A 57413-nucleotide genomic window follows, 5' to 3' on the forward strand; every position below is an offset into this window, starting at 1 on the left:
TTGATTGTTGTATGTTCAAGCGCGAAGCGGATCAAGTCGGCTTGCCCTTCAATGCCGAGCTTGCGCTTGATATTCAGTCGATGTGTCTCCACGGTCCGCACGCTCAGGCTCATTTCGCGGGCAATATGCTTGTTTGACTTTCCGGTTGCAATGCAGTGCAAGACTTCGCGTTCACGTGGTGTCAATAGCATCGCAGGCGGCACCGGCTTGGACAGTTGTTTAGCTAATCCTGAACTGTAATAAATACCACCCGACATCACTGTATCGATCGCAGTGATGATATCCGTCGCCGGCGCATCCTTCAGGACATAGCCGCGTGCGCCAGCTTGGATCGCCTGCATAACGTATTCTGCCTTGTCATGCATGCTTAGCATTAACACCATGATCTCCGGGTGCAACGTGTTGAAGCGCCCAGTCAATTCGATACCGTTTGTTCCGTTAAGATTGATATCCATGAGTGCCAAATCAATGGTTTGAGTGGCCGCATGTTGAAGTGCTTCATCCGCATTGCCTGCTTCAGCCACCACTGCAAAATGCGGAATAGTTTCGAGGCGCGCACGCAGGCCGTCGCGCACGAGCGGATGATCGTCAACAAGCAGGATATGGATAGGGCGTCGAGGGAGGGATGATTGATTCATACTCGGGGCAGAGTTGCGATGACTTGAGTGCCTTCTGGCGAGGAACGTAGTTGAAGTTGGCCGCCGACGGCTTCGACGCGCTCGTGCATGTTGCGCAAGCCAATGCCGCGTTTCGGATGTTGAGCAACGTGTGCCACGTCAAAGCCGATACCGTCATCGGTAATGGCAAGGATGATTCCCGTGTTATCGCTTATCAGGCGCACTGCGACCTTAGTGGCGTTGGCATGGCGTTCAATATTGGTCAGTGTTTCTTGGGCTATACGGAATAATACCGTGTTGCCAACGTCTGTCAGGCCGTCGGTCTCGCCTTCTGATGCAAATGTAATATCGATGCCGGTATGTTCGCTGAATTCCTGGGTCAAATGGTCCAGCGCAGCCGCCAGACCGAGATCGTCCAGTAACGCGGGGCGCAAGGCATGGGAAATGCGCCTGACTTCGCCGAGCACGTCGTTGAGCTGGCCGGCGGCGCGATCGAGCGATTTGCGTGCTGCCTCCGGTGTCGCGCCTTGGGTGGCCAGTTTGGCGATTCCGGATTCAACCTGCAGCTTGATCGAAACCAGCCATTGACTGATTCCATCATGTAAATCGCGGGAAAGACGCGCGCGCTCTTCTTCCTGGGAGCGCACCACGCTTTGCGCGAGCACCTTGAGCTTGGCGTCAGCTACCCGATTTTCGCTGATGTTGAGTGCGAGACCGGACAGCGCGATGATCAATGCAATGGTGATGGCAATTGCAGCGATCCACAGCATCGTGTATTGAATATTGCTGGAAATTTGCGTGTCGATTTTTGCAAGTGTGGCATCGACGTCGTCAAGATAAATGCCGGTTCCAAGCATCCAGCCCCAGCGGTCGAGCATAACGACATACCCAAGTTTGGGAGCAATCTTGCCGGAAGAAGGCTTTTCCCACAGGTAGCGTACAAAGCCGCCACCTTCTTTTGCCTGGTTAATCAGGCGCTGGATAGTCGGGTTGCCGTGTGCATCCTTCAGATCCCACAGATTGCGGCCGACCAGATCCGGCTGGCGTGGGTGCATCAGGTTCTTGCCTTGCAAGTCGTACACGAAGAAATAGCCGTCATCGCCATAATCGAGTTTAGCGAGGATGGCTTTTGCTTCATTGCGCGTCGCCTCGTCCTGGCGCCCGGATTCATATAGATGTGCAATCGAACGAGTCCCTAGAGCCACGTAATGAGCAAGCTCCGCCTCCTTGCTGGCAAGATAGGCCGCCTCCACTGATGAGCGTTGCTGGTCTGCCAGCATCACTGCTTGGTAGCGCACTGCAAGTGCAATGGCGATCACGGCAAGGATCAGTGGCGTGATTGCAAGCACCAGGATTTTTTGGCGGAGCTTCATGAAACGTTACTGTACAGATATTTTCTTATGAAGCAATTAAGTAGGAGATAGGCGAGAGCGTCGTTTATTCAATTGGGTTTGTAAAGAATGCCGGTTGGATGCAAAAATCTCCATTCGTATGGGCGAAAAAAAACCCCGTCGTAACGGGGTTTTTCACTGCTCTTGCTAATCGGTGTGATTAGTTTAGCCGTTCTGAATGTTGGAAGCTTGCTTGCCTTTGGGGCCTTGCGTTACTTCGAACGACACCTTTTGACCTTCTTTGAGAGTCTTGAAGCCGTTCATCTGAATTGCGGAAAAGTGGGCGAACAAATCTTCACCGCCGTCATCCGGAGTGATAAATCCGAAGCCTTTGGAATCGTTGAACCACTTGACGGTACCTGTTGCCATAAAAGCGTCTTTCAAATAATAACTAATCACACGAGCCGTATAAGCAAGAAGCTCCGCGTAACGCTGCCCCCTCCTAAATGCTCACTTCTATTGACATTCCCATAACTGCTGTAATGTCAATAAATACCATTGTTCCCGCAAAAAATATAAAAGTCAAGGCACAATCCTAGTGCTTTTTGAGCTATTACAAGCTAATTACCCGGAAGGATTCTTGAATTCAGGTGTTTTGACTTCATCTGCGCACTGTGCAGAAACGGCGTAATATACAAACAGGACGTCCTTTACTTCTGCGCATTGCGCGAAAGTTGATGCAATAGAATAGAAGCATGGAAACTCAGCATGACAACGGTACGGTACTTGCTAGGCAAGAGCAGAAGCTCAAACCCCCGCCTATGTATCAGGTGCTTCTCCTGAACGACGATTACACTCCCATGGAGTTTGTGGTCGCGATCCTTCAGGAATACTTTAACAAGGACCGAGAGACAGCGACGCAGATCATGCTCAAGGTACATCGCGATGGAAAAGGTATGTGCGGCGTCTATCCTAAAGACATAGCGTCGACTAAAGTAGAATTGGTTTTAACCCACGCTCGAAAGGCAGGACATCCCCTGCAATGCGTGATGGAGGAAGCATGATTGCGCAGGAACTTGAAGTTAGTTTGCATATGGCTTTTGTCGAAGCCCGTCAGGCTCGGCACGAGTTCATCACAGTAGAGCACTTGCTGCTCGCGCTGCTCGACAATCCCTCGGCAGCGGAGGTGCTGCGCGCGTGCGCAGTGAATATCGAAGATCTGCGCAAGACGTTGACCAATTTCATAACGGACAACACGCCGACGGTGCCTGGCACCAGCGAAGTCGACACGCAGCCGACGCTGGGTTTTCAGCGCGTGATACAGCGTGCCATCATGCACGTGCAATCAGCGTCGAACGGCAAGAAGGAAGTCACCGGCGCGAATGTGCTGGTCGCGATCTTCGGCGAAAAGGATTCGCATGCCGTGTACTACCTGCATCAGCAGGGCGTCACGAGGCTGGATGTCGTGAATTTCATTTCACATGGTGTGCGTAAAGATCAGCAGGCCGATGTGCAGAAATCACCGGAAGGCGCGGAAGAAGCGCAGGCGGAAGGTCAGCAGAAGGAAAGCCCGCTCGACCAGTTCACGCAAAATCTGAACAAGCTCGCTGCCGAAGGCAAGATCGATCCGTTGATTGGCCGCGAGTCCGAAGTCGAACGTGTCATCCAGACCTTATGTCGCCGTCGCAAGAACAACCCATTGCTGGTCGGCGAAGCCGGCGTTGGCAAGACCGCCATCGCCGAAGGTCTCGCCTGGCGCGTGACCCAGGGCGATGTGCCGGAGGTGCTGCAGAACGCCGTCGTTTATTCGCTGGATATGGGCGCACTGCTGGCCGGTACGAAATACCGTGGCGACTTTGAGCAGCGTCTCAAGGCGGTGCTCAAGCAATTGCGTGACAATCCGCACGGCATCCTGTTCATCGACGAGATCCATACGATCATCGGCGCAGGCTCTGCTTCCGGCGGCACGCTGGATGCATCCAACCTGCTGAAGCCGGCATTGTCTTCGGGGCAGCTGAAGTGCATCGGTGCGACCACGTACACGGAATTCCGCGGCGTGTTCGAGAAGGACCATGCGCTGTCGCGTCGCTTCCAGAAGATCGACGTAAACGAGCCAACCGTGGAGCAAACGGTGCAGATTCTGCGCGGTCTGAAGTCGCGTTTCGAAGAACACCATGGCGTCAAGTATTCGGCGTCCGCGTTGACGTCTGCGGCGGAACTGGCTGCGCGCTTCATCAATGATCGCCACTTGCCGGACAAGGCGATCGACGTGATCGACGAGGCGGGTGCAGCACAACGTATCCTGCCGAAGTCGAGGCAGAAAAAGACAATCGGCAAATCCGAGATCGAAGACATCATTTCGAAGATCGCGCGTATTCCTCCGCAAACGGTCAATCAGGACGATCGGACCAAGCTGCAGACGATCGACCGCGATCTGAAGAATGTAGTGTTTGGTCAGGATCCTGCGATCGATGCCCTCGGCTCCGCCATCAAGATGGCGCGCGCGGGACTGGGCAAGACCGACAAGCCTATCGGCGCCTTCCTGTTCTCCGGCCCGACGGGCGTTGGTAAGACTGAGGTTGCCAAACAGTTGGCGTTCATCCTTGGTATCGAGCTGATCCGCTTCGACATGTCGGAGTATATGGAGCGCCATGCGGTGTCGCGCCTGATCGGTGCGCCGCCTGGCTATGTCGGCTTTGACCAGGGGGGGCTGCTGACCGAGGCGATCACCAAGAAACCGCATGCGGTGCTCTTGCTGGACGAGATCGAAAAAGCGCATCCGGATATTTTCAATATCTTGTTGCAGGTGATGGATCATGGTACGTTGACCGACAACAATGGTCGCAAGGCCGACTTCCGCAATGTGATCATCATCATGACCACCAATGCCGGGGCGGAAGCACTGCAAAAGCGTTCGATCGGCTTTACCGACAAGAAGGAATCCGGCGACGAGATGGCCGACATCAAGCGCATGTTCACGCCGGAATTCCGCAACCGCTTGGATGCAATCATTAGCTTCAAGGCGCTGGACGAGGAGATCATCCTGCGTGTGGTCGACAAGTTCCTGATGCAGCTCGAAGAGCAATTGCACGAGAAGAAGGTTGAGGCGATCTTTACCGACAGCCTGCGTCGCTTCCTCGCCAAGAAAGGCTTCGATCCGCTGATGGGTGCGCGCCCGATGGCACGCCTGATCCAGGACATGATCCGCAAGGCGCTGGCCGACGAACTGCTGTTCGGTCGTCTGGTGTCCGGTGGTCGCGTCACGGTCGACTTGGACGACAAGGAGCAGATCAAGCTCGATTTCGCGGAAGGGGACGCGTCTCCGCCGCCGGCTCCGGAGGAGACTCTGGAAGTCGAGTAATCGACGCCAAGCAAAAAGCCCGGATTCGTTCCGGGCTTTTTTATTGAGATAAGCGATATTACTGTGGGATGACAGCTACCTATGGGGCGGAAAATACCATGGTGCGGCTTGGTGCTTCCCAAGCAAGCGGCGGGTTCCTAAAGCCTTAACGCACCTTGCGCAGGTCCGCCGCGCATTCCTTGACTAGCCCAGGCCCGCGGTAAATCAGCCCCGTATATAACTGTACCAGCGAGGCACCGGCGTCAATTTTTGCCTGTGCGTCTTTACCCGAAAGAATGCCGCCAACGCCAATGATCGGCAGTGCGCCTTTCAGCTCGGCGCTCAAGGCGCGAATCACGGTATTGGACATTTCGAATACCGGCGCGCCAGACAGTCCGCCGGTTTCTTCGGCATGCGGCATTCCTTTCACGGCGTCGCGCGTGATCGTCGTATTGGTCGCGATCACCGCATCCATCTTGTGGTGCACTAGTGCGGAGGCAATGGATTTAACTTGTTCGCTGTCGACGTCAGGCGCAATTTTTAGTGCAATCGGCACATAGCGCATATGTTGATCCGCGAGTCGGCGTTGCGCATCCTTCAGTTTGGATAGTAGCGCATCCAGTTCGGAGCCGCCTTGTAGCTGGCGCAGGTTCTTGGTATTTGGCGAGGAGATATTAACCGTCACATAACTTGCGTACGGATATACCTTTTCCAGGCAATGCAGGTAGTCGTCCGCCGCATGTTCAATCGGCGTATCTGCATTTTTACCAATGTTCAGGCCCAGCACGCCTTCCTTGTTTTGATAAAACTTCGATGCCTGAACATTGGCGACGAAGGCATCGACCCCGCCATTGTTGAAGCCCATGCGATTAATGATCGCGTTCGCCGCCGGCAGGCGGAAAATACGCGGCTGCGGATTTCCCGGTTGCGCGCGCGGCGTGACCGTGCCGACCTCAATAAAGCCGAAGCCGAGCGCCGCCAAACCGTCAATATAAGCACCATCCTTATCCAAGCCTGCCGCAAGGCCAACCGGATTGGGGAAGGTAATGCCCATGACCGTTCTTGGATCGGGCTGGGGGCGGGCAATGAGGCTGGTCAGGCCGCAGGCTGCGGCGTGCTTCAGTGCTGGCAGCGCGACGTTGTGTGCCGTTTCCGGATCAAGTGAGAACAGGAGGGGGCGAGTGAGTGCGTACAGGAGTTTGTCGGACATGGGAGCAAAAAGAGAGGCGGCGCCTGCGACAGGCAAAACCGCTATTTTACTATTGCGCCTTGTCAATACATGGCGGTGGAATGCTTCACTCCGGCTGCCACGCCTCCCACTTGCCCTGTTGCAGTGCTTCAAGCGGTTTGAAATTGATTTTGTACGCCATTTTCCGGCTGTTCCTGATCCAGTAGCCAAGGTAGACGTGCGGCATGCCAAGCCGCCTGGCTTGCTCGATTTGCCAAAGGATGTTGTAGGTGCCCAAGGAAGCACCCTGAATGTCCGGATCGTAGAAGGTGTAGACGGACGACAAGCCGTCATTCAGGACATCGATGATGCTCACCATGCGCAAGGTGCCGTCGTCTTCCCGGAATTCGACCAAGCGTGTGTTGACCTTGCTTTGCAATAAAAACTGCGCGTACTGGTCGCGGCTGTCGTGATCCATGCCGCCGCCTGCATGACGCACTGACTGGTAGCGCAGGTACAAATCGTAATGCTCTGGCACGTAGGCTAGATTTGTGATCCAAGAGGTCAATTCCCCGTGCCGGGTCCAGGCACGGCGCTGGCTGCGGTTGGGATGAAACCCGTTCACTTTCACGCGCACCGGAATGCACGCCTGACAGCCGTCGCAATATGGCCGATAAGTAAAAATACCGCTGCGTCTAAAGCCATTCTTGACCAGTTCCGAGTAGACATCGGCATTAATCAAGTGCGATGGCGTCGCCACTTGCGAACGCGCTTGGCGTCCCTCGAGATAGCTGCACGGATATGGGGCGGTTGCGTAAAACTGCAGGGTGGCGAAAGGCAGATCTTTAAGATGCGTCATGCGGCATACCTGGCTACGATTCCGACTCTGTTAATTTACACCGTATGGCGCGATCGGCAGAAGAGTTTTTTCACGTGCGCCTAGAATATATCGAGGGGCTGCCAGGCTTGTATTTGCGGCTGCGCGATGGCTTCGCGCAGCAAGCGGATGAATTCCGCTCTGGGAATGGGCGCTGCGCCAAGCGATGCCAGGTGTGATGTCTCTTGCTGGCAATCGATCATTGCCACGCCATGCGCTTGCAGAAAATGGACGAGGTAGGCAAGAGCAACTTTCGATGCATCCGGAACCCGTGCAAACATCGACTCGCCATAAAACATGCGGCCAATGGACACGCCATAAGCGGCACCGACCAACTGATTGTCGAACCACAGTTCCGATGAATGAGCGTATCCGCGGCGGTGCAGTTCACTGTAGCCCTGAATAATATCGTCGGAAATCCAGGTGCCGGCGCCTTCTTTTCGGGGCGCGGCGCAGGCCAGCATCACTTGTTGAAATGCCGTATTAAAGCGGATTTCCCAGCGCCGGTCCGAGTGCATGCTCTTGTGTACCTTTTTTAAGGTCTTGCGCAGGCTATGTGAAATCACAAAATGCTTGGTAAACAGCACCATGCGCGGATCGGTGCTCCACCATAAGATCGGCTGTCCTTCCGAATACCAAGGAAAAATCCCGTGCCGATAGGCTTCCAGCAATCGCTTTGGGGATAGGTCGCCGCCGGCGGCGAGCAACCCCGGTGCGCCGTCTTCGTCGGTAAGCGCGGTCGAAACATCCGGGAAGGGAGTGCTTGCTTCAAGCCACGGAATCATTCTTTTCACCAAAGTAGGTCATTGGAATGCACAAAACAAGTGCGAAAAAGCATTGAACATATTTGCTGTTAAAAATTTTCTCTTTAGAAATCAATATCTTGCTGTCTTGCACTAAATTGGAATAATTATTGCTTTATTGGTGCTCATTGATTCCAGCATGCACATTAACAGGGAGATCTTTTGCATGGATGCATTTAAAAACGGCGCCGATACTTTATTTATCTTGCTCGGCGCCATCATGATTTTGGCAATGCATGCCGGTTTTGCATTTTTAGAACTCGGTACGGTTCGCAAGAAAAACCAGGTTAACGCCTTGGTCAAAATCTTAGTCGATTTTGCCATCTCGACCATCGCCTATTTTTTTGTTGGCTACACAATTGCTTACGGTGTCGACTTTTTCGCAGACGCCAACACCCTGTCGGCCAAGAGTGGCTTTGAGTTGGTGAAGTTCTTTTTCTTGCTTACTTTTGCAGCCGCAATTCCCGCGATTATTTCCGGCGGTATTGCTGAACGTGCCAAGTTCTATCCGCAACTGTTTGCTACCGCGATGTTGGTTGGATTGGCATATCCGTTTTTTGAAGGAATTGCATGGAATCACAGGCTCGGTGTACAGGCTTGGTTAAAGGCTATGTTCTCCGAGGAGTTTCATGACTTTGCCGGTTCAGTGGTGGTGCACGCCGTCGGCGGCTGGGCGGCCTTGCCTGCGGTGCTGCTGCTCGGCGCACGGCGCGGCCGTTACTCCAAGGATGGCGCGATTGCGGCGCATCCGCCGTCAAACATCCCGTTTCTCGCGCTCGGCGCGTGGATTCTGACAGTCGGCTGGTTTGGCTTCAATGTAATGAGCGCGCAAACGCTCGACAAGATGAATGGACTGGTCGCGATTAACTCGCTCATGGCGATGGTCGGCGGCACGCTGGTCGCCGTCTTGATGGGTAAGAACGACCCGGGCTTCGCCTATAACGGCCCGCTGGCCGGCTTGGTGGCAGTGTGCGCCGGTTCCGATTTGATGCACCCGCTTGCCGCGCTAATAACCGGGGGCGTTGCAGGTGTCATTTTCGTCTGGATGTTCACGCTGACCCAAAATAAGTGGAAGATCGACGATGTGCTCGGTGTGTGGCCATTGCACGGCTTGTGCGGTGCCTGGGGCGGCATCGCGGCCGGCATTTTCGGCCAGAAGGCGCTGGGCGGGATTGGTGGCGTATCGTTGATGTCGCAATTGATCGGCACTGCGCTTGGCGTGGCGATTGCGCTCGGTGCGAGTGCGATTGTGTACGGGCTGTTGAAAAAGATCGTCGGCATTCGCCTCGACCCCGAACAGGAGTTTGATGGTGCCGATCTATCGATTCACAAGATCAGCGCCACCGCAGAGCGGGAGACAAGCTGGTAAGGGCGGGAAGAAAAAAGAGGATGCGCTGTTAGTCGCATCCTCTTTTTTTAACAGGCTTCGACAGTCCCGATTGCTGCTCAGCTTTCAGTGGCCTGTCGCATTGGTTTCAGCAGATCGCGCGTGTGCAGGGCATAAGCGCCTCCCTCGCTCTTGATGCGTGCGAGGTCTGCAAAGAAAAATTTCAAGGTGCAGGCAACCGTGGGAAAAGCGATATCGTTCCACGGGATTTCGGCCTCTGAAAACAGTTTCACTTCCAGGCTTTCGGTGCCCGCCGAAAAATCAAGGTCAAGCAAGGTCGCGCGGTAGAACATATGCACCTGATGCACGTGCGGCACATTTAGCAGCGAAAACAGTTCGTGCAGCTGGATGCGCGCACCTGCTTCTTCCTGTGTTTCGCGCAACGCCGCTTCCGCCGTAGTCTCCTCGTTTTCCATGAAGCCGGCAGGCAGGGTCCAGTAGCCGTAGCGCGGCTCGATTGCTCGCTTGCACAGCAGTATCCGTGTTTCGCCATCATGGTCCCACACCGGAATTGAGCCGATCACCATCTTCGGGTTCTGATAATGGATAGTCCCGCATTGTCCGCATACATAACGCGGGCGATTGTCGTCGGGTGGGATCAGCAGTGAAACCGGGTGCGCGCATTCAGAGCAAAATTTCATAAGGGCTGGCAGCGAAGATGTTGGGCGCACGACAGAGCAATTCGGCAAAGGTGATCGGCGCATTGTTCGAATGGAGTAGAAGTGTACACCGCAAGAGTGGTCAACATTTACATTTGCGTTGACCGTCGATACCGGATATACTTATATTCTTCAGACGCGGGGTGGAGCAGTCTGGCAGCTCGTCGGGCTCATAACCCGAAGGTCGCAGGTTCAAATCCTGCCCCCGCAACCAAGTCTCACAGTCTTGAATTCCCGTCCCTCATACTTCCAAAAAAAAATCGGACGCCGGAATGCAGCATCAATGGGTTCTCAGGCCCAACCGGGCAGCATCGCACGATGCATGTCGTTGATAAAAACTTCTGCACATTGTTAGAAAAAACAAGACGCATACCGATGAATACTATTGAGGCGAAGAAAGTCCTCGAAACAGCATTGCTGTGCGCGCATGAGCCATTGTCGATCAACGACATGAAAAAGCTTTACATGGAAAACGGCGACGGCAATGCCGATGTCGGTGCCGATACGATCAAGGCGATGCTGGAAGAGTTGCGCAACGACTGGTCAGACAAGGGTATTGAAATTGTCAGTCTTTCTACCGGCTGGCGTTTTCAGAGTCGGCCCGAGATGAAAAAATACCTTGAGCGGCTCAATCCGGAGAAGCCTCCCAAATATACACGTGCAACGCTGGAAACGCTGGCTATCATCGCCTACCGTCAGCCGGTTACCCGCGGTGATATTGAGGAAATCCGTGGCGTTACAGTGAACTCTCAAACCATCAAGATGCTCGAAGATCGAGGTTGGATCGAAGCGATCGGTCATCGAGATGTGCCGGGCCGACCAGCCTTGTTTGCCACGACCAGGCAGTTCCTCGATGATCTGGGATTAACCTCTCTCGATCAATTGCCGCCGCTGCAGCAGATTACGAAAGATGATATGCAGGCCGGCATTCTGCCGGAAATGCAGGCGCTTGAAGGCGGAATGCAGGCAAGCCTGGATCGGGTGAGTGGCTCGATGACGCAGGATGGTTCAAGCGTCTTGGCATCAGAGCGCTCTGCCCAGCAAGCTGATGACCGGCCGGAGCCGGCATCAACCGAAAAATTTCAAACCGAATCGCCGGCTTTGCAGCCCGGTACAGAAACGTCCAACCGAGAGGCTGAAGCCGAATCTCCCTTAGACGCCCCACACAGTGAGCACAATCAAGAAGCGAACGATGAATCTGCCAAACCAGAATGAAGCGCCAGTGGTCGTAGCGACCGATTCCTCCGCAGTGTCGGAATCCAAAGAAAGCCGGGAGCTGTCTCGCAGCGAGGTGCCGGCATCTGCCGATGGCGGTCATGTGGAAGAGAGCGGGAAAAAGCCGGCCAAGCGAGGCGTGCGCGGACCGCGCAGCTTGCGTCGTACCCGGGCTCCGCGCGCGGTTGAGTCGGACAAGTCTGCTGGCGCGACTGCATCGGTCGCAGGAGATGGGGGCGCCGACTTGCGGCAGCCTTCCGCAGTGGAAGGTGAGACTGGTGGTGGTAAGCCGCAGCGCACTGCCCGTGAAAGTCGCAAGCGGGATGAGCATACAAAGGGCAGGCCTGGACAAAAGGGGCGTGGTCGGCAATCCGGTGGTGAAGCCAAAGCTGGCCAATTGAAAGTCAGGGGAGATAATCCCGACGACATATTCTCGTTTGTGACGTCCGATGCGTTCGATAGCGCTGCGGAAGACGCTGCGGGTAGCGGGCGTCGCGACGCCCGCCAGGCGCAGGCCAAGAATGTGCGCCGCGATCTAACGGCAGAGGATGATGCCCCGAAGTTGCACAAGGTGCTTGCCGAAGCGGGGCTTGGATCGCGCCGTGATATGGAAGAATTGATTATTGCCGGTCGTGTTTCGGTCAATGGCGAGCCTGCCCACATTGGGCAGCGCATTCTGCCGACAGACCAGGTGCGCATTAACGGCAAGCTGATTCAGCGTAAAGTTAGCAAGCGTCCGCCGCGGGTGCTGGTGTATCACAAGCCTGCCGGCGAGATTGTCAGTCACAATGATCCGGACGGGCGTCCCTCGGTGTTCGAACGCCTGCCGACCATCAAGGCCGGTAAATGGCTGGCGGTTGGCCGCCTAGATTTTAATACCGAAGGCTTGTTGCTGTTTACGACCTCTGGCGATCTGGCTAATCGCCTGATGCATCCGCGTTACGGAATCGAGCGCGAGTACGCAGTGCGTACGCTGGGTGAGCTGGAAGAGGGGATGCGGCAGAAACTGCTGGCCGGCGTTGAGCTGGAAGATGGCGTCGCACAGTTTTCGAAGATCGTCGATGGCGGCGGCGAGGGGGTCAATCGCTGGTACCGCGTAATCATCGGCGAAGGGCGCAATCGTGAAGTGCGTCGCATGTTCGAATCCGTCGGCTTGACGGTTTCGCGATTAATCCGGACGCGGTATGGCGCATTGACTTTGCCTAGCGGACTAAAGCGTGGGCGCTGGGAGGAGTTGGATGAGCATGCGGTGCGCAATCTGATGACGCTGAGCGGGCTTGAGAAGGCGGTAGCGCCGCAGCCGCAAGGTAAATCGCGTGGTGAGCGCGGGCCGAAGAATGCTTTCGACAAGAGCCAGCCACAAAATCGTGGTCAGACGCGCAATGGACAGCAAGGGCGTGCTCAGGGGGCGTCGCGCAGTCGTCAACCTGATCCGCTGCAAACCGCGCTCGGATTTCCGGATAGCTCTTACGGGCGCCGTGGCGGTGGGCAGGCGCGTACTGGGCTTGGAATGCAAGGCATGGCGCGGCGCCGTTCGCGCGGCTGATTTGGAAGTCTTTTATTGTTAGTCGGAAATGCTGGCATCCCAGGTAATGGGGCGCCTTGTCATTGCGGTGCGCCAAATAATTGCTTATAATTAGACAGTTAACAAAAGTCGGCCCGCAAGAACAACGTTTGCCGGGTGCCACGTTAAGTGGGCTGAAGCGATAAAAAGATGGGCAGATGCCCATTTTTTTTTTCTTGAACGCTTTGTGCGGACTGGCTGGCGTAGTTTTGGAGAACAGTTTTGCGGTTGTTGGACTTAATTGAAAAAACCGTGGTGGGCATGGGCTATGAACTGGTCGATTTCGAGCAGGCGGCGCATGGTCTGCTTCGCGTGTATATCGACTTCCCGTCGGAGCAGGCTGACAAGGGCAGTATTACGGTGGATGACTGCGAAAAGGTCAGCCACCAGTTGTCGCATGTGCTGACGGTTGAAAACGCTAATTACGAGCGGCTGGAGATCTCGTCTCCCGGGCTCGATCGTCCGCTGAAAAAAGCGGCCGATTACGCGCGTTTCGCCGGGCAGGAGGCTGTGGTAAAGCTGCGCATGCCGATGCCTGGAGCGGCCAATCGCAAGTCCTTTCAGGGCATCCTGCAGGAACCGGAAGGCGACACGCTGAAGTTGGAATTTGAAGGAAAAGAAGGGCCGGCGATGCTGGAGTTTACGCTCGCCGACGTGGACAAGGCACGCTTGGTGCCGAAAGTGGATTTTAGGAGTCGCAAAGCATGAGTCGCGAAGTTTTGTTGTTGGTCGATGCGCTGGCACGAGAAAAAAACGTCGATAAAGAAATCGTCTTCGGAGCGCTCGAACATGCGCTCGCGCAAGCGACCAAGAAACGCTACGAGGGGGACGTCGATGTGCGCGTCTCCATCGACCGCGAATCCGGTGAGTTCGAATCCTTCCGCCGCTGGCACGTAGTGCCGGATGAGGCAGGTCTGCAATTGCCCGACCAGGAAGTGCTGCACTTCGAAGCGAAGGAACAGATTCCTGACATCGAAGTCGATGATTACATTGAAGAACCGATCGAATCGGTTGATTTCGGCCGCCGCTTTGCACAGGACACCAAACAGGTTGTGCTGCAGCGTATCCGCGACGCCGAGCGTGAACAGATCCTGCAGGATTTCCTGGCACGCGGCGATGCCCTCGTCACCGGCACTATCAAGCGCATGGAACGCGGCGACGCGATCGTCGAATCCGGCAAGATCGAAGCGCGCTTGCCGCGCGACCAGATGATTCCGAAAGAGAATCTGCGCGTCGGGGACCGCGTGCGTGCCTATATCCTCCGTATCGACCGCAATGCACGCGGACCGCAAGTGATTTTGTCGCGGACTGCGCCGGAATTCATCATGAAGCTGTTCGAGCTGGAAGTTCCGGAAATTGAGCAAGGCCTGCTTGAAATTAAATCGGCGGCGCGTGATCCGGGCGTGCGCGCCAAGATTGCCGTGTTTACCAACGACAAGCGCATCGATCCGATCGGGACCTGCGTTGGCATGCGCGGTTCGCGCGTGCAGGCGGTGACCGGCGAACTGGGTGGCGAGCGTGTCGACATCGTGCTGTGGTCGGAAGATCCGGCACAATTCGTGATCGGTGCGTTGGCGCCGGCGAACGTGTCCTCGATCGTGGTCGACGAGGAAAAGCATGCGATGGATGTGGTCGTCGACGAAGAAAACCTGGCGATCGCGATTGGCCGCGGCGGTCAGAATGTACGTCTGGCATCCGAGCTGACTGGCTGGCAGATCAACATCATGACAGCGGAAGAGTCGGCCGATAAGGCCGCAGCGGAAACCGCAGCGATTCGCACGCTGTTCATGGAAAAGCTCGACGTCGATGAGGAAGTGGCCGATATCCTGGTGCAGGAAGGCTTCTCCAGCCTGGAAGAAATTGCCTATGTGCCGATTACTGAAATGCTGGATATCGAAGCATTCGACGAAGATACTGTCAATGAGCTGCGCAGCCGCGCACGCGACGCGCTCGTGACGGAAGCCATTGCCTCCGAAGAAGGACTGGAAGGCATGGAAGATGCTTTGGTTAATCTGGAAGGAATTGATCGGATTACCGCGGGCAAACTGGGTTTGGCCGGTGTCAAAACGGTGGACGCATTTGCCGGTTTAGCCTATGACGAATTCGGCGCCATCCTGGCCTTGCCGATAGAGCGTGCGCGTGAACTGATTGAAAATGAATTTGAAGATGTGAGCGACGATGAAATGCGTCTGATCGATGCCAAGTACGATGATCGTGCGCGGGCATTGCAAGAGAAAGCGCGGGAGCTGGTCACAGCGAAATGACCTGCAACGCTCCAATATCATCTGTCGAGCCCACATAGAAAAGAGGACTGAATGGCGAGTAACAACGTAGCTCAATTTGCCACCGAACTAAAGATGCCAGCGGACTTGCTGCTGACGCAACTGCGTGCCGCCGGCGTCGATAAGCGTTCGGCGTCCGATGTGCTGTCCAAGGAAGACAAGGACAAGCTGTTGAACCATTTGCGCCGCTCGCACGGAGCGTCGCCGGATGGTGAAAAGAAGAAAATCACGCTCACGCGCAAGGAAACGACCGAGATCAAACAGGCCGATGCCAGCGGCAAGTCGCGCACGATCCAGGTCGAAGTGCGCAAGAAGCGCACCTTCATCAAGCGTGACGAGCCGGTCATTGAAACGGTTCAAGCGACGCCGGAAGCACCTGCTGCGCCTGTGATTGACGAAGCGGAAGTGGCGCGTCGTGCGGAAGAGGCTCGTCGTCAGGCCGAACTGATCGCGCGCCAGGAAGCCGAGTTGCGTGCAAAGCAGGAGCACCTGGCGAAACTGGAAGCCGAGAAGGAAGCACAAGCCAAGGCGCAGAAAGAGGCCGAGGAAGCGCGCAGGGCGGCCGAGGCTGCCGCTGCGGCAAAGCAGCAGGAAAAGGTTGATCTCACCGCTGCCGAAGAGAAGAAGCGTGCAGACGATGAGGCTGCCAGGAAGAAGGCTGCCGAGCAGGAAGCGAAGGAAGCGACGGAACGTGCCGCCGCCGCCGAGCGGGCGCGCAAGGCTGTTGAGGATGAAGTTGCGCAAATCAAGGCGATGATGAATGCGCCGCGTAAGGTCATGAAAGCACCGGAACCCGCGCCGGCGCCTGCTCCTCAGGCGAAAGCTGCCGAAGGTACGCTGCACAAGCCTACTGACAAGAAGCCTGGCGAGAAAAAAGACGAGAAGAAACCGGCCATCGGCGACAAGAAATCGATCAAGTCGGCCAACGTGTCGTCCACCTGGCAAGATGAGCAGGCGAAAAAGCGCGGTGGTATCAAGACCCGTGGCGCCGGCACGACTGGGCCGTCGACAGGTCGCGACGGCTGGCGCGGCGGCCCGAAGGGACGCCGTTCATCGCATGGCGACGACCAGCGCGAATCGAACTTCCAGGTGCCGACCGAAGCCGTGATCAAGGAGGTGCATGTGCCGGAGACCATTACGGTTGCCGAACTCGCACACAAGATGGCGGTGAAGGCATCGGAAGTGATCAAGCATTTGATGAAGCTGGGCCAAATGGTGACCATCAACCAGGTGCTCGATCAGGAAACCGCGATGATCCTGGTGGAAGAAATGGGCCACAAGGCGTTTGCGGCCAAGCTGGACGACCCGGAAGCGATGCTGGAAGAAGTCGGCGAACACGTCGATGCCGAGGCATTGCCGCGCGCGCCTGTGGTGACCGTCATGGGTCACGTCGATCATGGCAAAACCTCGTTGCTGGACTACATCCGTCGCGCCAAGGTGGCTGCGGGCGAAGCAGGCGGGATTACGCAGCATATCGGCGCTTATCACGTCGAAACGCCGCGTGGCATTATCACCTTCCTCGATACGCCGGGCCATGAGGCGTTTACCGCCATGCGTGCACGCGGCGCGAAGGCAACCGACATCGTGATTCTGGTGGTGGCGGCCGACGACGGTGTGATGCCGCAAACCAAGGAAGCGATCGCGCACGCGAAAGCGGCCGGCGTGCCCATCGTCGTGGCAATCAACAAGATCGACAAGCAGGGCGCCAATACCGACCGCGTCACGCAGGAATTGATCGCGGAAGGCGTCGTGCCGGAAGCCTATGGCGGCGAGGCGCCGTTCGTGCCGGTATCCGCAAAGACTGGTCAGGGCATCGACGATCTGCTGGAAAACGTATTGCTGCAAGCAGAAGTGCTGGAGTTGAAGGCGCCCGTCGACGCGCTTGCCAAGGGGCTCGTGATTGAAGCCAAGCTCGACAAGGGCCGCGGCCCGGTTGCGACCGTATTGGTGCAGTCCGGCACCCTGAAGCGCGGCGATATCGTGCTGGCCGGTTCGTCTTACGGCCGCGTACGGGCGATGCTCGACGAGAACGCCAAGAACATTTCTGAAGCAGGCCCGTCGATCCCAGTCGAAATTCAGGGCTTGACCGAAGTGCCGGCAGCCGGTGAAGAAGTAATCGTGATGGCTGACGAGCGCAAGGCACGCGAAATCGCTTTGTTCCGTCAAGGCAAGTTCCGCGATGTGAAGCTGGCCAAGCAGCAAGCAGCAAAGCTGGAGAACATGTTCGAGCAGATGGCCGAAGGCGAGGTCAAGTCCTTGCCATTGATCATCAAAGCCGACGTGCAAGGTTCGCAGGAAGCGCTGGTGCACTCGATGCAGAAGCTGTCGACCGACGAAGTCCGGGTGCAGATCGTGCACGCTGCCGTCGGCGGCATTTCCGAGTCCGACGTCAACCTCGCAGTCGCTTCCAAGGCGGTCATCATCGGCTTCAATACGCGGGCCGACGCATCTGCGCGCAAGCTGGCCGAAGCCAGCGGCATCGATATTCGCTACTACAACATCATTTACGATGCCGTGGACGAAATCAAAGCCGCCATGTCGGGCATGCTGGCACCAGAGAAGCGCGAAGCGGCACTGGGTTTGGTCGAAATCCGCCAAGTGTTCCATGTCAGCAAGGTTGGCTCGATTGCCGGCTGCTATGTGCTCGACGGCTTGGTCAAGCGCGGCGCTTCGGTCCGCCTGTTGCGCAACAATGTGGTGATCTGGACCGGCGAACTCGATTCGCTCAAGCGCTTCAAGGATGACGTGAAGGAAGTGAAGGCAGGCTTCGAGTGCGGCTTGTCACTGAAGAACTTCAACGACATCAAGGAAGGCGACCAGCTGGAAGTGTTCGAAGTGCAGGAAGTCGCACGTACCCTGTAATTCGATTGTCGCGGGCAGTTTTGTAGCCCGGACGGAGCCAAGTGCATTGCGCATCCCTTCAACGGAATGCGCAATGCCGATCAGGGTTCTGTCCGGGCTATCTCGTTTTAAGGTTGCAGAACCATGGCTAAACACAGCAAATCCATTCCCGGGCGCGGCGTGCGTGTCGCCGACCAGATCCAGCGCGATCTGGCTGAAATCATTGCATATGAACTGAAAGACCCGCGTGTCGGAATGATCACGATCACTGAAGTGCAAGTGACGCCTGATTATGCGCATGCCAAGGTGTTTTTCACCACGCTGGTCGACAACGACGAAGCGGTACAGAACACGCTGTCGGGATTGCGCAAGGCGGCCGGTTTCATTCGCGGTCAGTTGGGGCGGCGTCTGACCATCCATACCATTCCCGAGCTGCACTTCGTGTATGACACGTCGACGACGCGCGGCATGGAATTGTCCAAGCTGATCGAAGCGGCAAATGCCACGCGTGCCAAGGACGCCGAAGACTGACCGTTCGCCGCCTCGCGCGGCTCTCATGATTTTCCTCATATGGCACAAGCATTGCCCAAGAAAATACGCGTGCCTGTTCACGGCGTTCTACTGCTCGACAAAGCTGCCGGTCACTCCAGCAACGATGTACTGATCAAGGCCAAGCGTCTGCTGAACGCACAAAAGGCGGGACATACGGGCACCCTCGACCCGTTCGCGACGGGGTTGTTGCCACTCTGTTTTGGCGAGGCGACGAAGTTTGCCCAGGATTTGCTCGATGCCGACAAGACGTACGAGACCGTCGTGCACCTAGGCATAACGACCACGACCGCAGACACCGAAGGCGAGGTTGTTGAAACACGTAACGTCGAGGTGACGCTGGAACGAATTGAGGCGGTTCTCGCACAGTTTCGTGGCGACATCGATCAAGTGCCACCAATGCACTCGGCATTGAAGCGTGACGGCAAACCCCTCTATGAATACGCTCGTGCTGGCGTCACGCTCGAGCGCGAGGCGCGCCGAGTAAGGATTTACACGCTGGATCTGCTCGATTACCGTGCGCCGTTTCTGACGCTGCGTGTTCATTGCAGTAAAGGAACCTATATTCGGGTGCTGGGACAGGACATCGGGGAAGCACTCGGCTGCGGCGCGCATTTGCAGGCCTTGCGCCGCACGCAAGTGGGGGCGCTGAGCCTCGATGCCGCAGTCACGCTGGAACAGCTGGCCGAAACGGCCGATGGCGAGCGTGAAGCATTGCTGGCGCCGGTCGATGCATTGCTGTCGACGTTTCCGGCGGTGTCGTTATCCGAAGAATTGGCCAGGCGTTTTCTGCACGGCCAGCGTCTTGCCTTGGGCAAGGAAGGGCATGTCCAGCAGACGGCAGGCAGGGTTCGCGTGTATCGCGAATCTGACCGCAGCCTGCTTGGCACAGCGCAATTAATGGAATTCGGCGTGCTCGCACCCGAGCGCCTGATTGCCACCGGCACCCATTAACCTGCCGGTTTTTGTGATCTTGCCGAGTCGTAGAGGAACATGACTTTCGCGCTATAGGATTCGAGGTCGGCGATCCGCGTTTCGTGCGACGGATGGGTGCTCATGAATTGCGGCGGCTGTTTGCTGTTCGTTCCCTGCATCTTGTGCCAGACCGAGATCGCAGCGCGCGGATCGTACCCGGCGCGCGCGGCCAGTTCCACGCCCATGCGGTCGGCCTCGGTTTCATGCTCGCGGCTGTTCGGCAGCAAGTACAGGTATTTCGACATGTCCCCCGCCAGATTCATCTGGCCCTGGTTGGCGCCAGCCGCGATCCCGACCAGGGTGAGCCCGAGTTGCGTGCCCAGCTGCTGGGATGCGCGTTCGCGGCCATGCTCGCGCAACGCATGCGAGATTTCATGCCCCATGATGGCGGCGATTTCATCATCGCTCAGTTGCAATTTTTCAATGATGCCGCTGTAGAACGCGATTTTGCCGCCAGCGGCGCAAAACGCATTCAGCTCATCGGACGTAATGACATTGACTTCCCATGGCCAGCCCGGTGCGTCCGGGCGAAACACTGCCGTATGCGGTATCAGCCGGTGGGCGATCGCGCGCACGCGCGCGACCATGGCAGCGTTCTGGTTCAGCGAATTTTTCTTGGCCGCGCCGCGCATCATGTCGCTGTACGACGCGCTCATTTGCTGATTGAACTTGTTCGATGAAAAAGTCATGTATTGAGGCCGGTTGACGCCGACCACGCCGGGCGAGGTGGTGCTGACTTGGGCGCATGCGGTCAGGATCAACAAGGCGAACAGGGAGAAAAATCGTGTTGTCATATTCCACTCGTAAGATCGCAGGGTTTTTCGTTGCATGAGTATAAGTTAATAAACTGGAATCTTGTGTGCCTTGTATTTCAGCAAGCAAGCTTTTGAATTTCAAGGGTTTTTCCAATTCTTTGCGGCGCCGCATGCTATAATTTTCGGTTTTCCGTATTCAGCACCTCACGACCATGTCAAACACTAAACGCGCCCTGCGCAACATCGCCATCATCGCCCACGTCGACCATGGCAAAACCACGCTGGTCGACCAGCTGCTGCGCCAGTCGGGTACCTTCCGCGAGAATCAGCAAGTCGATAACCGCGTGATGGACTCGAACGATCTGGAAAAGGAGCGCGGCATCACGATTCTGGCGAAGAACTGCGCAGTCGAATACAACGGCACCCACATCAACATCGTTGATACCCCGGGCCACGCCGACTTCGGCGGCGAAGTGGAGCGTGTGCTGTCGATGGTCGATTCCGTGCTGCTGCTAGTCGATGCGGTCGAAGGCCCGATGCCGCAGACCCGTTTCGTGACGCGCAAGGCGCTTGCGCTGGGTTTGAAACCGATCGTGGTGGTCAACAAGATCGACCGTCCGGGCGCACGTCCTGACTGGGTGATCAATGCGACGTTCGAATTGTTCGACAAGCTGGGCGCGACCGAAGAACAGCTCGATTTCCCGGTGGTATATGCATCGGCGCTGAACGGCTACGCCAGCCTCGACTCGACCGTGCGCGAAGGTGACATGAAGCCGCTGTTCGATGCAGTGCTGGAACACGTGCCGGTGCGCGACGACGACCCGGACGGCCCGCTGCAGCTGCAGATTTCCTCGCTCGATTATTCGTCGTATGTCGGCAAGATCGGTATCGGCCGCATCAGCCGCGGTCGCGTGAAGGCGCTGCAAGACGTGATCATCATGAACGGCCCGGATTCGACGCCGACCAAGGCACGTATCAATCAGGTGCTGAAGTTCAAGGGCCTGGAGCGCGTACTGGTAGATGAAGCGATGGCTGGCGATATCGTGTTGATCAACGGCATCGAAGAGCTCGGCATCGGCACCACGGTGTGTGCCCCTGACAAACCGGATGCATTGCCGATGCTGAAGGTCGACGAACCGACGCTGACGATGAACTTCCTGGTCAACAACTCGCCGCTGGCCGGCCGCGAAGGCAAGTTCGTGACCAGCCGCCAGCTGCGCGACCGTCTCGACCGCGAATTGAAATCGAACGTGGCATTGCGCGTCAACGATACCGGCGACGACACGACGTTCGAAGTATCGGGTCGCGGCGAATTGCACCTGACCATTTTGCTGGAAAACATGCGCCGTGAAGGTTATGAACTGGCCGTTTCTCGACCACGCGTGGTGTTCAAGGAAATCGATGGCGTCAAGTGCGAGCCGTATGAATTGCTGACCGTGGACGTGGAAGATGCGCACCAGGGTGGCGTGATGGAAGAACTGGGCCGTCGTCGTGGCGACCTGCAGAATATGGAACCGGACGGCAAGGGCCGCGTGCGTCTCGAATACCGCATCCCGGCACGCGGCTTGATCGGCTTCCAGTCCGAATTCATGACGCTGACGCGCGGCACCGGCCTGATGAGCCATATTTTCGACGACTACTCGCCGGTTGACATGAACAAGCCGGAACTGGCAGGCCGTCGCAATGGCGTGCTGATTTCCCAGGATGACGGCGCAGCAGTTGCCTACGCACTGTGGAAGCTGCAGGATCGCGGCCGCATGTTTGTCAGCCACAACGATCCGGTGTACGAGGGCATGATCATCGGTATCCATTCGCGTGACAACGACCTGGTCGTGAACCCGATCAAGGGCAAGCAACTGACCAACGTGCGCGCGTCCGGCACCGACGAAGCGGTGCGCCTGGTGCCGCCGATCCAGCTGACGCTGGAATATGCCGTGGAATTCATCGAGGACGACGAGTTGGTCGAAATCACGCCGAAGAGCATTCGCCTGCGCAAGCGCCATCTGAAGGAGCATGAGCGCAAGAAGGCTTCGCGCGAGGCGGCGTAAACTGATGCTGCACCACGGCCAAGACGGCGTGGTGAAATGAATCGCAAGCCCGGCCGCCCTTTGGGGGCGCCGGGTTTTTTTATATCTGTATTGCCTATGCCATTTCTGAATCCGCATCGACGCGCGATCGTGCTGATGATTATCGCTCCCACTCTGTGGAGCATCGCTGGCGTGCTGACGCGCCATCTGGAAGCGGCTCGCAGTTTCGAAGTCACGTTCTGGCGCAGCTTTTTTTCCGCGCTGTTTGTGGCAGGCGCGCTGATTTCGCAGCAGGGCGTGCGCTCTGCCGTGAAAACCGTGCGCGCAGTTGGTTCGCTGGGCGTGGTGAGCGGCTTGATGTGGTGTGCGATGTTCACCTGCTTCATGATTGCGCTGACCAAGACCACGGTCGCGAATACGCTGATCGTCATGAGCGTGTCACCGCTGCTGACCGCCTTTCTGGCCTGGTTGTTGCTCAAAGCTGACATTCCGCATCGCACCTGGCTGGCGATTGTCGCCGCGTTCGCCGGGATCCTGTGGATGTTCGTGCGCAGCATTAATGACGTCGGCGGGCAGCACTTGGTCGGAATGCTGATCGCCAGCGCGGTGCCGGTCGCGGCGGCGGTCAACCTGATTGCCATCAAGCGGGCAGGGCATGGCGTCGACCTGATTCCCGCCGTTTTCCTGGGCAGCGTATTTGCGGCCATCCTGATGCTGCCGCTGGCGTGGCCTCTCCAAACCTCACTGCATGACCTGGCGATCCTGGCAACGCTCGGCTTTTTCCAGCTCGGCCTTCCATGCATGCTGATGGTGCGCGCCGCGCGCCACCTGTCGGCGCCGGAAGTGTCGCTCTTGGCGCTGCTGGAAGTGCTGCTGGGGCCCTTGTGGGCATGGCTGGGCGCCGGAGAAGTGCCGACGCAGGAAACGCTGATCGGCGGCGCCGTCGTGATGGCGGCGCTGGTGTCGAATGAACTGGCCGCCATGCGCGACGTCACCCTGCGCCGCGGCACCCCTGTTCAATAGGCGGGAACGGTCGGATGACCGTTCCTGCATGAACAACTAGGCGGGCGCGTGCTCGGCGGCGGGGATTGCCTTTTGCGTTTTCAGGACGTCGGCAATCGCGGCGAACAGTTGATCGACTTGCAGCTGGTCGATGATCAGCGGCGGTGACAGCGCGATGATGTCGCCGGTGGTGCGGATCAGGACGCCTTTTTCCCAGAAACATTTCAGGAATACGTCGAAGGCCCGCGTGCCCGGCTTGCCCGGCACGCCTTCGAGCTCGATGCCGCACACCAGCCCGAGGTTGCGGATGTCTTTTACGTACGGTACGCCCTTGAGCTGATGTGCAGCTTCTTCGAAATACGGCGCCATGGCGGCTGCACGGTCGAATAAACCTTCTTCGGTGTAGACATCGATGGCCGCGATGGCGGCGGCAGCTGCCAGCGGATGGCCGGTGTAGGTATAGCCATGGAAGAATTCAATCGCATTTTCCGGCGCGGCATCGAGGAATGCGTCTTGAATGTCTTGCCGTACGAGTACCGCACCCATTGGCACTGCGGCATTGGTCAGGCCCTTGGCGCAGGTAATCATGTCCGGCACCACGCCAAAGTGATCGGCGGCAAACGCCGCGCCGAGGCGCCCGAAGCCGGTGATGACTTCATCAAAGATCAACAGGATGCCGTACTTGTCGCAGATGGCGCGCAGTTTTTGCAGGTAGCCCTTGGGCGGCAGGATCACGCCGGTCGAGCCCTGGATCGGTTCGACGATGACGGCGGCCACGGTGGCCGGGTCGTGCAGGGCGAGCAGGCGTTGTTCCAGCTCGTCCGCCAGTTCCGCGCCGTGTTCCGGCAAGCCGCGCGAAAATGCATTCTTTGCGATATCGAGCGGATGGCGCAGGTGGTCGGCGCCAGCCAGCGTCGGGCCGAAATGCTTGCGGTTGCCGGCGATGCCACCGACCGCGATGCCGCCGAAACCGACGCCGTGGTAGCCGCGCTCGCGGCCGATCAGGCGGGTGCGCAAACCGTCGCCGCACATGCGGTGGTAAGCCAGTGCGATCTTCAGGGCGGTGTCGACCGATTCCGAGCCGTCGTTGCAGAAAAAGACGCGGTTCAAACCTTCCGGCGCGATGGATGCCAGCTTGCTGGCAGCCTCGAATACGAGCGGATGGCCCATCTGGAAGGTCGGCGCGTAGTCCATCACGGCGGCTTGCTGCTGGATGGCGGCGGTGATTTTCGGATGGCAGTGGCCGGCGTTGACGCACCACAGGCCGGAAGTGCCGTCGAGGATCTGGCGGCCGTCATCGGTCGTGTAGTACATGCCGGATGCGGCGGCGAGCAGGCGCGGCCTGGACTTGTATTGCCGGTTGGCGGTGAAGGGCATCCAGAAATGGCTGGTGTCGATATTGTCAGGTATCTCTTTCATGCGGCTCTCTTTGGGAGTGGGTGCTGTGGCGATGTTTCGCCCTTGGCGGCCAGATGATTTCTGGGCTTTTACTCTGTACAACAGCGCATCAATGCAACGGACTCTGTCCGGTACAATACCGGCTAATTATGAGCGCCTCATTGAAATCCGCCAAGTTGCCCCCGCGCCGCCTGTCTGTTGCTCCGATGCTGGATTGGACAGACCGTCATTGCCGCATGTTTCACCGCCAGATCACGCGCCATACCTGGTTGTACACCGAGATGGTGACGACTGGCGCGCTGCTGTACGGCGATGTGGCCCGCCATCTCAATTTCAATGACGAGGAACATCCTGTCGCATTGCAGCTGGGTGGCAGCGAACCGGCCGACCTGGCGAAAAGCGCGAAGCTGGGCGAGCAATGGGGCTACGACGAAATCAACCTGAATTGCGGCTGCCCGTCCGAGCGCGTGCAGAAGGGGGCCTTCGGCGCCTGCCTGATGGCAGAGCCGCAACTGGTCGCCGATTGTGTCAAGGCCATGCGCGACGCAGTGGCGATCGACGTGACGGTCAAGCACCGCATCGGCATCGACCAGGTCGACTCCTACGAGTTCGTGCGCGACTTCGTCGGCACCATTGCCGATGCCGGTTGCCAGACCTTTATCGTACATGCGCGCAATGCGATCCTGAAGGGATTGAGCCCTAAGGAAAACCGCGAAATCCCGCCGCTCAAGCCCGACTATGCCTACCGCCTCAAGCGCGACTTCCCGCAGCTGGAAATCATCATCAACGGCGGCATCAAGACGCTGGTCGAGATCGATGCGCATCTGCGCCAGGTCGACGGCGTGATGATCGGGCGCGAGGCCTATCACAATCCCTACCTGATGGCGGCCTTCGATGCCCGCTATTACGGTGATGCGGCGCCGGTGAAATCACGCGCCGAGGTGTTGCAGGCGATGCTGCCCTATATTCACGACCAACTCGCGCGGTATGGAAAGGTTGCCGGCAAGAGTGAGCCGGGCGGCGGACTGAAGCTCAACAGCATTACCCGCCACCTGCTCGGGCTGATGGCCGGCATGCCGGGGGCGCGCACCTTCCGTCAAACCCTGTCCGATGCAAAGAAGCTGGCTGCGGGAGACCCCGCGCTGCTGATGGAAGCATTCGCCCGCACGCAACCGCTCGCGGCCTGAGGCTGGTCAGCTGCCCGGCGCCGTCCGGCGTGGCATGGAAGCTGCTAAAAATCCTGTCTTTTCCCTGGGGCGCTTTGACGCATTCGGCGCGCTTCGGATCGATTTGCCTCATGCGGCGGCCATCGTGCCGCTGTCATTCAGTCCAGGAAGGATCAGACATGGCGCAGGAAAAACCAAATATCACTCCCCAGCATCAGGATCATCAGCCCGGCTCGGAAGCGGCCATGTCCCCGCCGCCGCAAGCGGAAGGAAAGAATTACAAGGGCAGTGGAAAACTGAAGGGCAAGGTCGCGCTGATCACGGGCGGCGACAGCGGCATTGGCCGCGCGGTGGCGATCGCGTTTGCCAAGGAAGGGGCGAATGTCGTCATCTCTTATCTTGAGGAACACCAGGATGCGCAGGAAACGCGCCGCCTGATCGAGGCGGAAGGGCGGGAATGCGTGACGCTCGCCGGCGACGTGGGTGATTCATCGTTCTGCAAAAAAATGGTGGACACGACCGTATCCTCGTTCGGCAAGCTAGATATTCTCGTCAACAACGCTGCCCAGCAATACCCGCAGCAAAGCATTACCGACATTTCGGACGAACAGCTGGAAAAAACGTTTCGCACCAATATCTTTTCGATGTTTTACGCGGTGCGCGCAGCCTTGCCGCACCTGAAGCCCGGTGCGCGCATCATCAACACGACGTCAGTGACCGCATATCGCGGCAGTTCACACTTGCTGGACTATTCGGCGACCAAGGGCGCGATCGTCGCCTTCACCCGCTCGCTGTCGCAGCAGTTGGCCGAGAAGGGGATTTACGTGAATGCGGTGGCGCCCGGACCGGTATGGACGCCGCTAATTCCATCTACCTTTTCGCCGGAGCAAGTGTCCAAGTTTGGCGAAAAGGTGCCGCTGGGCCGCCCGGGGCAGCCGGACGAAATTGCGCCGGCCTATGTCTACCTTGCCTGCGACGATGCTTCCTACATGACCGGGCAGGTGCTGCATCCGAACGGCGGCGAAGTGATCAACGGGTAAGGCCCGACGGTAAGGCTCGATGATGGCCGCACCGCTGGTGTGGCCGTCAATATTCCTTGAGACGGTTGTACAGCGTCTTGAGGCTGATACCCAGTGTCTCGGCGGTGAGCCGCTTGTTGCCGCTGTAATGCTTCAGGGTGGCGAGGATGATTTCGCGCTGCGCGTCGGCCAGCGGCGTGCCGACGAAGAAATTCAGGCAGCCTTCATGGACGGTTGGCTTCTTGCTTGCGAAATCCGAAATGCACTCTTCCACATCGAGCGTGTCGGTGGCGAGGATGAATGCGCGCTGCACCACGTTCTTGAGTTCGCGCACATTGCCGGGCCACGAGTAGGAGCGGATGACGTCGAGCGAGCTGCGCGAAAACACTTTCTGCGTATTTTCCTTTTCGTTGAGTTCCTGCAAGAAAGATTGCGCGAGCAATTCGATGTCGCTGCCCCGCTCGCGCAATGGGGGCACGCGTACCGGAAACACCGCGAGCCGGTACATCAAGTCTTCGCGCAGATTGCCTTGCTTGACTGCGACTTCAAGGTCGCGGTTGGTGGCGGCGACCAGACGCACGTCGACCTTTACTTCTTCATCGCCGCCGACGCGCACGAAGCTGCCGGACTCGAGCACGCGCAGCAGCTTGACTTGCATGTCGACCGGCATCTCCGTGATTTCGTCGAGGAACAGTGTGCCGCGCGAGGCATGTTCAAAATAGCCGAGGTGCTGGCGCATGGCGCCGGTAAAGCTGCCTTTCTCGTGTCCGAACAACGCCGCTTCGATCAGGTGCGCCGGAATCGCGCCACAATTTACGGCGACAAAGGTTTCCGATTTGCGCATGCTGGCTTGGTGGATTGCATTGGCAATCAATTCCTTTCCTGTCCCGCTTTCACCTACCAGCAGGACGGTTGCATCGGTGGCGGCGACGCGCTCGATCTGCTGATAGAGCCGCTCCATGGCGGGAGACGCGCCATACATGACGCCAAAATGCTTGACTGATTTATCGAGAGACATGTTGGTTTCCATCTGCCCAGATCACGTGGAAAACGACGGATCGAGGACAAGAGCTGTTTCCACGAGTTTCATATCCTGATGGAAGAGGGATTGGCGTGAATCCAGTTCTGCTATACAAATCCCATTATGTGCGGGTGGAATGCCTTGTCGGGCGGGTCGGGAGGGCCGCTGCCGAAAATCACTACCACGCCGAAAAATGCACCGGAACACCCTGTGATCATGGGGCTGTACTCCATCTCACAATACACGATATTGCGGCGCGGGTGTGTCGATACTAGAGCCGATTGGTCAATTCTCTATCTGTATCAAATGTCGGACAATTCCGATGCGCCGCCGGGTCCTCTGACACGGCAACTTCTTAATGGCCGCAACTTTCTTCGTACAGGAAACACATTCGCTGCATTGCCTGTGAAAGCGACGAACTTATCGCAATTGAAATGGTCAAGAACGTCACATTGTCCATTTTATGTGAAAGGAACAACAATGAAGACGCTCCTCAATGCATCGAAGGTTTTGCTGGTCGTTGCTGCACTGGGCATGGCTGCTACCGGCTGTGAACGCCGTGGCGCCGATCAAAGTTCGGGCTCCAGTGGCAGCTCGGGCACGTCCGGATCGTCCCAGTCCGGTTCTGGTGCCGCCGGTGGCTCGTCGGGCTCTTCCGGCTCCATGGGCGGCGGTTCGGGCTCTTCCGGCAGCTCCGGCTCTTCCGGTTCAAGCAAGTAAGGAATTATCTGGCAATGCGATCGTGTGCAGATACTAAATTGTTCCGGTAGCTGCGCTTTCAGTCTGTACGCTGTACCTCGCGGTGAGGGGGCGCGCATCACGCGCGTCCGCCCGCTGTAATCGGTATAGCGGTCATATTCTTCGGGTATTTATCACGACCGATGCAGGCTAGCTATGCTGGCTGCGTCGTGTGATGCAATTCCCGGCCACTACGGTCGGCGCTGTTCTTGACGCATGCCACATTCGTTCTCGGGCAGTCAGTGTATTGACGTCCGGGCCCCTCATGCATGAAATGAAAATCGGCGGGAATGTCCCCGTGAAATGCCGGTCTAATAATTCTTGATGCATGCGCACGGCCCATGAACCGTGATTGTGGGCATGGTTGCCGCCGCTACCAGCTGGATGCGGCAATGACGGGCTTAGCTGTTTGCGAAATGGCAGAAGCCGCCGAGAATTGAACTGATAGTGTCTTACTCCGGGAACTGAACTGTTTACAGAAATCGATATGCCACACGTACTGATCGTCGATGACGACGTCAACACCCGAGAGGCGCTGGTGGAAATCACTGCTGCCGAAGGGTTCTCAACTGCTGTAGCAGGAAATATCCGCGAGGCACAAGCGCAAATCATGCGCCAGCGCCCCGACGTGGTGCTGATCGATCTGAAGCTGCCCGATGGCAGCGGCATGGACTTGTTCAACGACATCGAATCGCGCGCCACTACCGAAATTGTGCTGATTACCGGCCATGCCAGCGTCGAGACCGCGGTCGAGGCCTTGCGCCTGGGCGCTGCCGATTATTTGACCAAGCCGATCAACTTCCGCCGCCTGAAGTCGCTGCTGTCGCGCATCCCGCGTACCGTCGACCTGAAGGAGGAAATCGGCGTGCTGCGCAGCGAGCTGCGCCGCCTCGGCCACTTCGGCCAAATGCTGGGTGCCGCGCCGGCGATGCAAAAGCTGTATAACCACATTGGGCGCGTGGCGCCGACCGAGGCGACCGTGCTCTTGTTGGGCGAGTCCGGCACCGGCAAGGAACTCGCCGCGCAAACCATCCATGATCTCAGCCTGCGCCAGAAACACCCGTTCCTGCCGGTGAACTGCGGCGCGATTTCGCCGCAGCTGATCGAGAGTGAAATCTTCGGTCATGAGAAGGGGAGCTTCACCGGTGCCGACCGTCAGCACAAGGGCTACTTCGAGCGGGCCAACGGCGGCACGCTGTTCCTGGATGAAATCACGGAGATGCCGATCGAGCTGCAAGTCAAGCTGCTGCGCGTGCTGGAAACAGGTACGTTCATGCGCATCGGCAGCAACCAGGAAATCGAAACCGATGTGCGCGTGGTCGCGGCCACTAACCGCGACCCGGAATCGGCAGTGTCCGAAGGCAAGCTGCGGCTCGACTTGTATCATCGCCTGAATGTTTTCCCGTTGCGTATCCCGCCCCTGCGGGAGCGCGGCGCCGACATCGAATTGCTGGCGCAGCATTTTCTCGACGAGCTCAATACCACGCACGGCACCAGCAAGACGCTCTCCGCCGATGGGCTGGCTTGCCTGTCCAATTACCATTGGCCGGGTAATGTGCGCGAACTGCGCAATTACATGCAGCGCGCATTCATCCTGTCCGACCACACGATCGATGCCAGCGCGCTGGCGCCGGTCATTACCACCCAGTCGCCGGTCGGCATGACATTGGCCATCCCGGTCGGCACCTCGCTGGCCGAAGTGGACCGCAAGCTGATTTACGCAACGCTTGACCTGTGCGGCGGCGTCAAAAAGCGCGCCGCCGACATCCTCGGTATCAGCCTCAAGACGCTGTACAACAGGCTGGAGGAATACGGGCCGTACGACGGCATGCACAAGGCAGAAGAACCGTCCGCAGTGCAGAGCGGGAGTGGCTCCTACCATTAAGTGCTGTAAGCACTATTAAGCCTCCACTCCACGCCTGACTTCTGCGTGAAGCCGGCTCCCGCCCGGGAGCCGGTGCGCAACGCCTTACTGGGTCCGGGCCACCATCGTATCGATCACGACGATCAATTCTTCCGGGGCGACCGGCTTCGTCACATGCATCTGGAAGCCGGCAGTCAGCGCGCGTATCCGGTCTTCCCGCTGTGCAAATGCGGTCAGCGCGAGCGCCGGCATGCGTTGCAGCGGCGCGGTTTTGCCATCCGGTTTCCATGCCCGCAGCTTGCGCAGGACGGCATAGCCGTCTTCGCCCGGCATGGCGATGTCGCAGACCAGCACGTCGGGCAGCCGTTGGTCGGCCAGCGTCGGCAGCCAGGCCAGCACCTGCTGGGCCGAATCGGCTGCGAAGACATCGGCGCCGGCCGTGGTCAGCACCACCGTCAGCGATTCGCGCGCCTCGGCCTGATCGTCGATCAGCAGGATGCGCAAGCCCTCGAGCGACGGTAGCGGCAGGTTGGCAGAAGCGTTTTCCTCGAGCGTGGCAACAGCATATTTGTCGCCGCCCACGCGCAGCGGGAGGGACACGGAAAACATGGTTCCCTGGCCTTCGCCGGCGCTTTCTGCCCTGACCTGCCCGCCGTGCAGCTCGACCAGGTGGCGCACCAGGAACAGGCCGAGCCCGAGGCCGCTATGGTCGCGCGTGCTGGACGTGTCTTCCTGGCTGAAGCGGTCGAACAGGTGCGGCAGGAATTCGGAGGAAATTCCCATGCCGTTATCGCGCACGGTGACGCGGATTTCGGCGCCGATCTTGTCGGCCGCCAGCCATACGCTGCCGTTTTGCGGGGTGAACTTGACGGCATTCGACAGCAGGTTCCAGAAGATCTGCTGCACGCGGTCGGAGTCGCCCTCGATCTGTTCATCGGCAATGCGATAGGTGCAGGTGATGGCGATATTCTTGGCCGCCGCCGTCGGACGCACGCTTTCTACGGCGGCTTCCAGCAGGGGAACCAGGGCCAGCGGCTGTTTGACCAGGCGAAGCTTGCCGCTCATCATGCGCGTCACGTCGAGCAAGTCCTCGATCAGGCGCACCTGTTGTCCCACGCCGGTCTTGATGCCTTGCAGGGCGCGTTGCGCCAGCGGCGCCGATGTGACGTCCTTCAGGTAGTTTTCCAGCACATGGGCCCAGCTCTGGATGCCGTTCAGCGGGGCGCGCAATTCATGCGACACGATGGCGAGGAATTCGTCGCGCGCACGCGCTGCGGTTTCTGCCTGAATGCGTGCCGCGCGCTCGCGTACCAGCAAGTCGTCACGCTCTTTCTCGGCACGGGCGCGCTCGGTGACGTCGTAGGCGATGGCGACTACCGATTCGATGCGGCCGTGCGGGTCGGTTTCGGGGACCATGCGGCCGGAAAAGAAGCGGGTCTGGCCGTCGATGATGTTGTCGAAATCGAGACGCTGCTCGCGCCCAGTGCGAAACGCCGCTTTGGCGGCTTCATCCCAGGCCGCCACCATGGCGGGCGGCAGGCCGAGCTCGGCCTTGGTCTTGCCGATATAGTCGGACGGCTCGATGCCAGCCAGCTTGACGACTGCCGGATTGACGTACAGGTGGCGCATGTTGCGGTCGATGCGGGAAATGATGTCGGGAGAGTTTTCCACGAGGGTTTTGAATTCGATTTCGCGTCTGAGCAATTGTTCTTCGGCCCGGCGCAGGCGCGTCACGTCGTTGACAGCTGCGACCACGCCGCGCACTGCCCCGTGCTCGTCGCGCTCCGGTACGTACATCAGCTGCAGGCAGCGTTCTTCGCCGCCGGGCGCGTTGATGCGCATTTCATGTTCCTGCGGCTGGCCGGCCAGCGCCGCGTCGAGGTACTGCCTGATGCGCGCGAAGGCTTCCTGCCCGACGATATCGGGCACGCGCCGGCCGATCACGTCCGGCGCGCGATAGCCGAAGCGGTCGGCATAGGTGCGGTTGACGAAGCGCAGGCGGTAGTCGCGGTCGCACTGGGCAATGAAGACGGGCAGGGCGTCAGTGATCAGGCGTAACTGTTTTTCCTGCTCCCGCAATTCCTGTTCGGCATTCTTGCGCTCGGTGATGTCGATCACGGTGGAGGAAAACCCGCGCACCTTGCCGTCGTCGGCGATATCGGGCGTATAGCTGACGATCACGTGGCGCCGCCCGAGGTCGTTGTCGACGGTTGCCTCATACCGGATGCGTTCGCCGGCCAGGGCGCGGGCAATTTGCGGCTGCAGTGCCGGGTAGGCCGCGCCCAGCGCGTCGCGCAGCGATTTGCCGACGATTTCTGAGCGTGGCTGCTTGAACCACGGCTCGTAGGCGGCGTTGACGAAGCGGTATCGTTCGCCGGAATCGATATAGGCAATCAGGATCGGCACCGCGTCGGTGATCAGGCGCAAGTATTGATCCTGCTGATCGAGCGCCGCGGCAATGTGCCGGCGTTCGGTCAAGTTGCGCAGTACCACCAGGCGGCCATTCGGGTCGTCCATATCGGGATAGGGCGCCACCGTGATTTCGGCATCGAAACCGGTTCCATCGTCACGCATCAAGCGATGCTCCAGAGACACATTGGCCGGCCCTTCCTCGACCGTGCTGCGCAGGTGCTGGACGACGGCGCCGCCGCCGTCCGGATGCAGGAAGTCGAACAGGGAATGGCCATGCACCTGTTCCGGATTGCTGCAGCCCAGCAGGTCCAGCGCGGCCCGGTTGGAACCGACGATCCGTGCGTCGCGCAGCAGGAACACGCCGTCGACGCACAACTCGATCAGATGGCGGTAGCGCTGCCCGCCCGGATGGTGGTCCAGGCGGGGTGGGATGGTAGACATGGCATGCCGCGTGACGTCATGGTGTGTTGTGAAAATGCCGGTGTTGCGAATAGATGAAATCTGATTGCCAGGAACCGCCATGGTGAAAACTGCTCCTTCCTCCGTTTCTGAATCAGGCGCTTCGGGTGCCGACCTTTTGCTGGCTCAGCTCAGCCTGGACCTGCATGACAAAGTTGCTGAAGCTTTCGCCGATGGCGGGATGCTTGAGCGCAAAGTCCACCGTCGCTTCCAGATACCCGAGTTTGGAGCCGCAATCGTAGCGGCGGCCCCTGAATTCGTAGGCCAGTACCGGGTGCTTGTTGAGCATGGCGGCGACCGCATCGGTGAGCTGGATTTCCCCGCCGCTGCCCGGTGTTACGCGTTCCAGATAATCGAAGATTTCCGGCGTGAAGATGTAGCGTCCGACCACGCCGAGGGTGGACGGCGCATGCTCGGGCTGCGGCTTTTCCACCATGTCGGCAATGCGATGGATGCGTACCCCCATCGATTGCGGGCGCACGATGCCGTACTGGCTGGTCTGTTCCAGCGGAACGTTCTGCACGCCGATCACCGAGTTCGCATGCTGGTCGTACAGGTCAATCATCTGGCGCAACACCGGCACCTCGGCGTCGATCAGGTCGTCGGCCAGCACCACGGCGAACGGCTCGTCGCCCACCAGCGGCTTGGCGCAAAGTACGGCGTGGCCGAGGCCGAGCATCTCGCTTTGGCGCACGTAGGAGTAATGCAGATTATCCGGCAGCAGGCTCTGGACTTCCTCGAGCAGTTTCAGCTTGCCGTGCGAAGCGAGTTCGGATTCCAGTTCATATGCCTTGTCGAAATGGTCCTCGATGCTGCGCTTGTTGCGTCCCGTGACGAAGATCATTTCCGTAATGCCTGCTGCGGCGGCTTCTTCCACCGCATATTGAATAAGAGGCTTGTCGACGATCGGCAGCATTTCTTTGGGCGACGCCTTGGTGACGGGGAGAAAACGTGTTCCTAATCCGGCAACGGGGAATACTGCTTTGCGAATCTTGGTCATATGTCGTCTCTCTTCGATCAGGTTTGCGTAGTAACGATTACATGGCTGTTGCGTTTTTTACCAATTCGTCGCGGCGCATGCAGGATGGGCCAGCGTTGAAGGCGGGAGCGGTGCGGCGTGCCCGCAAGAGGGGCGGCTGCCGCTCCGGGCTTGTTAAGCAGGAAGCATACCGAGCGCATGCCCGAGACGTCGAACCGGCCATCCATCTGCTTCCTGCCTGCATTGCATCCTGGACAAGCGCGTGGAAAATATTGCCGCCCGGTGTTACTGCGCGTTGTAGCTTTTACGGTCCGCTGTAAAAATTACGGAATTGGAATTCCGGTGTATTGCAGCGTCCTCCCTGCAGCCGTAGAAAATAGAGAAATGTCGGCGATGGCTCGTTTCGGCATAAGTCTTGCCTATGCCTCCCTTACTGCATTGACCTTGTGCAAATCCATCGCATCCTGTCGTTCCTGCGATGCGCGATGGCCTCAGAATTAACGCTTATTGATGCACAAGGCCTGTCATCCGAAAGTTTCTTGATAGAGATGTTTGCGGCGGCTTCGCCATCAGACACGAGGAGAATGCATGGCATCTGCAATCATCGTTTTTTCTCACCTGCGCTGGGATTTCGTTTTTTGCCGGCCGCAACAACTCATGTCGCGCCTGGCATCCCAGCAGCCAGTGGTATTTATCGAAGAGCCGCAGTACCGTGACGGCGCGGCATCCCTCAACACCTATTCGCCGCTGCCCGGCGTGCTGGTATGCCAGCCGCAGACGCCGGTTGACCAGGCAGGCTTTCACGACGACCAGTTGCCGTACCTGCGGGCCCTGCTGCGCCAGCTGGTGCGCGACTTCGACGAGCACGTCGCGTGGTTCTACACGCCGATGGCACTGCCGCTTCTGCAGGAACTGCAGCCCGGGCTGGTGGTGTACGACTGCATGGAAGAGTCCAGCCGGAATACGCCCAAGCAGTGGCAGCAGCGCGAGAATGGCTTGCTGAAGGCGGCCGACCTCGTGCTGGCCGGCGGGCGCAGCCTGTACCGCTCGCGCAATCGGCGGCATTCGAATGTGCGCTACCTGCCCGACAGCGTCGATGCGGCGCATTTCGAAGCGGCGCTCGACCGGACCAATTCGCATCCCGCGCACCGCGAAATTCCCGGCCCGCGCCTGGGCTACTACGGGGTGCTCGACGAACGCATCGATATCGCGTTGCTCGGCCAGCTGGCCGATGCCCATCCGCGCTGGCAAATCGTGCTGGTCGGCCCGGTGCGGGGTATCGATCCGCAAGCCCTGCCGCAGCGTGCCAACGTGCATTACCTCGGCCTGCAGCCGTATCAGGCGCTACCGTTGTTCCTCGCAGGGTGGGATGTCTGCCTGCTGCCGTTCGCGCTCAATGAAGCCACGCGATCGAGCTGCCCGCTCAAGCTGCTCGAATACATGGCAGCTGAGTTGCCGGTCGTCAGCACTCCGCTGCCCGAGGTGGCGCGGGCGTATGGCGACGTCGTGGCGATCGCCGATGATGCGCACGCCTTCGTGGCCGCCTGCGAGGAAGTGCTGCTGGCGCCGCCGCAGGCGCATGCGGCGCGGATCGAAAAAATGCGCGCGCTGCTGGCATCGATGTCATGGGATGCCCGGGCAGACAAGGTGCGCGCGCTGCTCGACAGCACGCCGCGGCGCTGTCCGGAACATGAGGCAGCAGCGAGCCTCGCCCCGGATGAAGTGCCCAACATCAATCGCCTGCAGCGCGGCGAGGCTGCCAGATACGTGGCCACCGCCATCATCGGCGCCGGGCCGGCTGGCCTGTCGGCCGCCTATCATCTGGGGCACGAAGCGGTACTGTTCGAGAAGCAGTCGATGGTCGGCGGCAGCTGCCGCTCCATCAAGGACAGCGGCTTCACCTTCGATCACGGCGGGCATATCCTGTTTTCCGATGAGCCGTACGTGCTTGAGCTGTACCGCACGCTGCTTGGCTCTAACCTGCACTGGCAGGACCGTGAGGCCTGGGTATACAGCAAGAACGGCTACACCCGCTATCCGTTCCGGGGTGGCTTGTACGACTTGGCGCCGGAAGTGGTCAAGGAAAATGTCATGAAAGCGATTGCGGGGCGCTTCGGCTATCCATTGCGCGGCGGGTGCCAGGCATTGATGTCGGGCTTTGTGCCGCATATCAAGGGAACCGTCGAACTCAATGCCGACGTAGTGCAGCTTTCTCCGCGCCAGCGCACCATTGCGCTGGCAGATGGCAGGCACTATCAATATCAACACTTGATCAGCACCTTGCCGCTGCCGGAACTGGTGCGCATCATTGGCGACGAGGCGCCGGACGAAGTCCGGGAGGCGGCTGCCGGCCTGCGCCATGAGTCGTTGCGTTGCGTCAATTTGGGTGTGGCGCGCGAACGGATTACTGAAAAACATTGGATCTATTATCCGGAAGATACGATCTTTGATAGCATCTTTGCGCAGGGCAATGCCAGCCCGGATTGCAATCCACCCGGCGGCTTCGCCCTGACCTGCGAAATCAGCTATGCGCCGTGGAAGCCACTGCCGTCGGCCGGGCAGGCGCTGATCGACCTTTGCGTGCGCGACTGCATCCGCGTCGGCCTGTTGCGGGAGGATGACCGCATCATTGCCGCCAGCGAAGTCGACATACCCTATGCCGGCATGGTGTACGACCAGGCGCAAGAGAGCAACGTGCAAACCATCAAGTCTTGGCTCGACCTGCACGACATCGTCGTCGCCGGCTGCCATGCCGAGTGGGATGACTGCAACGCCGAACATGCGTTTATCGCAGGCAAGAAGGCAGCAGACGCGGTCAAATGGGTTGAGCCGCTGAAAAGCGCACTTGTCGAGTGAGCGTAGAGGTGGCTGCCAGTGCTTACTGGTATGGGATTTGCTGCAGATGTCGCGTATGGCGGCGAGCGGGGCAGAGATGAAAGCATTGGGTATTGCGGCACTTGTGGTGGCGCTTGCGACAAGCAATCTGTATGCGGCCGCGCCGGAGGCCGGGACGGTCACTGCGCCGTCGGCATCGACGGCGCAGCAAAACAAGCATATGTACCGCAGCAGCAAGATCATCGGTACAGCCGTGCGCGACATGCACGACCGCAAGATCGGCGAGATCAAGGATCTCTTGCTCGATAGCCGGCGCGGTGCGGTCGCGTTTGCAATCGTGAACTTCGGCGGCGTGCTCGGTGTCGGATCGAAATACCACGCGATCCCATGGCAGATATTGCGTCCCAGCGATGACGCCCGCTACTACGTGCTGCAGGCGGACCGCGAGACGATCAGCCTGGCGCCGAGCTTTGATCGCGGCAACTGGCCCGACCTGTCCGACGAACGCTGGAGCGCGGATGTGGAGCGCTACTGGAGCCGCCGCCTGGGCCCTGGCAGCGCCGATGCCAATCGCCTGCCTGAGGGCCCGGCCGCGGCGCCGGGCAGCCGCTGAAACCGTTTTACATGCAGGGAGCCGGTACGATGCGTTCAGCCTGAATCGGTACGGAAAACATAACAGGCAGGCCGCGCATCCGCACACTCGAAAGGAAACACGTATGGCTAACTATCCTTCCAATCCTTCCACCTCGACTTCCACCGGCGCCGGCGCGCGCATTGTCGGCGGTGATGCCAACACTTCCGGGCCAGGCCCGGACATCATGGCGGCCGATACGCTGCAGGGCGACGACGTGGTCAACGCCCAGGGTGACAACCTTGGCGAAATCAAGGACATCATGCTGGACGTGCCGAGCGGGCGCATTGCCTATGCCGTGCTGTCGTTCGGCGGCGTCATGGGCATCGGCGACAAGCTGTTCGCCATCCCCTGGAGCGCGCTGACCCTGGACGCCAACCGGCACTGCTTCGTGCTCAATATCGACAAGGAGCAGTTAAAGAATGCGCCTGGTTTCGACAAGGACCACTGGCCGGCCATGGCCGACCGCACCTGGGGCGAGCAGATTCACTCCTACTACAACCAGCGTCCGTACTGGGAAATGACGAGCTGACCAAGCCAATGGCTCGGCATTTGGAGATGGCGCCCCCTGGGGCGCCATTTTTTTAACCGGATGGAAGCGGCAGATGGATGCATTCGTTTCGGCCATCGAGTGGGGCCGGGTATTCAAACTCAGCATTCCGTTCCTCGAAATCGTGGTCAGGGGGAGCGCCATGTACTGGTTTCTGTTCGCCGTGTTCAGGTTCCTGATCCGGCGCGATGTCGGTTCGGTCGGCGTGGCCGACATCCTGGTGCTGATCATCGTCGCCGACGCCGCGCAGAATGCGATGGCCGGCGAATACACCTCCGTCGGCGACGGCATGGTGCTGGTGCTGACGCTGATCGGCTGGAACATGCTGCTCGACTGGATGAGCTTCTATTTCCCTGCGGTGCGCCGCTTTGCCGAGCCGGCGCCTCTGCGCCTCGTCATCAACGGACAAATGCTCAAGCGCAATATGCGCAAGGAATTCATTACCGAAGAGGAACTCTGGAGCAAGCTGCGGGAGGCCGGGGTGGATTCTCTGGATCAGGTCAAGGAAGCCTTCATCGAATCAGACGGTCAGGTCAGCGTGATCAAGAAGTAGCACTAACAGCACTAACGCGACTTTCTCGAACGGAAATTAATCGAAATCAATAAGAGTGCGAGCGGAAATGGAGAACATGGCGACGAGCCGAAGTCCCGGCCTTGCCTGCAAAAACTTTCCATGAAACCACACCGCGCCAAGCCTTTTCTTGTTTTTCTGCTGTTTGGAGTTCTGGCTGGCGCCGTCGCGCTTGCCTGGACCTTCAGTGCCGCCACGCTGCAGCCGGCTGCGCTGCAGACCGTGGAATTGCCGCCGGCAACGCCGCCGCAAGGCATGTCGCTGTCGGCCCTGCCGACCGGTTCGATGACCTCGCGCGCGGCATTCGCTTATCGCGGCGGGCGCTTTGGCGACGAGCGCGAATTCGCGATGACCGCTGTCCTGGTGCGCCACCCGCGCGGCGACCTGCTGTTCGATACCGGGTTCGGCCGCCACCTGGAGCAGCACCTGGCGCTGCAGCCCGCGCTAATGCGGGCCACCGCGAACTTCAGCAAGGGCACGCCTGCGGCCGACCAGTTGGCCGCGCATGGCTTTGACACCGGCCGGTTGGCCGGCGTGGTACTCACGCATGCCCACTGGGATCACGTCAGCGGGCTCGACAGCCTGCCGGGCGTGCCGGTCTGGGTCAACGCCGCCGAGCGCGACTTCATCGCCGGCGGCGGCGACATGACGTCGGTGGCGCGCAGCCTGGACCGGCTGGAATTCAAGCTGTACCGGTTCACCGACCGGCCCTATCTCGGCTTTGCGCAAAGCCTCGATGTCTGGGGCGACGGCTCGGTCGTGCTGGTGCCGGCCGCAGGTCACACGCCGGGATCGATGATCGCATTCATCACGCTACCGTCGGGCGCGCGCTATGCGCTGCTGGGCGACCTGGTATGGCAGGCCGAGGGCATCGACTTGCCCGCCGAGCGGCCGTGGATATCGCGTGCGCTGGCCGACGTCGATGCGTCGGCAGTGCGTGAAAATATCGCCCGCGTCGCTGCCATCCATCGGCGCTTCCCGCAGATCCGCATGTTGCCGGCGCACGATGCGCGCGCGATGGGCTCCTTGCCGGTGTTCCCGACGGCCGCGCAATAACATGACCCCCGCCATGTTGCGCCGCCTGGCCGCGCTGGTGGTTACAGCGCTGGTTGCGCTGCTGTGCGCCTCGGGCGCCCAGGCGGCCCGTCCCGCCCGTGCGGCCGCGGCGCTGCGCATTCTTTTCATCGGCAACAGCTATACCTACACCAACGACCTGCCGAAACTGGTGCGCGAGCTGGCGCTGGCCAGCGGCGCGGCGCGGCCGGTGGAAACCGAAGCGGTCACCGCCGGCGGCGTCAGCCTGAAATGGCATTGGGAGCAGGGCGCCGCGCGCGCGGCCCTGATGCAGAAAAAATGGGATTACGTGGTGCTGCAGGATTTCAGCACCCTGCCGCTCACCGATGCGGCGGCCGTGCGGCAATATATGCGCTTGTTCGACGAGCAGATTCGCCAGGCCGGCGCGCGTACCGTGCTGTACCTGACCTGGGCACGCGCCACTTCGCCCGAGACGCAGGCCGAGCTCAACCGCGTCTATTACGGTATCGGCGGCGAGCTTGCCGCGCGCGTGGCGCCGGTGGGGCCGGCGTGGGCCATCGCCCGCGAGCTGGACCCGCGCCTGCAGCTTTACGAAAACGATAACAGCCATCCGACCCTGGCTGGATCGTACCTGGCTGCCTACGTGCTCCAGCTCACCCTGTTCGGCAAGGCGCCGCGCATGTCGGACGTGCCATCCGGACTGAGCCCGATCGAGCATCGCACGCTGCTGCTGGCGGCGCTGCGGGCCACGGCGCGCAGCGACTGGCTGGCACGCATGTCGCGCCGGCGCGGTGTCGACGTGCCCGACTAGGCCCCAGCACAAAAAAAAGCAGGGCAACTTGCGCTGCCCTGCAACCCGAACAAACACACCACCAGGAGACAACTGATCCGTTTTGCTCTTGCGCGGGCCGCCCCCACGGCAACCCGCAATGCATCCATGGGAGGCGCTAGTTCAGCAGCCTGCCCCGCGCCCGTCCCGGCATCGCGCCGCCGCGCCGGGACGCCGCCTGCGGCCTGCGGCGATGCGGCCTGCCCCACAACCTGTCCATCAAGTCCTCTTCCAGCCCCAACGCGCCCTGTTCCGCCAGATCGAGGAGCTCTTCCAGTTCGACCGCTTCGGCCGCGCCCGCGGGCATGGCCAGCTCGATTTGCATGTCCGGCTCCGGGCGCAGCGCGTCCCATTGCTGGGTCATGCTGTCGACCAGCCGGGTGGCAGCCGCCAGTTCGCTTTCGCTGATGTCGGCCTCGGCGAATTCGCGCGGTGCCAGCCCATGCCTATCGCTATCGCGCGTTTCGCTGGCGTACTGCAGCGTGTTGAGCACGAGCGCCTTGCCCTGCGGGACCAGCGCCGCCAAGTGCCTGCGCATCTGGATCACGACATAGGCGATGCCGATCTTGCGCGTACTGCGCAGCGCCTCGCGCAATACCGCATAAGCCTTTTCGCCGCCCGGCGGCGGGGTGAGGTAATAGGGCGTTCCGAAATAGTGGAAGGGGATTTCCTGCGCCTCGACGAATGCGAAAATATCGACCGCATGCGTCGGCTTGATCTCGCTCGCGCTTGCTCCCTTGTCGGTCAAAATCACTTGGTGCCTTTCCTTGTCTTCGTTAATCCTGACGGTCCGCGCGGCTATCGCTAGTGCACGCGCCGTCCCGCCTTGGTCTTGGCGGCTGGTTCGTCGTCTTCGTCTTCCACCGCCTCGGCCGGCGCAATGCCAAGCTCCTCGCGCAGTTCCAGCTTGCGCTGACGGATTTCGTCGCCGATGCCTTCCAGATCAAGGCCGGCCTTTTTGGCTTTCGGGAAGATTTCCTTTTCTTCTTCCTGGATATGGTGTCTCACGTATTCCCCCAGTACCGTAAACTTCGCGTCGTACAAGTCGTCTTCCGGCTGCATCGCCGCCAGCTCGGTGATGAGTTGCTTGGCCGATGCGTGCTCGACCTCGGCTTCGTCCAGCAAGTCCAGGTCGTCGATCGCTTCGCGCAGCGCGGGGTAGAACAGCTCTTCTTCCACCTGCGCATGAATGGTCAGCTCGGCGCAAGTGTTTTCAACCAGCAGTTGCCTGGATTCATCGTCCGGATCGTTTTCTTCTTTCATTTGTTCGAAGTCGTCGAACATGCGCAGCACTCGCTTGTGGTCGTCCGCAAGCACGTCGAGCGCATCTTGTGGTTCCGTCTTGGCATGGCCGCGGTACGAGGTGGTCTTCGAAGAAGATTTGGAAGACGAACTACGTGGCATGGCTTTCTCCTCACAGGTTGTCCGGCTGCACGAATCGGCCGGCAGTCCGTTTCCTATCGCAAGCTCTGTGCCAAGATCGGATGCGGGAGGAAATCAGGCGCGCGGCCAGCGGCAACGCGGTGGGCATGTCAGGTCGAAAGCGTTTTTGCAATCAGGTGTAAAACTTACAGCAGTTCAAGCGCCGCACCGACCACGCGCGCCGGCGACACGCCTTCCAGGCAGCGATGGTGGCCCTGCGGGCACACGCTCTTGTAGCAGAAGCGGCATGGCACGTCCTCGAACAGCACCCGGCTCGGTACTTGCCAGGGGGTGTGTTGCGGATTGGTGAGCGCGTACAGGTCGACCACCGGCGTGCCGACTGCAGCGGCGATATGGGCCGGGCCGGTGTTGTTGGATATGACGAGGGGCGCCGCCGCAATGAGCGCACCCAACTGCCCGAGGCTCAGCTGGCCGGCCAGCGAATAGGCGCGCGCAATGCCAGCCCCGATCTCTTGCGCCAGCGCCGCTTCCTGCGCACTACCGGTCAGCACCAGCGGGCATGCCAGGCGAGCGGACAAGTCGCGCGCCACCGCTTTCCAGTGCTGCGCCGGATAGCGGCGCGACGCTGCAGTCGCGCCCGGATGCAGCACCACCCAGGGCATGCCGGGCGCGATGTCGAGCGAGCGCAGGCAGGACGCGGCCCATTCCGCGTCCGCCGCTGCCACCCGAAACGACAGGCGTTCGTCGGCGGTGCGCGCGCCGATCGTGGCCACGAGATCGAGCTGGCGCTGCACTTCGTGCCGCACGCGCTCCTGCGGCTCCGGATCGCGCACCCAGTGGGTCAGCAGCTGGTAGGGATTTTCATGGCAGTGCGCCAGCCGCAGCGGGATGCGCGCCAGGTGGCATAGCAGCGCCGACGGCAGCGGATTCTGGCTGTAGACGGTGAAGATGACGGCGGCGTCGAAACGGTGCCGCCGCAGCAGGCGGATCATCGCCATGTCGGCGCGCGCGTCGCGCTGGTTGCTGCTCTTGAGCCAAGGCGCATCGTATTCGATGGCGGCATCGACTTCCGGAATGAAGCGGGCCGCCTCTGCGCCGCTGCGCGAAGTCAGCAGCGTCAGGCGGCGGCCGGGCAGCGACTCTTTGAGCGCACGCAGCGCCGGCGTCGTCATCAGCACGTCGCCCAGGTAGTCGAGTCGGATGCACAGGATGTTCCTGGCGTGCTGCCAGGCCTGTTCGCTCATGGGCTCAGCACGCCGCTGCCGGGTACGGCGCGCAGGATGTCGGGCGGGATGGCATCGACGGACAGCTGAGGCTCTTCCAGCTCGGCGATCAGGCTCGCGGCGGCGTACAGGTCGGGCGCGGAAAAATGCGGGGTGCGCTGTGCCGACATGTGCCACTCGGTTTCGTTGCCGTTGTCGATCAGGACCGTGCGGCAGCCGGCACGGCGGCCGGCCTCGACATCGTTGAGGATGTCGCCGATCATCCAGGACTGCGCGAGGTCGACGCCGTGTTCGTGGGCGGCGCGATACAGCATGCCGGGCATCGGCTTGCGGCAGGTGCAGGGGATCGCGTAGCGGCTGACGCTGCCCTCGACGGCGTGCGGGCAGTAGTAGAAGCCGTCGAGCGTGACGCCGTACTGCGCCAGGAGCTCCTGCAGGCGGTGTTCGATCTGGTCGAGCGCCGGTTCGGTGAACAAGCCGTGGGCGATGCCGGACTGGTTGGTGACAACGTACAGTGCGTAGCCGAGCTGCTTGAACAGCTGCAGGCCGGGGCCGGCGTGCCAGGTAAGCTGCAGCAGGCCGGGATCGACGTTGTAGGGAACGTTTTCTACAAGGGTGCCGTCTTTGTCGAGGAAGATTGCGCGCATAGGTGGTGGTCTCGATTCGTCACTTGTCCGGCATTCGCTCGCGCTGACGCGGTGCTGACTCGTCTGCGGGCAGACTTGCCGGGGGCGGCCCGGCGGCCGCGTTGGGCGCTCTCCCGCAAGCGGAAGAGGGCGGAGGAGGGCGTGGCGGCAGCCAATGCCCGCCGCCGCATTTTCTTCCCCATCACGGCCACGACGTCTCCTGCATCGGCAGCACCATCACTTCCGGGATCACCGTCTGTTCCGGCAGCATCAGCACCGACTTCACGGCACGCGCGACATTGGCCGGGTCCTGCAGCGTTGACACATCGATGTCGGGGAAACGGTCCAGCAAGAACGGCGTGCGCATGCCGCCGGCGATGACGGCGGTGACCTTGATGTTGTGCGGCCGCAGTTCCGCATGCAGCGCGTGCGACAGGCCCAGCAGCCCCCACTTGCTGGCGTGGTAGGCCGACGCGTTGGGCCAGGCGCGCTTGGCGGCGGTGGAGGCGATGTTGACGATCTGGCCGGAGCGCTGCTTCTTCATGTGCTGCGCGGCGTACTTCGACAGCAGGAACGGGCCGTACAGGTTGGTGCGGATGACGCGGTCCCAGTCGGCGTAGTCGAGTTCCTCGATCGGGCAGGTGATATCCGTGCCGGCATTATTGATCAGTACGTCGAGCTTGCCGAAGCGCTCGATGGTTTCGTCGATCGCGCGTTCGGCCGCGACCGGATCGCCGACGTTGAAGCCGATCGCATGGGTTTTTCCGGACGTCTGTGCCAGCAGCGAGGCGACGGTCTGCGCCTTGTCCAGGTTGAGATCGCCGACCACCACGTCGGCGCCGCAGGACGACAGCATATGGCACAGCGCCGCGCCCAGGCCGCTGGCGCCGCCGGTGACCAGTACGGCTTTTCCTGCCAGATCGGCTGCTTCGGCGGGACTGACGGTGTAGCTGGATACTTTAACGTTGCTCAAGAGGGCCTCCAAAAGGGTGATACCGACAAAGGTGGTGCAACTGGTTTTCTGACGCGGCTTAGGTGCGCAAGCCGACTTCGGCTGCCACGCTGCGGGTGCCCGTCGCGTAGGCCGGCGACGGTTGCGCCACGCGTTCGTACACGTCGGCGATGCGGGTGGCGACGGTGCGCCAGGTGAACTGCTGGTAGGCGCGCCGCATGCCGGCCCAGCCCAGACGCTGCGCGATATGCGGATGGCGCTGCAGCCAGAGCAGGCGCTCGGCCAAGGCCTGCGGGTCGTGGGGCGGCACCAGGTAGCCGGTTTCGCCATCGACCACGGTGGTCTTGATGCCGCCGACGGCCGTGCCGACGACCGGCGTGCCGCAGGCCATCGCTTCCACCGGGGTGATGCCGAACGGTTCGTACCACGGCGTGGTGACGAACACATTGGCCGCGCTGTAGTAGTAGCGCAGCAAGCCGCGCTGGCGCTGGCCGGTGAAGGTCACCGCGTCGGCAATGCCGAGCTCGTCCGCCAGCCGCATCAGTCGCCCCAGCTCCGGCGTGGCGGCCGGGTCGGGCAGCTCGGAGTTGCCGCCCACGACCAGCAGGCGCACCGGCACTTCGTGCTGCTGCAGGATGGCGGCGGCGCGGATCACGTTGTCGATGCCCTTGCGCGGCACGATGCGGCCCAGCTGCAGCACCACGAATTCGTCGCGGCCGATGCCGAGCTGCTGGCGCGCGTCGAGCGTGACCGGCCAGAATTCGTCGGGATCGAAGCCGCAGGGCACGACGTCGATGTGCTCGCTCGGCGCGCCGTACAGGGTTTCCATGTCCTGCTGGTCCTGCGGGCATTCGGCGATGATGCTGTCGGCATCCTGCATCAGCCTTTCCTCGATGTCGAAGCGGATATCGGGGAAGGCGTCGGCATCCTTCTGGTTCAGGCGGCGCACCCGCCCCAGCGCATGGAAGGTCATCACGAACGGGATGCCGAGGATATGCTTGACTTGCTGCGCGACCATGCCGGACATGAAGAAATTGGCATGCATCAGGTCATAGGGGATCTTTTGCCGGCGCGCAAATCGAATCACGAAGCGGCCAAACTGCTCCATGTAGGGCAGCATCGCTTCCTTGGGAATGAAGTGCGCCGGCCCGGCAGGAACATGGATGACGCGCACGTTGGGAACCCAGTCGACCACGGCTTCCTGAGTACTGCTGTCGCGTCGGGTAAAGATGTCGACTTCGTACCCGAGGCGCGCCAGTTGCTTAGCCAGTTGCGCCACGTACACGTTCTGTCCGCCGCTATCGGTGCCACCGATGAGCGCCAGGGGGGATGCATGTTCGCTAATGAGTGCAATTTTTCGCATGATTATCCGGATTATTGGCATTGTCGAAGCGCTGCACCGCACATAAAGCAAAGCATGTACCTAGTCCCGCAAGTGGGCTGGCAAGCCGCTTGCGGCCATTGTTAGGGCACTTTGCGCTGCCGCAAACTCCTTCCGCGAGAGCTTGTCATTCCTGCATCTACGGATCACGTTGGGGTACCGGAAAATGGCCGCGAGCAGGCCTCAACGCGGCTTTCCCTGACGCCTGCCGCCATGGAAATTGCGCGTAATAAATACAGATGGCTGTAAAAAGTACTGCGTCAATTTGTATGTTTGAAATCGTCTCATCCGGCTTTGCATTTTTCGGATGCTGCTAGCATGAATTGGCATCCCGCATGCCTGGCATGCAACCTGCATCAACGAAAGTTCGGAGACGGCAGCTGCCTGCATTCTGCGGATCAATGCCGGACTTGTTCCCGTTTGCGGCCTTGCTCCTCGACAGGCAGACGCCGGAATGTTGATGGTCTTGAAGACAAGGAGATGAACAATGTGGACTATGAATTCGAAATTCGGCGCCATCGCTGTCTGCGCCCTGGCTTTATCCGCCTGCGGCACCACCGGCATGAATAGCTCCACCGGCGTCGCCTCCGCGCCGCCGGTGACGACCACCACGACGGCAAGCAACGCGTCCGGCATGGGCGTGGTGCAGTCCATCGATGTGGTGCCGCGCCAGCAAGCCGGCATCGGCCTGGGCACGGTGGCCGGCGCGGCCGTCGGCGGCCTGCTTGGCAACCAGGTCGGCAGCGGCAGCGGCAGGACCGCGGCGACGGTGGCGGGCGCGGCCGGCGGAGCGCTGGCAGGCCACCAGATGGAAAAGAATGCGCGCGGCAGCGACCAGGTGTACCGGATCACGGTGCGCATGGATGACGGCACCGTCCAGACCCTGGCCCAGGAAACGGCGCCGCAGGTGGCCGCCGGTGACCGCGTGCGCCTGGCAAACGGCACGATCGTCGAGCGCTTCCGCTAAGGACGGTGCTTGTGGCGTCTGCCGTCTTTCCCTCGGGCAGCGCGCGGCGCGGACACAGGCTCCGCGCCGTGCGCGTCCCGCCCCCTTTCGCTGATCCTTCCTTGCCGGACGCACGATTCGCTTCCCGTGCGCAGTGCCGCGCGAGATGAATAAGGCCTTGGCCGAAATCAGCCAGTGGGCCGAACTGCTGCGGCCGTTCTGGCACATCCTGCTGGTATGGTTGCTGGCGTGGCTGGTGCTGCGCTCGCTGCGCCGCGCGCTGGCCGCCTTCAAGCTGCACATCGTGCACAAGGTGGAGCGCGGGCTGGACGGACCGGACGACTTCCGGCGCATCGAGACCCTGACCAACGTGTTTCGCTATGCCGCCGGCATCGTCGTGTTCGGCGTGGCGGCCATGCTCACGCTGGGTGAAATCGGCATCTCCATCACGCCCATCCTCGCCACGGCAGGCGTCGCCGGCATCGCCATCGGCTTCGGCGCGCAAAGCCTGGTCAAGGATTTTTTCACCGGCCTGTTCCTGCTGCTGGAAAACCAGGTGAGCGAAGGCGACGTGATCGAAGTCGCCGGCAAGTCGGGCTATGTCGAGCGCGTCACGCTGCGCCACATCCGCATCCGCGACTACGACGGCAGCGTGCATTTCATCCCGAATGGAATGATCACCACCGTCACCAACCGCAGCCGCGAATACGCGTATGCGGTGATCGATCTGGCCGTCGGTCGCCAGCAAGACTTGGAGTGCGTCTTCGGACTGATGCGCGAGGCCGGCGCCGCCATGCGCCGCGACCCGGCCTTCGGCGCCATGCTGCTGGGCGACGTCGACATTGCCGGAGTAGAAAAAGTCGAGGATGCGGCAATGACATTGCGCTGTCGCCTGAAAGTCAAGCCGGCCCGGCAATGGAGCGTGCGCCGGGAATTTCTGCGTCGCATGAAATTGGCGCTGGACAGGGAGCAGCCCGCTGCACCGGAGGCGTAATTGGAATCCTTACCCAAGGCGTTGCAATCTTTACCGGGGATTGTCGACAGCCTCGCGCCAGGCGCGGGACGAGACGCGGGCATGGATGTTGCGTTTTACGTCTTCGTGAGCCCGTCCGCCAGGCGGGGCGCAGCGGCGTGCACCCCAGCAGGTTTAAGAACCTTCCCGGCATGACAGGAGAAATGACATGGCAATCGATGACACCTACACCGGTCGCAAAGAACTGCCGCAGCAGCTGGTGCCCGAATCCTACGGGCGCCGGCCCCTGTTTTCCGCCGTGCGCTGGGGCGCGGTGCTGGCCGGCGTTGTAGTCGGCATCTCGGTGCAGTTGCTGCTGACCTTGCTGGGCATCGCCACGGGCCTGTCGGCAACCGATGTAGCGCAGGAAGAAGCCATGGGAACCGGACCGCTGCTGTGGGCGGGGCTGTCCATGCTGGTCGCGGCCTTCGTCGGCGGCTATGTCGCCGCGCGCATGTCGGGCCTCAAGCGCAAGGCCGACGGCGTGCTGCACGGCGCGGTTTCCTGGGCAGTGACCACCATCCTGTTCGCCATGCTGGCGACCTCGATCGGCGGCACGCTGGTCAGCGGCGTGTTCAACAACATGAGCCAGCTCGCCAGCGCCAGTGCGCGCTCCGGCGACTCGCCGCTGGCGGCGCTGATGCGCGCGCAAGGCATCCGGCTGGACGCGGCCAGCCTGCGCCAGCTGCAGCAGTACCTGCAGGCCGGCCAGCGCGATCAGGCGGTGCAGCTGGTGATCAACGCCACCGGCATGGAACCCGGCAAGGCCTCGGCAGCGGTGGACCAGGCGCTGATCCTGACCGGCTCGCCCGGCGCGGCCTCGCCACAGAGCCGCGAAGCCACCGAGAGCGCGATGCGCCGCGCCGGCGCTGCGGCCTGGGTGGTATTTGCCGCGGTGGGACTGGCGCTGGCCATCGGCATGGGCGGCGGCATCATGGGCGCGGCCGGATCGCGCCGCGTGAGCTGGTCCTCCGGCGCGCCACGGGCGTGACAACAGCGTTTTTTGTGAAAGGGAATCGCATATGCAGAGAACTGTAGGAAGCCGGACACGCAGCGCGGACCAGAGGCGCAGGCGCTTTGTCAGGGTGTCCGAATGCGATTCCAGCACCGGGCAGCTGCTCTACGGGTGTCCGGTGGTGACCTCTGAAGGATCGCGCATCGGGCAGGTCGATCACCTGATGGTGGATGCGGAGACGCATCAGCTGCGGTACGTGATGCTCGCGCGCAGTCGGCGGAATGGGGCCGTGGTGGCGATTCCGTGGCATGCGTTGTATTTTGATGCGGCGCAGGGGAGGTTGGTGTTTTATACGTGGGTCTGAGCAGGGGACTGCTGATCTTTTTATCCTGATTTCCTCAGTGCGCCAGTGTTGTTGCCGGCTTTTCGTGGAACCTCGCCGGGGAAGCCCGGCTAGTTTCTACGGAGAGGCTACGGAGTTGCATCACTGAAGAGAGGCACCGCGCCAGCCCGAGCAAATCACTTCTCCGGCAAAAACAAATGCCGCTCCCTTTCCGCCGCAATCCCCCCCTTCGCCAGCGCACGCAGCCACATCGCCACCGTTCCCGCGAACGCTTCGTCATACCATGGATTGGCCCCGCTGCAGCTGACCACGATGCCGTCCACCACGACGCTGCCCCATAACACGGTATCGCGCGCCGTCAGCATGTGCGGCCGCAGCTCCTGCACCAGATGGCCATCCATCCCGGTACGCCATGCGACACGCGCCTTGGCATGCGCGAACGCGGCATAATCGGCATCCCATTTCTCCCGGTCGCCGACTGCGTGCTCGTACAGGATCGCTTCCTCGAACGAGGAATTGGCGGGGCCCAGCAGCGGGTCCATCACCACGAGGTACAGAAAGCCGCTTTCGCCGACTTCCTTGTGCTTCATCGCTTCCTGGATCAGCGGCAGGCTCATGGCGACCGCTTTTTCCGCTGCCGCACGGTCGATGAAATAGCTTCCGGAAGATGCCATGGATTCTCCTGTGAGTTGCGTTTTGGGGGCTAGTGTTGCGTCACGAGCTGGAAGACCGCGTCCCAGTCGCGCGCAAAGCGTTCAATGCCGAAGCGTTCGAGCGCGTAGCGCCGCGCCGCTATGCCGAGCTCGCGGGCGTGCTCCGGGTGCGCCAGCAATTCCCGCATGCGCTCGGCGAGCACCTCCTCGCGCGTGTCGATGTAACCCGATACGCCGTTGTCGATCACGGTGGTCATTTCCGTGGTCGCCAGCGCGACGATGGGCATGCCGACCATCATTGCCTCGATCACGGCCAGCCCCAGGCTGGTGTAGCGGATCGGATTGAAGAAGAAGCGGTATTGCGCGCAAAAGGCGGGCAGCCTGGCGTGCTCGACTTCGCCCAGCCCGCCCATTTCCTGCGCGCCCATGCCGACCAGATCGAGCGGCACCGCTTCGCGTGCGCGCGTGAAGACGTCGCCGCCCAGGCGTCGGCCGCGCCGCCCGATGTTGTTGACGACCACGATGCCGCGCGCCAGTTCGCCGCCGTAGCGCACGTCAGGCTGCACGATCACGCCGTGCTCGACGATGCGCGCGGGTGTCACGCCGCTATCCCACATCAGCGCATTGAACGGCGTGACATGCACCAGCAGCATGTCCGGATCCTGCACCGGATGCCGCATGTCGGTCGGGTTCTCGCGCGGCGGATCGTGCTCGAGGTAGATCTTCGGCAGGCGGCGCTGCGCTTCGGACAGGTAGACGTGCTGGTCCTTGAGGTACTGGTCGTCGTCCTGGAACAGGATGCAGTCGAACCGGCAGTCCTTGGCCTGCTCGACCGGCAGGTCGATCACGTTGTCGCCCCATGGGATATGGCCGCAGCGTCCGCCGTATCCGGGCGGGCGGCCGCGCTTGGACAGGACGTAAAAATCGTGCGGGGCCTGGGTCAGGTAATAGAGGTAGCTGCCATGCGTATGCCAGGTGAGGATCTTCAGTCGTCGCTGCATAGAGTGATTGCGCAATCAGAATGTGCCTGCATAAATGGCGCAGCTGCGACAGACTTCCGGGGGCGTCGCAGAGGCGAGCTGTTCGCGAAATGCCGTGTACCGTTCATTGTTCCAGACCGCCGCCACGCCGCTTTGCGCCATGTCACCGAAGTGGATCCGGTCCGGCGTAGACACCATGCAGCAGGGCATGGCGCGGCCGTCATAGCTGATGTAGGAGCCGCGCCACGGCCAGTCGCAGCGCGCTCTGCCCGGCATGCCGGGCGGGTGCGGACGCGGCGTCACATTGGGCAGGCGCAGGGTGACGCCCAGTTCGCGCGCAGTCTCGCGCGCGGCGCCGAAATGCCGTTCGACGCGCTGCGGGTCGTCGCCGACAAGGCTCTCGCGGTCGACGAAGCCGCGCATCGGGCGATAGCGCTCGGGCAGGCTCGATTCGCCGAAGTCGTGGCACAGGTGCTGCACCGACAGCTCGCGCACGCTTTCGCGGTGGGCCAGCCGCACCAGGTCGGCCAGTTCGTGCAGGTTGCGCCGCATGACCACGGCTACCAGCCGGATGTCCGGCTGCGTGCGGCCGAGAGCGGCCTTGGCTTGCACCAGCCGACGCAGGTTGCGCAACACGCGCTCGAAACGCGCTCGCACGCGGATCGCCTGGAAGGTGTCGGCAGTGGCGCCGTCGAGCGATGCGTGCAGCGTGTGCAGGCCGCTTTCCACGCATTGCCTGGCGCGGGCGTCGGTCAGCACGGTGAGATTGGTATTAGTCGACACCGCGATGCCGCGCGCGGCGGCGTAGCGCACCATGTCGAAAAAGCGCGGATGCAGCATCGGTTCGCCCAGGCCCTGCAACTGCAGCTCGGCCAGCTGCGGGAACTGGTCGATGAGGCGGCAAAACACGTCGAAATCCATGAAGGCGCGCGGCTGGCCGGGACCGCCTTCGCCGCGAAACTGGATCGGGCACATGCGGCACCGCAGGTTGCACTGGCCGACCGGCTCGATCTGCACGAAGCGCGGCAGCGCGACTTCCTCGCTCATGCGCGGCAGTGCGGCTTCCTCACTCGCGCGCGGCTGCGGCGCGCCCGCTTCGCTCATATCAGCCTCGCGCGGAACTTGAACGCGCCCACGGCGCGCCAGAAGACCGCAAGAGGCGGAATCAATATCGACGTGATCAGCATTTCGGCGATGTGCGAGGGCGAGTGCGAGGTGCGCTTCAGGCGCTGCGCGCAAAAGCGCGCGGTCATGAACAGCCATACCAGGCCCGCCGCGACCGCCGTTTCGGCGAGAGCGGCCAGCAGGCTGACCATGCAGACGGCCAGCGCCGCCACCGTCAGGTAAAAGTCCCAGCGCGGCTTGGCGCGTATCTTCTGACGGTACAGGCCGGGATGCTTCTTGAACAGCAGCGCGTCGAACTGGATCTTCTTCAGCTGCGACAGGCTCACGCCCCAGCCGGCCGGGCGGATCGGATGCGTCATCACCGCGTTGGGTGCATGGGCAATGCTGGCGCTGTATTCGAGCAGGCGGAAGTACAGGTCGGAGTCTTCGCGCCAGGCGAAGCGGAAGCGTTCGTCGAAGCCACCCACGTCTTCCAGCACGCGCCTGCGCACGAAACAGTTGGCGGTGACGAATTCGGCGGTTTCCAGGTTCTTGGCATCGAGCTGGTAGTCGGTCGGCGTGCCGGACACCGGCATGACGATGCGCCCGCGCACCGCGTGCACGTCGTCGTTGAAGGCCAGTACACCGTTCCTGAGCCAGTCGGCGCGCGCGATGGTGTCGTCGTCGGTGAAGGCGATGATGCCGCCGCGCGCGGCGCGCCAGCCGTGGTTGCGCGCCGCCGCCGGTCCATGCGGGCCCATCGACGGGATGTAGACGATGTCGGGCCCGGTGCCGGCCGTGTGGGCCGACCAGCCGACCACGATATCGCGCGTGTCGTCGTCAGGCCCGTCGTCGACGATGATGATCTCGAAGCGGCTTGGCTCGAAGCGCTGCAGGACCAGGCTGGCGATGCAGCGGTTCAGCAGCTGCGGCCGGCCCCTGGTCGGCACCACGATCGATACGTCGATCTCGGCTACCGCCGAGAGGGTGCCGTCGGGGCGGGGATGCAGGCGCGTCACCGAGGCGCTGTGGATGGGCTGGGCAGGCACGGCGCGGCCGTCGCCCAGGCTGTCGCCTTCGGCGCCGGAGTGGCGTCGCCTGCGGTCCCTGTTGAATGCGAGTACTTTCGGCATGGCTACGGTCCTGGATGAATTCTTAAATTGGAATAAGAGCGCCTTGTATTGTTCCCGGGCCGGCGCAAGTTCAATGGCAACTTTTGTGCCACATCATTGCAGTCTTTTCTGCATGGCTATCCCACCGACAGCAATTCCTTTTCCCGCTCCTCGCTGTGCTCGCTGCTCTGCTGCAGCTGCCACAGCCGCGCGTACGCGCCGCCTTTGCGCAGCAGTTCCGCGTGCGGGCCGCGCTCGATGATGCGGCCGCGGTCCATCACCAGGATCTCGCCGGCATCGACCACGGTCGACAGGCGGTGCGCGATGACCAGCGCGGTGCGGTTCTGCGACAGCTGGTCGAGCTCGTCCTGGATGGCGCGCTCCGATTGCGAATCGAGCGCGGACGTGGCTTCGTCGAAAATCAGCAGCGGTGGATTCTTGAGGATGGCGCGCGCCAGCGCGATGCGCTGCTTCTCGCCGCCCGACATCTTGACGCCGCGCTCGCCCACCGGCGTGTCGTATTTCTGCGGCAGCGATTCGATCAGCTCGTGGATATGGGCGGCCTTCGCCGCGGCCACGATGTCGTCCATGGTGGCGTCGGAGCGGCCGTAGCCGATGTTGTAGGCGATGGTGTCGTTGAACAGCAGGGTCTCCTGCGGCACCACGCCGATGGCCGCGCGCAGGCTCCTGGTGGATACGCTGCGGATGTCCTGGCCGTCGACCAGCACCCGGCCGCCGCCCACGTCGTAAAAGCGCAGCAGCAGCCGCGCCAGCGTGGACTTGCCCGAGCCGCTGCCGCCCACCACTGCCACGGTGGTGCCGGGCGCGATGCGGAACGAGACGTTGTGCAGGATGGTGCGGCCCGGCTCGTAGCCGAAGCTGACATTCTCGAACACCACTTCGCCCTTCGCCACGTGCAGGTCGGGTAGCCCGGGCGGCTCCGGGACTTCCGGCGTTTCGCGCAGCAGCTGGAACAGCTTTTCGGTATTGACCAGCGCATCGCGCGATTCGCGGTACACGAAGCCGAGCGAATTGAGCGGCAGGCAGAGCTGGATCACATACGCATTAATCAGGATCAGGTCGCCGACCCGCATCTGCTGCGTCAGCACGCCATAGCCGGCCAGCAGCATCACGGACGCGACACCCAGCGCGATGATCGCGCTCTGCCCGACATGCAGCGTAAACAGGGCGCGCTGGTTTTGCACCACCGCTTCGGCCCAATGGTCCATCACGCCCTGGAAGCGGTTCGATTCCAGCCGCTCGTTGGTGAAGTACTTGACCGTGTCGTAATTGATCAGGCTGTCGGTCAGGAGGCTCTTGGCGTTCGAATCGAGGCGGTTGACGCGGCGCTGGTGAATCGCGCGCTTGGCGGTAAACACCAGGGTGAAGCCGCAGTAGATGAGGAAGGTGACGCCGATGATGGCGGTGTACCAGAGGCTGTAGCGGGTGGTCATGATGACGATCACCATGCCGATCTCGAGCAGCGTCGGCACCAGCGTAAACAAGCCCACGCCGAGCAGGAAGGCGATGCCGTTGGTGCCGCGGTCTATGTCCGGCAATAGGCCGCCGATGCGGCGCTGCGCATGAAAGCGGGCCGACAGCGAATGCAGGTGCGAGAACGTGTTGTGGGCGTAGGTGGCGACGGTGTGCTGGGTGACGCGCGAAAATGCCAGGTCGCGCAGCTCGTTGAACAGCGTGCTGGCAAAACGCATGATGGCATAGCCGGTCAGCAGCACGACCGGCAGCGAAGTGATGCGTTCCGGGCGCGACAGTTCGTCGACGATGCTCTTGAGCATCAGCGGCACCGATACGACCGCCACCTTGGCCAGGATCAGGCAAACCAGCGCCACGACGATGCGTCCGCGAAAGCCGGACACGACCTGCCACAGGTCGTGCATGACATTCTGGCGGGAAGGTTGGCTGCTGGGAGGAGTCGACATATCCATTCACTTATCCGGTCACAAGAAATGGCAGGCGCGGTGCAAGTTTGCCGCGTTGCTGCCTGTAATACTTACAAGGCGCTGTTACAAATGCACTCTTTCCGTCCTGCGCCGCTGCCGGCAGGGACCGGATTTGAACAGCCATCGGGCTCCGCCGGTGATGGGGAGATGCATGGCGGCGGCACGCACCCAGTGGAATGGAACTTGCGAAGAGGCCGCTGCCCAACGCGTTCACCCATCCCGGACAGCCGAGCGCTTTGCAAGTTTGATTAGCACTATTTATTCCAAGGCGATTTACACATACCCAATGACCTACGCCGCACTTCCCGACAGACGCTTCCCTGCCGCCGCCATTGCGGGCGCACGCCGCGGCGCCTCGTCGGATTGGCGGCGACATGACCCCACATGGCAGGCACCGTTGCTCGCATGCCAGCGCGGCATGGACAGAAAGGAGATTCATGATGGCAAGAATCGAACAATCGATGGAAGTCAATGCGCCTGCGCGCACCGTCTACGACCAGCTGACGCGCTTTGAACACTATCCGCGCTTCATGGACGGCGTGGTAGAGGTGCGCCAGCTCGACGATACCCATTTGCGCTGGCATAGCAGGGCCGGCAATCTGGACAGGGAATGGGATGCCGAGATTACGGAACAAGTTCCGGAGCATGGTATTGCCTGGCGTCACAACAACATTCCGCACTATGCGGGGCGCATCGATCTGCAGGCAATTTCGCCGGAGCGCACCCGGATTGCTGTGAGCGTTGACTGCGAGCACGGGGAGCAGTTGCTTGCGCAGCATGGCGACGCCGAACGGGCGGTTGCCGAGCTTGCCGAACAGGGCCTGGCGCGCTTCAAGAAGTTCATCGAAGGCCGGCAGCGGGAAAGCGGCGCCGCGCAGCGCCAGCCGGGGCAGCAGCAAATGCGGCAAGAGCCACAAGACGCGCAGAAAGAAGCACACAAAGAAACCCACGAGCAGCCGCGCGGCGGCGCCGAGGCACGCTCCTGGATGCCCAACCTGATGCAGATGTGGGGCGAGCCGCTGTCGCTGATGCGCAAGATGTCGGAAGAAATGGACCAGCTGGTGGGCAAGCTCATGGTCCGCCCGGCCCAGCTGCTTGGCGCGGCGCAGCCATCGGGGGCGCCTCCCGGCGCATGGTCGCCGGCGGTCGAGGTGGCGCGCAGCGCGGACAAGGTGGTGATCTGTGCCGAATTGCCGGGCGTGCGGCGCGATGACGTGCGGGTTGAAATCAAGAAAGACAGCGTCACCATCGAGGGCGAGCGCCCTCCGGGGCAGCAGGCACGGGAACTGCAACGCACGGAACGCAGCTATGGCCATTTTTACCGCGTCATCGCCTTGCCGGAAGGCGCCGAGCCGGACAGCGCATCCGCCGCCTTGTGCGACGGCGTGCTGGAAATTACGGTGCCGGTGCCGGAACAGGGAAGGCCGCCGCGCCGCATCGACATCCGGCCGCAGTGACGCGGCCCGGCCAAGGCGGCGGCATGTTCCTGCCGACGGCCGGGCATGACCGCCTGTAACCGCATGCAAGGCATTATCCACGGCAGGTTTGCGCAGGAGGCGCCCAAATCGATACCGTCACGCTCTGGTACCTGATCATCGGCGCGTTGCTGATCCTGATGGGGCTGGCCGGCTCGGTGCTGCAGCCGTTGCCGCTCAGCCCGGCGATGTTTTACCTGGCCATCGGTTTTGCGCTCGGCCCGTCCGGCGCCGGGTTGGTGCGGCTCGATCCTTATGGCCATGCCGGCGTGCTGACATTGGTGACCGAAGTCGCGCTCTTGATCTCGTTGTTTGCGGTCGGACTGCGCCTGCGCGTCGAACTGACCAACCGTATTTGGTGGCTGCCGCTGCGCCTGGGCGTGCTCGGCATGGTGCTGACCATTTTCT

The 57413-nt window shown here is 60.8% G+C and carries 51 protein-coding genes and 1 tRNA gene (2 of these 52 cut by a window edge); 29 read left to right on the forward strand and 23 right to left on the reverse strand.

The window, feature by feature from the left end; genetic code table 11:
* The 3 genes from TSA66_RS11615 to TSA66_RS11625 form a co-directional block, all read right to left on the reverse strand.
* Positions 1-638, reverse strand: partial view of a response regulator transcription factor gene (locus TSA66_RS11615; protein ID WP_040040151.1) — the 5' portion only. It extends 4 nt beyond the left edge of the window; 638 of the gene's 642 nt are visible here — the first part of the coding sequence; its start codon is at positions 636-638; its stop codon lies beyond the left edge, outside the window.
* On the reverse strand, positions 635-1990 hold the full coding sequence (locus tag TSA66_RS11620; protein ID WP_040040152.1) for a cache domain-containing protein: 1356 nt from the start codon (positions 1988-1990) through the stop codon (positions 635-637). The genes TSA66_RS11615 and TSA66_RS11620 overlap by 4 nt, the downstream gene beginning before the upstream one ends.
* Before the next feature lie 183 nt (positions 1991-2173).
* Positions 2174-2377: a cold-shock protein gene (locus TSA66_RS11625; protein ID WP_040040153.1), complete on the reverse strand. Its 204-nt coding sequence runs from the start codon at positions 2375-2377 to the stop codon at positions 2174-2176.
* Between the two features lie 326 nt (positions 2378-2703).
* Between TSA66_RS11625 and clpS the strand changes: the two genes are divergently transcribed.
* Together clpS and clpA are read left to right on the forward strand one after the other, a co-directional pair.
* Positions 2704-3012, forward strand: a complete 309-nt coding sequence (gene clpS / locus TSA66_RS11630; RefSeq protein WP_040040154.1) for an ATP-dependent Clp protease adapter ClpS — start codon at positions 2704-2706, stop codon at positions 3010-3012.
* Positions 3009-5309 carry an ATP-dependent Clp protease ATP-binding subunit ClpA gene (clpA, locus tag TSA66_RS11635; RefSeq protein ID WP_040040155.1) on the forward strand — a complete coding sequence of 767 codons (2301 nt, stop codon included), beginning with the start codon at positions 3009-3011 and terminating at the stop codon, positions 5307-5309. The genes clpS and clpA overlap by 4 nt, the downstream gene beginning before the upstream one ends.
* A gap of 145 nt (positions 5310-5454) precedes the next feature.
* On the opposite strand, the gene TSA66_RS11640 is transcribed toward clpA, so the two are convergent.
* The 3 genes from TSA66_RS11640 to aat form a co-directional block, all read right to left on the reverse strand.
* A complete protein-coding gene (locus TSA66_RS11640) occupies positions 5455-6498 on the reverse strand; it encodes a quinone-dependent dihydroorotate dehydrogenase (RefSeq protein ID WP_040040156.1) in 1044 nt (347 codons plus the stop codon).
* 85 nt (positions 6499-6583) lie between these two features.
* Positions 6584-7315: an arginyltransferase gene (locus TSA66_RS11645; RefSeq protein WP_040040157.1), complete on the reverse strand. Its 732-nt coding sequence runs from the start codon at positions 7313-7315 to the stop codon at positions 6584-6586.
* An 80-nt stretch (positions 7316-7395) separates the two neighbouring features.
* The gene (aat, locus tag TSA66_RS11650; protein WP_040040158.1) at positions 7396-8118 is read right to left on the reverse strand and encodes a leucyl/phenylalanyl-tRNA--protein transferase; all 723 of its coding nucleotides are present in this window, start codon (positions 8116-8118) and stop codon (positions 7396-7398) included.
* Between the two features lie 184 nt (positions 8119-8302).
* Between aat and TSA66_RS11655 the strand changes: the two genes are divergently transcribed.
* Positions 8303-9505, forward strand: coding sequence for an ammonium transporter (locus TSA66_RS11655; RefSeq protein WP_040040159.1), 1203 nt, complete (start codon positions 8303-8305; stop codon positions 9503-9505).
* A gap of 77 nt (positions 9506-9582) precedes the next feature.
* Here TSA66_RS11655 and TSA66_RS11660 read toward each other — a convergent pair whose 3' ends face one another.
* Complete coding sequence (locus TSA66_RS11660) at positions 9583-10164, reverse strand: NUDIX hydrolase (protein ID WP_040040160.1); 582 nt, start codon at positions 10162-10164, stop codon at positions 9583-9585.
* Between the two features lie 155 nt (positions 10165-10319).
* Between TSA66_RS11660 and TSA66_RS11665 the strand changes: the two genes are divergently transcribed.
* The 8 genes from TSA66_RS11665 to truB all read left to right on the forward strand — a co-directional run bounded on the left by TSA66_RS11665 (position 10320) and on the right by truB (position 19587).
* Positions 10320-10396: transfer RNA gene (locus TSA66_RS11665), tRNA-Met, on the forward strand.
* Positions 10397-10500: 104 nt separating this feature from the next.
* Positions 10501-11397 carry an SMC-Scp complex subunit ScpB gene (gene scpB, locus TSA66_RS11670; protein WP_084199506.1) on the forward strand — a complete coding sequence of 299 codons (897 nt, stop codon included), beginning with the start codon at positions 10501-10503 and terminating at the stop codon, positions 11395-11397.
* The gene (gene rluB / locus TSA66_RS11675; protein ID WP_084199508.1) at positions 11375-12943 is read left to right on the forward strand and encodes a 23S rRNA pseudouridine(2605) synthase RluB; all 1569 of its coding nucleotides are present in this window, start codon (positions 11375-11377) and stop codon (positions 12941-12943) included. The genes scpB and rluB overlap by 23 nt, the downstream gene beginning before the upstream one ends.
* Positions 12944-13183: 240 nt before the next feature.
* Positions 13184-13669 carry a ribosome maturation factor RimP gene (rimP, locus tag TSA66_RS11680; RefSeq protein WP_040040161.1) on the forward strand — a complete coding sequence of 162 codons (486 nt, stop codon included), beginning with the start codon at positions 13184-13186 and terminating at the stop codon, positions 13667-13669.
* The gene (gene nusA / locus TSA66_RS11685; protein WP_040040162.1) at positions 13666-15225 is read left to right on the forward strand and encodes a transcription termination factor NusA; all 1560 of its coding nucleotides are present in this window, start codon (positions 13666-13668) and stop codon (positions 15223-15225) included. Before rimP ends, nusA begins: the two co-directional genes overlap by 4 nt.
* A gap of 51 nt (positions 15226-15276) precedes the next feature.
* Positions 15277-18105, forward strand: a complete 2829-nt coding sequence (infB, locus tag TSA66_RS11690) for a translation initiation factor IF-2 (RefSeq protein WP_040040163.1) — start codon at positions 15277-15279, stop codon at positions 18103-18105.
* A gap of 123 nt (positions 18106-18228) precedes the next feature.
* Positions 18229-18615: a 30S ribosome-binding factor RbfA gene (rbfA, locus tag TSA66_RS11695; RefSeq protein WP_040040164.1), complete on the forward strand. Its 387-nt coding sequence runs from the start codon at positions 18229-18231 to the stop codon at positions 18613-18615.
* Positions 18616-18654: 39 nt separating this feature from the next.
* Positions 18655-19587, forward strand: a complete 933-nt coding sequence (truB, locus tag TSA66_RS11700) for a tRNA pseudouridine(55) synthase TruB (protein ID WP_040040165.1) — start codon at positions 18655-18657, stop codon at positions 19585-19587.
* Here the strand turns inward: truB and TSA66_RS11705 are convergent.
* Positions 19584-20402 carry a M48 family metallopeptidase gene (locus TSA66_RS11705; protein WP_040040166.1) on the reverse strand — a complete coding sequence of 273 codons (819 nt, stop codon included), beginning with the start codon at positions 20400-20402 and terminating at the stop codon, positions 19584-19586. The genes truB and TSA66_RS11705 overlap by 4 nt on opposite strands.
* A gap of 173 nt (positions 20403-20575) precedes the next feature.
* Here TSA66_RS11705 and typA point away from each other — a divergent pair, with 173 nt between their 5' ends.
* Together typA and TSA66_RS11715 are read left to right on the forward strand one after the other, a co-directional pair.
* Positions 20576-22411 (forward strand): translational GTPase TypA, encoded by a 1836-nt coding sequence (gene typA, locus TSA66_RS11710; RefSeq protein WP_040040167.1) that lies wholly within the window; start codon positions 20576-20578, stop codon positions 22409-22411.
* Positions 22412-22507: 96 nt separating this feature from the next.
* Complete coding sequence (locus TSA66_RS11715; RefSeq protein ID WP_040040168.1) at positions 22508-23413, forward strand: DMT family transporter; 906 nt, start codon at positions 22508-22510, stop codon at positions 23411-23413.
* A 36-nt stretch (positions 23414-23449) separates the two neighbouring features.
* Here the strand turns inward: TSA66_RS11715 and TSA66_RS11720 are convergent, their stop codons facing one another.
* The gene (locus TSA66_RS11720; protein ID WP_040040169.1) at positions 23450-24811 is read right to left on the reverse strand and encodes an aspartate aminotransferase family protein; all 1362 of its coding nucleotides are present in this window, start codon (positions 24809-24811) and stop codon (positions 23450-23452) included.
* 128 nt (positions 24812-24939) lie between these two features.
* Between TSA66_RS11720 and dusA the strand changes: the two genes are divergently transcribed.
* Together dusA and TSA66_RS11730 are read left to right on the forward strand one after the other, a co-directional pair.
* Entirely contained in the window at positions 24940-25977 is a 1038-nt protein-coding gene (dusA, locus tag TSA66_RS11725) for a tRNA dihydrouridine(20/20a) synthase DusA (RefSeq protein WP_084199510.1), read from the forward strand.
* A 158-nt stretch (positions 25978-26135) separates the two neighbouring features.
* Positions 26136-26996, forward strand: a complete 861-nt coding sequence (locus TSA66_RS11730) for an SDR family oxidoreductase (RefSeq protein WP_040040170.1) — start codon at positions 26136-26138, stop codon at positions 26994-26996.
* 46 nt (positions 26997-27042) lie between these two features.
* Here TSA66_RS11730 and TSA66_RS11735 read toward each other — a convergent pair whose 3' ends face one another.
* Positions 27043-27993, reverse strand: a complete 951-nt coding sequence (locus tag TSA66_RS11735) for a sigma-54 interaction domain-containing protein (protein WP_084199512.1) — start codon at positions 27991-27993, stop codon at positions 27043-27045.
* Positions 27994-28212: 219 nt separating this feature from the next.
* Between TSA66_RS11735 and TSA66_RS26860 the strand changes: the two genes are divergently transcribed.
* On the forward strand, positions 28213-28716 hold the full coding sequence (locus TSA66_RS26860; RefSeq protein WP_157691662.1) for a hypothetical protein: 504 nt from the start codon (positions 28213-28215) through the stop codon (positions 28714-28716).
* Between the two features lie 505 nt (positions 28717-29221).
* A complete protein-coding gene (locus TSA66_RS11740) occupies positions 29222-30619 on the forward strand; it encodes a sigma-54-dependent transcriptional regulator (RefSeq protein WP_040040171.1) in 1398 nt (465 codons plus the stop codon).
* An 84-nt stretch (positions 30620-30703) separates the two neighbouring features.
* Here TSA66_RS11740 and TSA66_RS11745 read toward each other — a convergent pair whose 3' ends face one another.
* Positions 30704-33451, reverse strand: a complete 2748-nt coding sequence (locus TSA66_RS11745) for a PAS domain-containing hybrid sensor histidine kinase/response regulator (RefSeq protein ID WP_198358777.1) — start codon at positions 33449-33451, stop codon at positions 30704-30706.
* A 112-nt stretch (positions 33452-33563) separates the two neighbouring features.
* Positions 33564-34469, reverse strand: coding sequence for a UTP--glucose-1-phosphate uridylyltransferase GalU (galU, locus tag TSA66_RS11750; protein ID WP_040040172.1), 906 nt, complete (start codon positions 34467-34469; stop codon positions 33564-33566).
* A 567-nt stretch (positions 34470-35036) separates the two neighbouring features.
* Between galU and TSA66_RS11755 the strand changes: the two genes are divergently transcribed.
* The 6 genes from TSA66_RS11755 (at position 35037) to TSA66_RS11780 (ending at position 40881) form a co-directional block, all read left to right on the forward strand.
* On the forward strand, positions 35037-37304 hold the full coding sequence (locus TSA66_RS11755) for an FAD-dependent oxidoreductase (RefSeq protein ID WP_040040173.1): 2268 nt from the start codon (positions 35037-35039) through the stop codon (positions 37302-37304).
* A gap of 76 nt (positions 37305-37380) precedes the next feature.
* A complete protein-coding gene (locus tag TSA66_RS25525) occupies positions 37381-37896 on the forward strand; it encodes a PRC-barrel domain-containing protein (protein ID WP_157691663.1) in 516 nt (171 codons plus the stop codon).
* A gap of 103 nt (positions 37897-37999) precedes the next feature.
* The gene (locus TSA66_RS11765) at positions 38000-38446 is read left to right on the forward strand and encodes a PRC-barrel domain-containing protein (RefSeq protein WP_040040174.1); all 447 of its coding nucleotides are present in this window, start codon (positions 38000-38002) and stop codon (positions 38444-38446) included.
* Positions 38447-38519: 73 nt separating this feature from the next.
* Complete coding sequence (locus tag TSA66_RS11770) at positions 38520-39017, forward strand: DUF421 domain-containing protein (protein ID WP_040040175.1); 498 nt, start codon at positions 38520-38522, stop codon at positions 39015-39017.
* 120 nt (positions 39018-39137) lie between these two features.
* Entirely contained in the window at positions 39138-40091 is a 954-nt protein-coding gene (locus tag TSA66_RS11775) for an MBL fold metallo-hydrolase (protein WP_052452257.1), read from the forward strand.
* 1 nt (position 40092) lies between these two features.
* Entirely contained in the window at positions 40093-40881 is a 789-nt protein-coding gene (locus TSA66_RS11780; RefSeq protein WP_052452258.1) for an SGNH/GDSL hydrolase family protein, read from the forward strand.
* 136 nt (positions 40882-41017) lie between these two features.
* Here TSA66_RS11780 and TSA66_RS27315 read toward each other — a convergent pair whose 3' ends face one another.
* The 6 genes from TSA66_RS27315 to TSA66_RS11810 all read right to left on the reverse strand — a co-directional run bounded on the left by TSA66_RS27315 (position 41018) and on the right by TSA66_RS11810 (position 46446).
* On the reverse strand, positions 41018-41653 hold the full coding sequence (locus tag TSA66_RS27315; RefSeq protein WP_052452259.1) for a Ku protein: 636 nt from the start codon (positions 41651-41653) through the stop codon (positions 41018-41020).
* A 50-nt stretch (positions 41654-41703) separates the two neighbouring features.
* On the reverse strand, positions 41704-42303 hold the full coding sequence (locus tag TSA66_RS11790; RefSeq protein WP_084199516.1) for a hemerythrin domain-containing protein: 600 nt from the start codon (positions 42301-42303) through the stop codon (positions 41704-41706).
* Positions 42304-42467: 164 nt separating this feature from the next.
* Positions 42468-43526 (reverse strand): lipopolysaccharide heptosyltransferase II, encoded by a 1059-nt coding sequence (gene waaF, locus TSA66_RS11795; protein ID WP_040040176.1) that lies wholly within the window; start codon positions 43524-43526, stop codon positions 42468-42470.
* Positions 43523-44152: a D-glycero-alpha-D-manno-heptose-1,7-bisphosphate 7-phosphatase gene (locus tag TSA66_RS11800; protein WP_052452260.1), complete on the reverse strand. Its 630-nt coding sequence runs from the start codon at positions 44150-44152 to the stop codon at positions 43523-43525. The genes waaF and TSA66_RS11800 overlap by 4 nt, the downstream gene beginning before the upstream one ends.
* A gap of 181 nt (positions 44153-44333) precedes the next feature.
* Positions 44334-45104: an SDR family oxidoreductase gene (locus TSA66_RS11805; RefSeq protein ID WP_052452261.1), complete on the reverse strand. Its 771-nt coding sequence runs from the start codon at positions 45102-45104 to the stop codon at positions 44334-44336.
* A gap of 58 nt (positions 45105-45162) precedes the next feature.
* Positions 45163-46446, reverse strand: coding sequence for a glycosyltransferase family 4 protein (locus TSA66_RS11810; protein ID WP_040040177.1), 1284 nt, complete (start codon positions 46444-46446; stop codon positions 45163-45165).
* Between the two features lie 505 nt (positions 46447-46951).
* Here TSA66_RS11810 and TSA66_RS11815 point away from each other — a divergent pair.
* The 4 genes from TSA66_RS11815 (at position 46952) to TSA66_RS11830 (ending at position 49741) form a co-directional block, all read left to right on the forward strand.
* Complete coding sequence (locus TSA66_RS11815) at positions 46952-47431, forward strand: outer membrane lipoprotein (RefSeq protein WP_084199518.1); 480 nt, start codon at positions 46952-46954, stop codon at positions 47429-47431.
* Positions 47432-47576: 145 nt separating this feature from the next.
* A complete protein-coding gene (locus tag TSA66_RS11820) occupies positions 47577-48404 on the forward strand; it encodes a mechanosensitive ion channel family protein (protein ID WP_040040179.1) in 828 nt (275 codons plus the stop codon).
* 187 nt (positions 48405-48591) lie between these two features.
* Positions 48592-49413, forward strand: a complete 822-nt coding sequence (locus TSA66_RS11825; protein ID WP_052452262.1) for a hypothetical protein — start codon at positions 48592-48594, stop codon at positions 49411-49413.
* A 31-nt stretch (positions 49414-49444) separates the two neighbouring features.
* Positions 49445-49741 (forward strand): PRC-barrel domain-containing protein, encoded by a 297-nt coding sequence (locus TSA66_RS11830; protein WP_084199520.1) that lies wholly within the window; start codon positions 49445-49447, stop codon positions 49739-49741.
* Between the two features lie 155 nt (positions 49742-49896).
* On the opposite strand, the gene TSA66_RS11835 is transcribed toward TSA66_RS11830, so the two are convergent.
* The 5 genes from TSA66_RS11835 to TSA66_RS11855 form a co-directional block, all read right to left on the reverse strand.
* Positions 49897-50394: a hypothetical protein gene (locus TSA66_RS11835; protein WP_040040181.1), complete on the reverse strand. Its 498-nt coding sequence runs from the start codon at positions 50392-50394 to the stop codon at positions 49897-49899.
* Positions 50395-50423: 29 nt separating this feature from the next.
* On the reverse strand, positions 50424-51374 hold the full coding sequence (locus tag TSA66_RS11840) for a glycosyltransferase (RefSeq protein ID WP_040040182.1): 951 nt from the start codon (positions 51372-51374) through the stop codon (positions 50424-50426).
* A 15-nt stretch (positions 51375-51389) separates the two neighbouring features.
* Positions 51390-52457 carry an SPASM domain-containing protein gene (locus tag TSA66_RS11845; RefSeq protein ID WP_232429457.1) on the reverse strand — a complete coding sequence of 356 codons (1068 nt, stop codon included), beginning with the start codon at positions 52455-52457 and terminating at the stop codon, positions 51390-51392.
* Entirely contained in the window at positions 52454-53590 is a 1137-nt protein-coding gene (locus tag TSA66_RS11850) for a glycosyltransferase family 2 protein (protein WP_084199522.1), read from the reverse strand. The genes TSA66_RS11845 and TSA66_RS11850 overlap by 4 nt, the downstream gene beginning before the upstream one ends.
* 116 nt (positions 53591-53706) lie before the next feature.
* Positions 53707-55515, reverse strand: coding sequence for an ABCB family ABC transporter ATP-binding protein/permease (locus TSA66_RS11855; RefSeq protein ID WP_198358780.1), 1809 nt, complete (start codon positions 55513-55515; stop codon positions 53707-53709).
* A 452-nt stretch (positions 55516-55967) separates the two neighbouring features.
* Between TSA66_RS11855 and TSA66_RS25535 the strand changes: the two genes are divergently transcribed.
* Together TSA66_RS25535 and TSA66_RS11865 are read left to right on the forward strand one after the other, a co-directional pair.
* Positions 55968-56987: an Hsp20 family protein gene (locus TSA66_RS25535; protein WP_052452263.1), complete on the forward strand. Its 1020-nt coding sequence runs from the start codon at positions 55968-55970 to the stop codon at positions 56985-56987.
* Between the two features lie 158 nt (positions 56988-57145).
* Positions 57146-57413 carry the beginning of a cation:proton antiporter gene (locus tag TSA66_RS11865; protein WP_052452653.1) on the forward strand. The gene runs 983 nt beyond the window's last position, so 268 of the gene's 1251 nt are visible here — the first part of the coding sequence; it begins with the start codon at positions 57146-57148; the stop codon falls past the right edge of the window.

It is taken from the genome of Noviherbaspirillum autotrophicum (assembly GCF_000818395.1).
GTDB lineage: Bacteria > Pseudomonadota > Gammaproteobacteria > Burkholderiales > Burkholderiaceae_D > Noviherbaspirillum > Noviherbaspirillum autotrophicum.

Bases quoted from the DNA above. Each gene is read 5' to 3' on its own strand.
- TSA66_RS11620 (WP_040040152.1), bottom strand. From the start codon at position 1,990: ATGAAGCTCCGCCAAAAAATCCTGGTGCTTGCAATCACGCCACTGATC.
- TSA66_RS11625 (WP_040040153.1), bottom strand. From the start codon at position 2,377: ATGGCAACAGGTACCGTCAAGTGGTTCAACGATTCCAAAGGCTTCGGA.
- clpS (WP_040040154.1), top strand. From the start codon at position 2,704: ATGGAAACTCAGCATGACAACGGTACGGTACTTGCTAGGCAAGAGCAG.
- clpA (WP_040040155.1), top strand. From the start codon at position 3,009: ATGATTGCGCAGGAACTTGAAGTTAGTTTGCATATGGCTTTTGTCGAA.
- TSA66_RS11640 (WP_040040156.1), bottom strand. From the start codon at position 6,498: ATGTCCGACAAACTCCTGTACGCACTCACTCGCCCCCTCCTGTTCTCA.
- TSA66_RS11645 (WP_040040157.1), bottom strand. From the start codon at position 7,315: ATGACGCATCTTAAAGATCTGCCTTTCGCCACCCTGCAGTTTTACGCA.
- aat (WP_040040158.1), bottom strand. From the start codon at position 8,118: ATGATTCCGTGGCTTGAAGCAAGCACTCCCTTCCCGGATGTTTCGACC.
- TSA66_RS11655 (WP_040040159.1), top strand. From the start codon at position 8,303: ATGGATGCATTTAAAAACGGCGCCGATACTTTATTTATCTTGCTCGGC.
- TSA66_RS11660 (WP_040040160.1), bottom strand. From the start codon at position 10,164: ATGAAATTTTGCTCTGAATGCGCGCACCCGGTTTCACTGCTGATCCCA.
- scpB (WP_084199506.1), top strand. From the start codon at position 10,501: ATGCATGTCGTTGATAAAAACTTCTGCACATTGTTAGAAAAAACAAGA.
- rluB (WP_084199508.1), top strand. From the start codon at position 11,375: ATGAATCTGCCAAACCAGAATGAAGCGCCAGTGGTCGTAGCGACCGAT.
- nusA (WP_040040162.1), top strand. From the start codon at position 13,666: ATGAGTCGCGAAGTTTTGTTGTTGGTCGATGCGCTGGCACGAGAAAAA.
- infB (WP_040040163.1), top strand. From the start codon at position 15,277: ATGGCGAGTAACAACGTAGCTCAATTTGCCACCGAACTAAAGATGCCA.
- rbfA (WP_040040164.1), top strand. From the start codon at position 18,229: ATGGCTAAACACAGCAAATCCATTCCCGGGCGCGGCGTGCGTGTCGCC.
- truB (WP_040040165.1), top strand. From the start codon at position 18,655: ATGGCACAAGCATTGCCCAAGAAAATACGCGTGCCTGTTCACGGCGTT.
- TSA66_RS11705 (WP_040040166.1), bottom strand. From the start codon at position 20,402: ATGACAACACGATTTTTCTCCCTGTTCGCCTTGTTGATCCTGACCGCA.
- typA (WP_040040167.1), top strand. From the start codon at position 20,576: ATGTCAAACACTAAACGCGCCCTGCGCAACATCGCCATCATCGCCCAC.
- TSA66_RS11715 (WP_040040168.1), top strand. From the start codon at position 22,508: ATGCCATTTCTGAATCCGCATCGACGCGCGATCGTGCTGATGATTATC.
- TSA66_RS11720 (WP_040040169.1), bottom strand. From the start codon at position 24,811: ATGAAAGAGATACCTGACAATATCGACACCAGCCATTTCTGGATGCCC.
- dusA (WP_084199510.1), top strand. From the start codon at position 24,940: ATGAGCGCCTCATTGAAATCCGCCAAGTTGCCCCCGCGCCGCCTGTCT.
- TSA66_RS11730 (WP_040040170.1), top strand. From the start codon at position 26,136: ATGGCGCAGGAAAAACCAAATATCACTCCCCAGCATCAGGATCATCAG.
- TSA66_RS11735 (WP_084199512.1), bottom strand. From the start codon at position 27,993: ATGTCTCTCGATAAATCAGTCAAGCATTTTGGCGTCATGTATGGCGCG.
- TSA66_RS26860 (WP_157691662.1), top strand. From the start codon at position 28,213: ATGGGGCTGTACTCCATCTCACAATACACGATATTGCGGCGCGGGTGT.
- TSA66_RS11740 (WP_040040171.1), top strand. From the start codon at position 29,222: ATGCCACACGTACTGATCGTCGATGACGACGTCAACACCCGAGAGGCG.
- TSA66_RS11745 (WP_198358777.1), bottom strand. From the start codon at position 33,451: ATGTCTACCATCCCACCCCGCCTGGACCACCATCCGGGCGGGCAGCGC.
- galU (WP_040040172.1), bottom strand. From the start codon at position 34,469: ATGACCAAGATTCGCAAAGCAGTATTCCCCGTTGCCGGATTAGGAACA.
- TSA66_RS11755 (WP_040040173.1), top strand. From the start codon at position 35,037: ATGGCATCTGCAATCATCGTTTTTTCTCACCTGCGCTGGGATTTCGTT.
- TSA66_RS25525 (WP_157691663.1), top strand. From the start codon at position 37,381: ATGAAAGCATTGGGTATTGCGGCACTTGTGGTGGCGCTTGCGACAAGC.
- TSA66_RS11765 (WP_040040174.1), top strand. From the start codon at position 38,000: ATGGCTAACTATCCTTCCAATCCTTCCACCTCGACTTCCACCGGCGCC.
- TSA66_RS11770 (WP_040040175.1), top strand. From the start codon at position 38,520: ATGGATGCATTCGTTTCGGCCATCGAGTGGGGCCGGGTATTCAAACTC.
- TSA66_RS11775 (WP_052452257.1), top strand. From the start codon at position 39,138: ATGAAACCACACCGCGCCAAGCCTTTTCTTGTTTTTCTGCTGTTTGGA.
- TSA66_RS11780 (WP_052452258.1), top strand. From the start codon at position 40,093: ATGACCCCCGCCATGTTGCGCCGCCTGGCCGCGCTGGTGGTTACAGCG.
- TSA66_RS11790 (WP_084199516.1), bottom strand. From the start codon at position 42,303: ATGCCACGTAGTTCGTCTTCCAAATCTTCTTCGAAGACCACCTCGTAC.
- waaF (WP_040040176.1), bottom strand. From the start codon at position 43,526: ATGAGCGAACAGGCCTGGCAGCACGCCAGGAACATCCTGTGCATCCGA.
- TSA66_RS11800 (WP_052452260.1), bottom strand. From the start codon at position 44,152: ATGCGCGCAATCTTCCTCGACAAAGACGGCACCCTTGTAGAAAACGTT.
- TSA66_RS11810 (WP_040040177.1), bottom strand. From the start codon at position 46,446: ATGCGAAAAATTGCACTCATTAGCGAACATGCATCCCCCCTGGCGCTC.
- TSA66_RS11815 (WP_084199518.1), top strand. From the start codon at position 46,952: ATGTGGACTATGAATTCGAAATTCGGCGCCATCGCTGTCTGCGCCCTG.
- TSA66_RS11820 (WP_040040179.1), top strand. From the start codon at position 47,577: ATGAATAAGGCCTTGGCCGAAATCAGCCAGTGGGCCGAACTGCTGCGG.
- TSA66_RS11825 (WP_052452262.1), top strand. From the start codon at position 48,592: ATGGCAATCGATGACACCTACACCGGTCGCAAAGAACTGCCGCAGCAG.
- TSA66_RS11830 (WP_084199520.1), top strand. From the start codon at position 49,445: ATGCAGAGAACTGTAGGAAGCCGGACACGCAGCGCGGACCAGAGGCGC.
- TSA66_RS11835 (WP_040040181.1), bottom strand. From the start codon at position 50,394: ATGGCATCTTCCGGAAGCTATTTCATCGACCGTGCGGCAGCGGAAAAA.
- TSA66_RS11840 (WP_040040182.1), bottom strand. From the start codon at position 51,374: ATGCAGCGACGACTGAAGATCCTCACCTGGCATACGCATGGCAGCTAC.
- TSA66_RS11845 (WP_232429457.1), bottom strand. From the start codon at position 52,457: ATGAGCGAAGCGGGCGCGCCGCAGCCGCGCGCGAGTGAGGAAGCCGCA.
- TSA66_RS11850 (WP_084199522.1), bottom strand. From the start codon at position 53,590: ATGCCGAAAGTACTCGCATTCAACAGGGACCGCAGGCGACGCCACTCC.
- TSA66_RS11855 (WP_198358780.1), bottom strand. From the start codon at position 55,515: ATGGATATGTCGACTCCTCCCAGCAGCCAACCTTCCCGCCAGAATGTC.
- TSA66_RS25535 (WP_052452263.1), top strand. From the start codon at position 55,968: ATGATGGCAAGAATCGAACAATCGATGGAAGTCAATGCGCCTGCGCGC.